At 56.7% G+C, this 53,906-nt stretch carries 67 protein-coding genes and 1 tRNA gene (2 of these 68 running past the window's edge); 43 read left to right on the top strand and 25 right to left on the bottom strand.

Going from position 1 to position 53,906, the window contains the following annotated elements:
* The 16 genes from rpsC to rpmD form a co-directional block, all read left to right on the top strand.
* On the top strand, positions 1-209 hold the final stretch of the coding sequence (rpsC, locus tag ACR0DK_RS04480; protein ID WP_008758042.1) for a 30S ribosomal protein S3. The gene continues 502 nt to the left of window position 1, outside the view; 209 of the gene's 711 nt are visible here — the last part of the coding sequence; its start codon lies off the left edge, out of view; it ends in the stop codon at positions 207-209.
* A gap of 12 nt (positions 210-221) precedes the next feature.
* Positions 222-635 (top strand): 50S ribosomal protein L16, encoded by a 414-nt coding sequence (rplP, locus tag ACR0DK_RS04475; protein ID WP_039538270.1) that lies wholly within the window; start codon positions 222-224, stop codon positions 633-635.
* A gap of 160 nt (positions 636-795) precedes the next feature.
* Complete coding sequence (locus ACR0DK_RS04470; protein ID WP_480734925.1) at positions 796-1,344, top strand: amino acid synthesis family protein; 549 nt, start codon at positions 796-798, stop codon at positions 1,342-1,344.
* A 40-nt stretch (positions 1,345-1,384) separates the two neighbouring features.
* Positions 1,385-2,005, top strand: a complete 621-nt coding sequence (locus ACR0DK_RS04465) for a 2OG-Fe(II) oxygenase family protein (RefSeq protein WP_480734923.1) — start codon at positions 1,385-1,387, stop codon at positions 2,003-2,005.
* A 54-nt stretch (positions 2,006-2,059) separates the two neighbouring features.
* Positions 2,060-2,842: an SDR family NAD(P)-dependent oxidoreductase gene (locus tag ACR0DK_RS04460; RefSeq protein WP_170597784.1), complete on the top strand. Its 783-nt coding sequence runs from the start codon at positions 2,060-2,062 to the stop codon at positions 2,840-2,842.
* Between the two features lie 271 nt (positions 2,843-3,113).
* Positions 3,114-3,320 carry a 50S ribosomal protein L29 gene (rpmC, locus tag ACR0DK_RS04455; protein ID WP_010437082.1) on the top strand — a complete coding sequence of 69 codons (207 nt, stop codon included), beginning with the start codon at positions 3,114-3,116 and terminating at the stop codon, positions 3,318-3,320.
* A 4-nt stretch (positions 3,321-3,324) separates the two neighbouring features.
* Complete coding sequence (gene rpsQ, locus ACR0DK_RS04450; protein WP_068340771.1) at positions 3,325-3,555, top strand: 30S ribosomal protein S17; 231 nt, start codon at positions 3,325-3,327, stop codon at positions 3,553-3,555.
* A 76-nt stretch (positions 3,556-3,631) separates the two neighbouring features.
* Positions 3,632-4,000: a 50S ribosomal protein L14 gene (rplN, locus tag ACR0DK_RS04445; protein ID WP_008757934.1), complete on the top strand. Its 369-nt coding sequence runs from the start codon at positions 3,632-3,634 to the stop codon at positions 3,998-4,000.
* A gap of 2 nt (positions 4,001-4,002) precedes the next feature.
* Positions 4,003-4,314, top strand: a complete 312-nt coding sequence (gene rplX / locus ACR0DK_RS04440) for a 50S ribosomal protein L24 (protein WP_223117091.1) — start codon at positions 4,003-4,005, stop codon at positions 4,312-4,314.
* A complete protein-coding gene (rplE, locus tag ACR0DK_RS04435) occupies positions 4,307-4,867 on the top strand; it encodes a 50S ribosomal protein L5 (RefSeq protein ID WP_170544316.1) in 561 nt (186 codons plus the stop codon). The genes rplX and rplE overlap by 8 nt, the downstream gene beginning before the upstream one ends.
* A gap of 19 nt (positions 4,868-4,886) precedes the next feature.
* On the top strand, positions 4,887-5,192 hold the full coding sequence (gene rpsN / locus ACR0DK_RS04430; RefSeq protein ID WP_010437098.1) for a 30S ribosomal protein S14: 306 nt from the start codon (positions 4,887-4,889) through the stop codon (positions 5,190-5,192).
* Between the two features lie 13 nt (positions 5,193-5,205).
* Positions 5,206-5,598 (top strand): 30S ribosomal protein S8, encoded by a 393-nt coding sequence (gene rpsH, locus ACR0DK_RS04425; protein WP_010437099.1) that lies wholly within the window; start codon positions 5,206-5,208, stop codon positions 5,596-5,598.
* A gap of 11 nt (positions 5,599-5,609) precedes the next feature.
* Positions 5,610-6,143: a 50S ribosomal protein L6 gene (gene rplF, locus ACR0DK_RS04420; protein ID WP_170392896.1), complete on the top strand. Its 534-nt coding sequence runs from the start codon at positions 5,610-5,612 to the stop codon at positions 6,141-6,143.
* 11 nt (positions 6,144-6,154) lie between these two features.
* A complete protein-coding gene (rplR, locus tag ACR0DK_RS04415; RefSeq protein WP_170392895.1) occupies positions 6,155-6,514 on the top strand; it encodes a 50S ribosomal protein L18 in 360 nt (119 codons plus the stop codon).
* A gap of 116 nt (positions 6,515-6,630) precedes the next feature.
* Positions 6,631-7,200 (top strand): 30S ribosomal protein S5, encoded by a 570-nt coding sequence (gene rpsE / locus ACR0DK_RS04410; protein ID WP_155148691.1) that lies wholly within the window; start codon positions 6,631-6,633, stop codon positions 7,198-7,200.
* A gap of 12 nt (positions 7,201-7,212) precedes the next feature.
* Entirely contained in the window at positions 7,213-7,401 is a 189-nt protein-coding gene (gene rpmD, locus ACR0DK_RS04405; RefSeq protein WP_170392894.1) for a 50S ribosomal protein L30, read from the top strand.
* 57 nt (positions 7,402-7,458) lie between these two features.
* Here the strand turns inward: rpmD and petA are convergent, their stop codons facing one another.
* Positions 7,459-8,058, bottom strand: a complete 600-nt coding sequence (gene petA, locus ACR0DK_RS04400) for a ubiquinol-cytochrome c reductase iron-sulfur subunit (protein ID WP_170819042.1) — start codon at positions 8,056-8,058, stop codon at positions 7,459-7,461.
* A gap of 213 nt (positions 8,059-8,271) precedes the next feature.
* On the opposite strand from petA, the gene ACR0DK_RS04395 reads away from it, so the two are divergent.
* From ACR0DK_RS04395 to rplQ, 9 genes are all read left to right on the top strand, one after another.
* Complete coding sequence (locus ACR0DK_RS04395; protein ID WP_170392892.1) at positions 8,272-8,487, top strand: DUF1127 domain-containing protein; 216 nt, start codon at positions 8,272-8,274, stop codon at positions 8,485-8,487.
* A gap of 200 nt (positions 8,488-8,687) precedes the next feature.
* Positions 8,688-9,161, top strand: a complete 474-nt coding sequence (gene rplO, locus ACR0DK_RS04390) for a 50S ribosomal protein L15 (protein WP_170392891.1) — start codon at positions 8,688-8,690, stop codon at positions 9,159-9,161.
* A 109-nt stretch (positions 9,162-9,270) separates the two neighbouring features.
* The gene (secY, locus tag ACR0DK_RS04385; protein ID WP_170392890.1) at positions 9,271-10,635 is read left to right on the top strand and encodes a preprotein translocase subunit SecY; all 1,365 of its coding nucleotides are present in this window, start codon (positions 9,271-9,273) and stop codon (positions 10,633-10,635) included.
* Entirely contained in the window at positions 10,632-11,276 is a 645-nt protein-coding gene (locus ACR0DK_RS04380; protein WP_170424551.1) for an adenylate kinase, read from the top strand. Before secY ends, ACR0DK_RS04380 begins: the two co-directional genes overlap by 4 nt.
* Entirely contained in the window at positions 11,276-11,614 is a 339-nt protein-coding gene (locus ACR0DK_RS04375) for a hypothetical protein (protein ID WP_223117090.1), read from the top strand. Before ACR0DK_RS04380 ends, ACR0DK_RS04375 begins: the two co-directional genes overlap by 1 nt.
* Positions 11,615-11,825: 211 nt before the next feature.
* Positions 11,826-12,194 (top strand): 30S ribosomal protein S13, encoded by a 369-nt coding sequence (rpsM, locus tag ACR0DK_RS04370; RefSeq protein WP_008757392.1) that lies wholly within the window; start codon positions 11,826-11,828, stop codon positions 12,192-12,194.
* A 15-nt stretch (positions 12,195-12,209) separates the two neighbouring features.
* Positions 12,210-12,599: a 30S ribosomal protein S11 gene (gene rpsK, locus ACR0DK_RS04365; protein ID WP_008757289.1), complete on the top strand. Its 390-nt coding sequence runs from the start codon at positions 12,210-12,212 to the stop codon at positions 12,597-12,599.
* A gap of 114 nt (positions 12,600-12,713) precedes the next feature.
* Entirely contained in the window at positions 12,714-13,730 is a 1,017-nt protein-coding gene (locus ACR0DK_RS04360; protein WP_010437127.1) for a DNA-directed RNA polymerase subunit alpha, read from the top strand.
* A gap of 118 nt (positions 13,731-13,848) precedes the next feature.
* Positions 13,849-14,271, top strand: coding sequence for a 50S ribosomal protein L17 (rplQ, locus tag ACR0DK_RS04355; RefSeq protein WP_170392888.1), 423 nt, complete (start codon positions 13,849-13,851; stop codon positions 14,269-14,271).
* A gap of 87 nt (positions 14,272-14,358) precedes the next feature.
* Here the strand turns inward: rplQ and budA are convergent, their stop codons facing one another.
* Positions 14,359-15,147, bottom strand: coding sequence for an acetolactate decarboxylase (budA, locus tag ACR0DK_RS04350; protein WP_480734916.1), 789 nt, complete (start codon positions 15,145-15,147; stop codon positions 14,359-14,361).
* A 228-nt stretch (positions 15,148-15,375) separates the two neighbouring features.
* Here budA and ACR0DK_RS04345 point away from each other — a divergent pair, with 228 nt between their 5' ends.
* The 9 genes from ACR0DK_RS04345 to ACR0DK_RS04305 all read left to right on the top strand — a co-directional run bounded on the left by ACR0DK_RS04345 (position 15,376) and on the right by ACR0DK_RS04305 (position 25,386).
* Complete coding sequence (locus tag ACR0DK_RS04345; protein ID WP_480735691.1) at positions 15,376-16,761, top strand: trypsin-like peptidase domain-containing protein; 1,386 nt, start codon at positions 15,376-15,378, stop codon at positions 16,759-16,761.
* A 3-nt stretch (positions 16,762-16,764) separates the two neighbouring features.
* Positions 16,765-18,078 carry a replication-associated recombination protein A gene (locus ACR0DK_RS04340; protein WP_480734914.1) on the top strand — a complete coding sequence of 438 codons (1,314 nt, stop codon included), beginning with the start codon at positions 16,765-16,767 and terminating at the stop codon, positions 18,076-18,078.
* Positions 18,079-18,182: 104 nt separating this feature from the next.
* Positions 18,183-19,226 (top strand): RluA family pseudouridine synthase, encoded by a 1,044-nt coding sequence (locus ACR0DK_RS04335; protein WP_170508752.1) that lies wholly within the window; start codon positions 18,183-18,185, stop codon positions 19,224-19,226.
* Positions 19,223-19,894 carry an HAD-IA family hydrolase gene (locus ACR0DK_RS04330; RefSeq protein ID WP_480734912.1) on the top strand — a complete coding sequence of 224 codons (672 nt, stop codon included), beginning with the start codon at positions 19,223-19,225 and terminating at the stop codon, positions 19,892-19,894. Before ACR0DK_RS04335 ends, ACR0DK_RS04330 begins: the two co-directional genes overlap by 4 nt.
* 4 nt (positions 19,895-19,898) lie before the next feature.
* Entirely contained in the window at positions 19,899-20,606 is a 708-nt protein-coding gene (locus tag ACR0DK_RS04325; RefSeq protein ID WP_480734909.1) for an ATP12 family chaperone protein, read from the top strand.
* A 206-nt stretch (positions 20,607-20,812) separates the two neighbouring features.
* Entirely contained in the window at positions 20,813-21,832 is a 1,020-nt protein-coding gene (locus ACR0DK_RS04320) for an amino acid ABC transporter substrate-binding protein (RefSeq protein ID WP_170392882.1), read from the top strand.
* 124 nt (positions 21,833-21,956) lie between these two features.
* Positions 21,957-23,225, top strand: coding sequence for an amino acid ABC transporter permease (locus tag ACR0DK_RS04315; RefSeq protein WP_170515915.1), 1,269 nt, complete (start codon positions 21,957-21,959; stop codon positions 23,223-23,225).
* Position 23,226: 1 nt separating this feature from the next.
* Positions 23,227-24,582, top strand: coding sequence for an amino acid ABC transporter permease (locus ACR0DK_RS04310; RefSeq protein WP_170819032.1), 1,356 nt, complete (start codon positions 23,227-23,229; stop codon positions 24,580-24,582).
* 12 nt (positions 24,583-24,594) lie between these two features.
* Complete coding sequence (locus tag ACR0DK_RS04305; protein WP_304621965.1) at positions 24,595-25,386, top strand: amino acid ABC transporter ATP-binding protein; 792 nt, start codon at positions 24,595-24,597, stop codon at positions 25,384-25,386.
* 47 nt (positions 25,387-25,433) lie between these two features.
* Here ACR0DK_RS04305 and ACR0DK_RS04300 read toward each other — a convergent pair whose 3' ends face one another.
* From ACR0DK_RS04300 to rpmH, 12 genes are all read right to left on the bottom strand, one after another.
* On the bottom strand, positions 25,434-25,931 hold the full coding sequence (locus ACR0DK_RS04300) for a SixA phosphatase family protein (RefSeq protein WP_480734904.1): 498 nt from the start codon (positions 25,929-25,931) through the stop codon (positions 25,434-25,436).
* Positions 25,928-26,581, bottom strand: a complete 654-nt coding sequence (locus tag ACR0DK_RS04295) for a ferredoxin (RefSeq protein ID WP_170567448.1) — start codon at positions 26,579-26,581, stop codon at positions 25,928-25,930. The genes ACR0DK_RS04300 and ACR0DK_RS04295 overlap by 4 nt, the downstream gene beginning before the upstream one ends.
* Positions 26,581-27,372: a sterol desaturase family protein gene (locus ACR0DK_RS04290; RefSeq protein ID WP_170567446.1), complete on the bottom strand. Its 792-nt coding sequence runs from the start codon at positions 27,370-27,372 to the stop codon at positions 26,581-26,583. Before ACR0DK_RS04290 ends, ACR0DK_RS04295 begins: the two co-directional genes overlap by 1 nt.
* Positions 27,373-27,429: 57 nt before the next feature.
* Positions 27,430-28,293: an acetylglutamate kinase gene (gene argB / locus ACR0DK_RS04285; protein ID WP_170508738.1), complete on the bottom strand. Its 864-nt coding sequence runs from the start codon at positions 28,291-28,293 to the stop codon at positions 27,430-27,432.
* A gap of 147 nt (positions 28,294-28,440) precedes the next feature.
* Positions 28,441-29,094, bottom strand: a complete 654-nt coding sequence (gene yihA, locus ACR0DK_RS04280; protein WP_170392875.1) for a ribosome biogenesis GTP-binding protein YihA/YsxC — start codon at positions 29,092-29,094, stop codon at positions 28,441-28,443.
* Positions 29,091-29,828 (bottom strand): MOSC domain-containing protein, encoded by a 738-nt coding sequence (locus ACR0DK_RS04275; RefSeq protein WP_480707640.1) that lies wholly within the window; start codon positions 29,826-29,828, stop codon positions 29,091-29,093. Before ACR0DK_RS04275 ends, yihA begins: the two co-directional genes overlap by 4 nt.
* Complete coding sequence (yidC, locus tag ACR0DK_RS04270) at positions 29,825-31,648, bottom strand: membrane protein insertase YidC (RefSeq protein ID WP_480734901.1); 1,824 nt, start codon at positions 31,646-31,648, stop codon at positions 29,825-29,827. The genes ACR0DK_RS04275 and yidC overlap by 4 nt, the downstream gene beginning before the upstream one ends.
* Before the next feature lie 126 nt (positions 31,649-31,774).
* Entirely contained in the window at positions 31,775-33,316 is a 1,542-nt protein-coding gene (locus ACR0DK_RS04265; protein WP_480734899.1) for a putative bifunctional diguanylate cyclase/phosphodiesterase, read from the bottom strand.
* A 70-nt stretch (positions 33,317-33,386) separates the two neighbouring features.
* Entirely contained in the window at positions 33,387-34,271 is an 885-nt protein-coding gene (gene ttcA / locus ACR0DK_RS04260) for a tRNA 2-thiocytidine(32) synthetase TtcA (protein WP_170402750.1), read from the bottom strand.
* 38 nt (positions 34,272-34,309) lie between these two features.
* The gene (gene yidD / locus ACR0DK_RS04255) at positions 34,310-34,543 is read right to left on the bottom strand and encodes a membrane protein insertion efficiency factor YidD (protein ID WP_480734897.1); all 234 of its coding nucleotides are present in this window, start codon (positions 34,541-34,543) and stop codon (positions 34,310-34,312) included.
* Positions 34,540-34,965, bottom strand: a complete 426-nt coding sequence (gene rnpA / locus ACR0DK_RS04250) for a ribonuclease P protein component (RefSeq protein ID WP_480734895.1) — start codon at positions 34,963-34,965, stop codon at positions 34,540-34,542. The genes yidD and rnpA overlap by 4 nt, the downstream gene beginning before the upstream one ends.
* 26 nt (positions 34,966-34,991) lie before the next feature.
* Entirely contained in the window at positions 34,992-35,126 is a 135-nt protein-coding gene (rpmH, locus tag ACR0DK_RS04245; protein WP_005980833.1) for a 50S ribosomal protein L34, read from the bottom strand.
* Positions 35,127-35,394: 268 nt separating this feature from the next.
* On the opposite strand from rpmH, the gene ACR0DK_RS04240 reads away from it, so the two are divergent.
* The 4 genes from ACR0DK_RS04240 to ACR0DK_RS04225 all read left to right on the top strand — a co-directional run bounded on the left by ACR0DK_RS04240 (position 35,395) and on the right by ACR0DK_RS04225 (position 39,117).
* Positions 35,395-36,153, top strand: coding sequence for a TVP38/TMEM64 family protein (locus ACR0DK_RS04240; protein ID WP_370644315.1), 759 nt, complete (start codon positions 35,395-35,397; stop codon positions 36,151-36,153).
* Between the two features lie 3 nt (positions 36,154-36,156).
* Positions 36,157-37,575, top strand: a complete 1,419-nt coding sequence (locus ACR0DK_RS04235) for a dihydrolipoyl dehydrogenase family protein (protein ID WP_480734892.1) — start codon at positions 36,157-36,159, stop codon at positions 37,573-37,575.
* A gap of 18 nt (positions 37,576-37,593) precedes the next feature.
* Entirely contained in the window at positions 37,594-38,976 is a 1,383-nt protein-coding gene (locus ACR0DK_RS04230; protein WP_480734890.1) for a sensor histidine kinase, read from the top strand.
* 64 nt (positions 38,977-39,040) lie between these two features.
* Positions 39,041-39,117 (top strand) — tRNA-Arg (locus tag ACR0DK_RS04225).
* Between the two features lie 853 nt (positions 39,118-39,970).
* Here the strand turns inward: ACR0DK_RS04225 and ACR0DK_RS04220 are convergent.
* The 10 genes from ACR0DK_RS04220 to ACR0DK_RS04175 form a co-directional block, all read right to left on the bottom strand.
* A complete protein-coding gene (locus tag ACR0DK_RS04220) occupies positions 39,971-40,351 on the bottom strand; it encodes a transposase (RefSeq protein WP_223117053.1) in 381 nt (126 codons plus the stop codon).
* 147 nt (positions 40,352-40,498) lie between these two features.
* Positions 40,499-41,596 carry a M56 family metallopeptidase gene (locus ACR0DK_RS04215; RefSeq protein WP_170567383.1) on the bottom strand — a complete coding sequence of 366 codons (1,098 nt, stop codon included), beginning with the start codon at positions 41,594-41,596 and terminating at the stop codon, positions 40,499-40,501.
* Positions 41,583-41,978, bottom strand: coding sequence for a BlaI/MecI/CopY family transcriptional regulator (locus ACR0DK_RS04210; RefSeq protein ID WP_170567382.1), 396 nt, complete (start codon positions 41,976-41,978; stop codon positions 41,583-41,585). The genes ACR0DK_RS04215 and ACR0DK_RS04210 overlap by 14 nt, the downstream gene beginning before the upstream one ends.
* A 66-nt stretch (positions 41,979-42,044) precedes the next feature.
* Positions 42,045-42,446: a DUF2160 domain-containing protein gene (locus ACR0DK_RS04205; protein WP_170636976.1), complete on the bottom strand. Its 402-nt coding sequence runs from the start codon at positions 42,444-42,446 to the stop codon at positions 42,045-42,047.
* 8 nt (positions 42,447-42,454) lie between these two features.
* The gene (locus ACR0DK_RS04200; protein WP_170597699.1) at positions 42,455-43,252 is read right to left on the bottom strand and encodes a carbohydrate ABC transporter permease; all 798 of its coding nucleotides are present in this window, start codon (positions 43,250-43,252) and stop codon (positions 42,455-42,457) included.
* A complete protein-coding gene (locus ACR0DK_RS04195) occupies positions 43,249-44,112 on the bottom strand; it encodes a carbohydrate ABC transporter permease (protein WP_170392846.1) in 864 nt (287 codons plus the stop codon). Before ACR0DK_RS04195 ends, ACR0DK_RS04200 begins: the two co-directional genes overlap by 4 nt.
* Positions 44,109-45,185, bottom strand: coding sequence for an ABC transporter ATP-binding protein (locus tag ACR0DK_RS04190; protein WP_170597697.1), 1,077 nt, complete (start codon positions 45,183-45,185; stop codon positions 44,109-44,111). The genes ACR0DK_RS04195 and ACR0DK_RS04190 overlap by 4 nt, the downstream gene beginning before the upstream one ends.
* 1 nt (position 45,186) lies before the next feature.
* The gene (locus tag ACR0DK_RS04185; RefSeq protein WP_170597695.1) at positions 45,187-46,236 is read right to left on the bottom strand and encodes an ABC transporter ATP-binding protein; all 1,050 of its coding nucleotides are present in this window, start codon (positions 46,234-46,236) and stop codon (positions 45,187-45,189) included.
* An 81-nt stretch (positions 46,237-46,317) separates the two neighbouring features.
* Positions 46,318-48,057 (bottom strand): ABC transporter substrate-binding protein, encoded by a 1,740-nt coding sequence (locus tag ACR0DK_RS04180; protein ID WP_170392843.1) that lies wholly within the window; start codon positions 48,055-48,057, stop codon positions 46,318-46,320.
* Between the two features lie 482 nt (positions 48,058-48,539).
* Positions 48,540-49,472: a LysR family transcriptional regulator gene (locus tag ACR0DK_RS04175; protein ID WP_170818986.1), complete on the bottom strand. Its 933-nt coding sequence runs from the start codon at positions 49,470-49,472 to the stop codon at positions 48,540-48,542.
* A gap of 190 nt (positions 49,473-49,662) precedes the next feature.
* Between ACR0DK_RS04175 and ACR0DK_RS04170 the strand changes: the two genes are divergently transcribed.
* Positions 49,663-50,643: an alpha/beta hydrolase gene (locus tag ACR0DK_RS04170; protein ID WP_480734885.1), complete on the top strand. Its 981-nt coding sequence runs from the start codon at positions 49,663-49,665 to the stop codon at positions 50,641-50,643.
* A gap of 107 nt (positions 50,644-50,750) precedes the next feature.
* Complete coding sequence (locus tag ACR0DK_RS04165) at positions 50,751-51,629, top strand: hypothetical protein (protein WP_170392840.1); 879 nt, start codon at positions 50,751-50,753, stop codon at positions 51,627-51,629.
* A gap of 259 nt (positions 51,630-51,888) precedes the next feature.
* On the opposite strand, the gene ACR0DK_RS04160 is transcribed toward ACR0DK_RS04165, so the two are convergent.
* Positions 51,889-52,482, bottom strand: a complete 594-nt coding sequence (locus ACR0DK_RS04160; protein WP_170392839.1) for a TetR family transcriptional regulator C-terminal domain-containing protein — start codon at positions 52,480-52,482, stop codon at positions 51,889-51,891.
* 118 nt (positions 52,483-52,600) lie between these two features.
* Between ACR0DK_RS04160 and ACR0DK_RS04155 the strand changes: the two genes are divergently transcribed.
* The 3 genes in view from ACR0DK_RS04155 to ACR0DK_RS04145 are tightly spaced (at most 9 nt apart) and all read left to right on the top strand, a layout consistent with a single transcriptional unit that may run on beyond the window.
* Positions 52,601-52,978 (top strand): hypothetical protein, encoded by a 378-nt coding sequence (locus tag ACR0DK_RS04155; protein ID WP_480734882.1) that lies wholly within the window; start codon positions 52,601-52,603, stop codon positions 52,976-52,978.
* A gap of 9 nt (positions 52,979-52,987) precedes the next feature.
* Complete coding sequence (locus ACR0DK_RS04150; RefSeq protein WP_223117046.1) at positions 52,988-53,413, top strand: GFA family protein; 426 nt, start codon at positions 52,988-52,990, stop codon at positions 53,411-53,413.
* Positions 53,410-53,906, top strand: partial view of a haloalkane dehalogenase gene (locus ACR0DK_RS04145; protein WP_480734880.1) — the 5' portion only. The gene runs 394 nt beyond the window's last position; only the first 497 of its 891 coding nucleotides appear in the window; its start codon is at positions 53,410-53,412; the stop codon falls past the right edge of the window. Before ACR0DK_RS04150 ends, ACR0DK_RS04145 begins: the two co-directional genes overlap by 4 nt.

Raw genomic sequence — 53,906 nt, 5'->3', positions numbered from 1 at the left:
ACCGCGAAGGCCGCGTGCCTCTGCACACCCTGCGTGCCGACATCGATTACGCACATGCCGAAGCGATGACTCCTTACGGGATCATCGGGATCAAGGTCTGGATCTTCAAAGGTGAGATCATGGAGCACGATCCGCAGGCACGTGACCGTAAAGCACAGGAACTCCAGGACGGCCCTGCACCTCGTGGTGCTGGTGGCGGTCGTCGCTAAGGAGGGAAAGATATGCTTCAACCAAAGCGTACTAAATTCCGAAAGATGCACAAAGGCCGGATCAAGGGGCTCGCCAAAGGCGGTTCCGATCTGAACTTTGGCACCTATGGTCTGAAAGCACTGCAGCCCGAGCGCGTCACCGCGCGTCAGATCGAAGCTGCACGTCGTGCCATGACCCGTCACATGAAACGTCAAGGCCGCGTCTGGATCCGGATCTTCCCGGATACCCCCGTGACCTCGAAGCCAACCGAAGTCCGTATGGGTAAAGGTAAAGGCTCCGTTGACTTCTGGGCAGCGAAAGTAAAGCCCGGTCGTGTGATGTTCGAGATCGATGGCGTCAATGACGACATCGCCCGCGAGGCCCTGCGCCTGGCCGCGATGAAGCTGCCGATCAAGACCCGCGTTGTGGTCCGCGAAGACTGGTAAGCGATTGGGGCTTTGATCCCACTCGTTACAAGAATGACCCTCGTCGGGAAACCGGCGGGGGTTTTCTTTTGGTTCGGCAGCCCGTGCTTCGTGGATCGTGAAAAACGTCGACCTCCAGCCACCCCGCCTCTAGGCTAACTTGCAGGAATGGGAGGGCCCTATGGTTCAGCTACGCAAAAAGATGCTCATTAAGGAAGTCATAACCAACGACCAGTTGGGCCAACCTTGTGATCCGATCAGTCGGGTTGCAGCGATGGCGGTGATGCAGAACCCTTTGGCCGGGCACTTCTCGGACGATCTTTCAGAGTTGTTCGAGATCGGCGCCATTCTGGGTTCGGAACTCGCCGCAGAGGCAGTTTCTCAGCTTGATGGGCCGCCGGTTTCGTACGGCAAAGCCGCGCTTGTCGGCATGAACGGCGATCTTGAGCAGGGCGGCGCGGTGATCCACCCCAAACTCGGTGCGCCCATGCGCGCTGCGGTGGGCGGAGGTGAGGCGGTGATACCGTCCAACGCCAAGCTGGGCGCGCCGGGTTGCGCGATTGATCTTCCGCTGGGGCACAAGGACAATCCGTGGTCGTTCGATCATTTCGACACGATGACGCTGAACATCCCAGATGCGCCGAAACCGGATGAGATCGTGCTGTGCCTCGCCTATGCCGACGGAGGTCGCCCGATACCACGCTGTGGCAAAGGGCCCATCAAGACCTAAGCGGCTGGTCTTGCCGAGAGGGCTGGGGTATGCCCAGCCCATGGCACAGATTGAATCACTCTTCGTCACCCGTCTCTATCGCGCAAACTTGTCCGAATTCGATCCCAGGATCGACGTGGAGGAATTGGAGAGTTCATGCCTTGTTATTGCTGAAGATGATGAGGCCGGGCAGGACTGGTGTGAAGCGAACGCGTATCCCGGCTACACCAGTTATGCTTCGCTGACCGATTTGCCTTGGCGATTTCCGATATTTGCCGATCTTGTCAAAGTGCTGGATCAGCACGTCGCGGCTTTCGCCAAGGATGTGGAGTTTGATCTGGACGACCGCGCGTTGAAGCTTGAGGATCTGTGGATCAATATCCTGCCCGAGGGCGGAATGCATGCCAGTCACCTGCACCCTCACAGTGTCATTTCGGGCACGACCTATGTGTCCATGCCGGAAGGGGCCAGTGCACTGAAACTGGAAGACCCACGTTCGGGCCGTATGATGGCCGCCCCGACGAGGCTGAAAGGCGGGCGTCGGGAATTACAGCCTTTCATCTACATGAAGCCACAGGTGGGCGACGTCCTGCTGTGGGAAAGCTGGCTGCGCCACGAGGTGCCGATGAATATGGCCGAGGACGAGCGGATTTCTGTTAGCTTCAACTATAAATGGGAGTGAAGCGTCTTAAAGCGTCAAGGTGAAAGCGCTCCAGCTACTTCGTCGGAGGATACTATGACCAAAACAGCTCTCGTCACAGGCGCATCAGCCGGAATTGGTCGGGAATTGGCACGTTATCATGCGTCGCGAGGCGGCAATCTGATCATCAGTGCGCGACGCGGAGATGCGTTAGATGCCCTCAGATCAGAGCTTGAGGCAGCCCACGATGTTACTGTCACTGCCATTCCGCTTGATCTGGGTGCTGTTGGAGGCGCGGAAAAACTTTATGAGGCCGTCAAGTGCAAAGACCTGACGGTCGACTACCTGATCAACAATGCTGGATTCGGAGGGCATGGGGCTTTTTTGGATCGCCGCCTTTCGGACGATCTGGATATGATCCGGCTGAACGTCGAAGCCCTTGTCTCTCTGTGTCATCTGTTCGGCAGGGATATGATCAGTGGCGGTGGCGGAAAGATACTGAATGTCAGTTCGACTGCGGCGCATATGCCGGGTCCATTGCAGGCGACCTATTTTGCCACCAAGGCCTATGTTTCGAGTTTCAGTCAGGCGCTCGCGGAGGAGCTGAAAGGTAAGGGCGTCACTGTGACGGCGCTGGAGCCGGGCTATGTCGTGACCGAATTTGCTGCTGCGGCAAATCTTGAGGGCACGAAGCTTGTTGCCCAAAAAGGGGCGACCGCTGAGGCCGTGGCCAAAGTCGGCTATGACGCCATGATCGATGGGAAGCTCACGGTGATCAACGATAAGTCGCTCGCGTTTGTGCTGGGTTGGGTCATGCCGTTGCTGCCGCGACGCGCGCGCCTGAAAATGGTTCGGAAAATGCAGGAGAAAGGTGCCTGAGCACTTGGCCGCGTTTGTCGGGATCCAGAAAGGTCGCAGTAGTGATCTGCTGCCCGGTTTCAGAGGGCGGCGGTAATTTGGAAACAGGTAGTTTCATCTGCCCGAACACGGTTTGAAACTTTCCCTTGCCACCCACCCCCCAAACCCTTATACGGCGGCATCCTGCGATCTCCCGGCGTTGTCGGGCGATTCGTATGTCTATCATTCATCCACCAGGTCAAAGGTGACCCTGTAAGGGGGCCTTCTGGTGTTTTGAGCAAAGGAAAAGGCGATGAACGCCCAAGAACTGCGTGACAAGACCCCGGACCAGCTCCGCGAGGAACTGGCCAACCTGAAGAAAGAAAGCTTTAACCTGCGCTTTCAACAGGCAACCGGTCAGCTGGAAAACACAGCCGGCATCAAAGCGGCCCGCCGCAATGCTGCCCGTGTCAAAACCATTCTGAACGAAAAGGCCGCTGCTGCGGCATCCGAGGAGTAATCAGATGCCCAAGCGTATCCTGCAAGGCACCGTGACCAGCGACGCCAACGAACAGACCGTAACCGTATCCGTCGAGCGCCGCTTTACGCATCCGGTTCTGAAGAAAACCATCCGTAAGTCCAAGAAATACAGGGCTCACGATGAAAAGAACGCCTTCAAGGTCGGCGACACCGTACGCATCATCGAATGCGCGCCGAAATCGAAGACGAAACGTTGGGAAGTTCTGGAAGCGTAAGCTTCCGGGATTTTTCCATTTGTCGAAACCCTGGGGGATTTAACGAGACCAGCCCCCACAGGTCGGGAGAAACCACATGATCCAGATGCAGACCAATCTGGATGTCGCTGACAACTCCGGCGCACGCCGAGTTCAGTGCATCAAGGTCCTGGGTGGTTCCAAGCGTAAATACGCCTCCGTCGGCGACATCATTGTCGTCTCGGTGAAGGAAGCCATCCCGCGCGGCCGCGTAAAGAAAGGTGACGTCCGTAAGGCCGTCGTCGTACGCACCGCCAAGGAAGTCCGTCGCGAAGACGGCACCGCGATCCGTTTCGATCGCAACGCCGCCGTCATCCTGAACAACAACAACGAGCCCGTAGGTACCCGTATCTTTGGCCCCGTTGTTCGCGAACTGCGCGGCAAGAACTTCATGAAAATCATCTCGCTGGCTCCGGAGGTGCTGTAATCATGGCTGCTAAACTCCGCAAAGGCGACAAGGTCGTCGTGCTGGCCGGCAAGGACAAGGGCAAAGAGGGGACTATCACCTCGGTTGACCCTAAAGCCGGTAAAGCTGTTGTCGATGGCATCAACATCGCCATCCGCCACACCCGTCAGTCGCAAACCTCGCAAGGTGGTCGCCTGCCTCAGGCAAACCCGATCGAGCTGTCGAACCTGGCACTGCTGGACAAAAACGGCAAAGCAACCCGCGTTGGCTTCCGCATGGAAGGCGACAAGAAAGTGCGCTTCGCCAAGACCACAGGGGACTTGATCGATGCTTGATACCGCAACCTACACCCCGCGTCTGAAAGCTCAGTACGCCGAAACCATCCGTGCCGCTCTGAAAGAAGAGTTCGGCTATAAGAACGACATGCAGCTGCCCAAGCTGGAAAAAATCGTTCTGAACATCGGTTGTGGTGCTGAGGCCGTCAAAGACTCGAAAAAAGCGAAAGCTGCTGTCGAAGATCTGACTGCGATTGCTGGCCAGAAGGCCGTTGCAACCAAGGCGAAGAAGTCGATCGCGGGTTTCCGCGTTCGTGAAGACATGCCGCTGGGTGCGAAAGTGACCCTGCGCGGCGACCGGATGTACGAATTCCTGGATCGTCTGATCACCATCGCGATGCCTCGCGTTCGTGACTTCCGCGGTGTGAAGCCGTCTTTCGATGGTCGTGGCAACTTTGCCATGGGCATGAAAGAGCACATCGTGTTCCCGGAAATCGACTTCGACAAGGTCGACGAGGTCTGGGGCCTGGATATCGTAATTGCCACCACAGCGAAAACCGACGCTGAAGCAAAGGCATTGTTGAAAGCATTCAACATGCCGTTCAACGCATAAGCGCCGGGAGGATTGAGACATGGCTAAAAAAGCAATGATCGAACGCGAGAAGAAGCGCGAACGCCTGGTGGCCAAATATGCCGCAAAGCGTGCCGAGCTGAAAGAAATCGCGAATGACGAGAGCAAGCCGATGGAAGAGCGTTTCAAAGCGCGTCTGAAACTGGCGAAACTGCCGCGCAACAGCTCGGCTACCCGTCTGCACAACCGTTGTCAGCTGACCGGTCGTCCCCACGCTTACTACCGTAAGCTGAAGGTCAGCCGTATCGCGCTGCGCGAGCTGGGTTCTGCTGGTCAGATCCCCGGCATGGTGAAATCGAGCTGGTAAGGGAGACATAGATATGAATGATCCTATCGGCGATATGCTCACCCGTATCCGCAACGCGCAAATGCGCGGCAAGTCCACCGTTTCCACCCCGGCTTCCAAGCTGCGCGGCTGGGTTCTGGACGTGCTGGCGGACGAAGGTTACATCCGTGGCTACGAAGCGACGACCGGTGAAAACGGTCATCCGGCCATCGAAATCAGCCTGAAATACTACGAAGGCACCCCTGTTATTCGCGAACTCAAGCGGGTTTCCAAGCCTGGCCGTCGCGTCTACATGGGCGTCAATGACATCCCGCAGGTCCGTCAGGGTCTGGGTGTGTCGATTGTCAGCACTCCGAAAGGTGTGATGTCGGATGCAAACGCTCGCTCCAACAATGTTGGCGGCGAAGTGCTCTGCACCGTCTTCTAAGGAGGTCTGCAATGTCTCGTATTGGTAAAAAACCGGTCGAGCTGCCCAGCGGCGTTACCGCCTCTGTGTCGGGTCAGACCATCGAAGTGAAAGGTCCGAAAGGCACCCGTAGCTTCACCGCCACCGACGACGTTACGTTGTCGGTTGAAGACAACGTGGTCAAGATCGATCCCCGTGGCATGTCCAAGCGTGCGCGTCAGCAGTGGGGCATGAGCCGCACCATGGTCGCCAATCTGGTTGAAGGCGTAACAAACGGCTTCAAAAAAGAGCTGGAGATCCAGGGTGTTGGCTACCGGGCTCAGATGCAGGGCAACACCCTGAAGCTGAACCTGGGTTACAGCCACGATGTTGATTTCACTGCTCCGGAAGGTGTCACCATCACCGCGCCGAAGCAGACCGAGATCGTTGTGGAAGGTATCGACCAGCAGCAGGTGGGCGAAGTCGCGGCCAAAATCCGCGAATGGCGCCGTCCCGAGCCGTACAAAGGCAAGGGCATCCGCTATAAGGGCGAGTTCATCTTCCGCAAAGAAGGCAAGAAGAAGTAAGGACGCAAACAATGGCAAACAGCAAAAGAACCCTGTTTCTGAAGCGCCGCCTGCGCGTTCGGAACAAACTTCGCAAGGTCAACGCGGGTCGTCCGCGTCTGTCCGTACACCGTTCGAACAAGAACATCTCTGTTCAGCTGATCGACGACGTACGTGGCGTGACCCTGGCCGCAGCCTCGACCCTGGAAAAGGATCTGGGCGTTGTGGGCAAGAACAACGTCGAAGCGGCCACCAAAGTGGGCGCGGCCATCGCCGAGCGCGCCAAAAAGGCAGGCGTCGAAGAGGCCTATTTCGATCGTGGCGGCTTCCTGTTCCACGGCAAGGTGAAGGCTCTGGCCGACGCCGCGCGTGAAGGTGGTCTGAAGATCTAAGACTTGCGGGCAGCTTTGCGGCTGCCCCGATGATCCGGGGGCCTCGGCGACAGTCGGGGCTCACTTGGATTGAACTAAACGGCGCCGCATGCGCCACATGAGAAAAGGGATGCCAAATGGCAGAACGTGAAAACCGTCGGGGCCGTGGCCGCGATCGTGAAGAAGCGCCGGAATTTGCAGATCGTCTGGTCGCAATCAACCGCGTGTCGAAAACCGTAAAAGGTGGTAAGCGCTTTGGCTTCGCCGCTCTGGTGGTTGTCGGTGATCAGAAAGGCCGCGTCGGCTTTGGCAAAGGTAAAGCGAAAGAAGTACCTGAGGCCATCCGCAAGGCGACTGAACAGGCCAAGCGTCAGATGATCCGCGTGCAACTGCGCGAAGGTCGGACCCTGCACCACGACATCGAAGGCCGTCACGGCGCCGGTAAAGTGGTTATGCGCACCGCACCTGAAGGTACTGGTATCATCGCCGGTGGTCCGATGCGTGCCGTGTTCGAAATGCTGGGCGTGAAGGACGTTGTGTCCAAATCGCTGGGCTCGCAGAACCCGTACAACATGATCCGCGCCACCATCAACGGCCTGCAGAAAGAGCAGAGCCCGCGTTCGGTTGCTGCACGTCGTGGCAAAAAGGTTGCTGACATCCTGCCCAAGCGGGACGAAGCACCGGCTGCTGCTGAAGCAGAAGCATAAGGAGAGCGACCCATGGCAAAAACCATCGTCGTCAAGCAGATCGGCTCCCCGATCCGCCGCCCCGCCGAACAGCGCGCAACCCTGATCGGCCTGGGCCTGAACAAGATGAACCGCACCCGCGAACTGGAAGACACACCTTCGATCCGCGGCATGGTCAACAAGATCCCGCATCTGGTTGAGATCATCGAAGAGCGCGGCTAAGCGCGAGTTCTTTGAAGTAATTGAAGCGCCCTCGACGATGTCGGGGGCGTTTTTTTTCTACCAATCAGACGGATGTGAGTCGCGCACGGCCTTTTCGTTACTAAAGCTGTCGCGAGAGCGGATTTCCAAAACTCCATTAGAAAGAAAACGCACAGGTGGGATTGGCAGGTTCTCAGGTGCTGGGCCGGCTCTGACGCGCCCTGCCGAGTCGTATCTGCCTCCATGTGATGGGCAGTTAATCCAATAAGGTTCGTCTCCAAAGGGCTGAGTTGCCGGGAAGGTTATGAAATTCAAATGCGTGCAAATGGGACGATATACCAACCAGCGCCCATCTTCTCCGAATGATCGATTTTCATCTGTCGCTGGGGCATCTGCACGAAGATTTGCATTTCGTGCAAATTTGTCAGGCAACTCACTCAGTGGTGTTGAGCGTGCAGCGTCGACTTCTTTTTGGGTCCGATATCTGACAGTAACCGGACCGTCCCGAAACTTGATGAGCATTTGCTGACCCGGAGTTAGCCCATTTAGATCAACTTTGGTAATCTCAATGGGTTGAGAACGTCCATACCGTTCACTCCAAGTTTGGGAAGATACGGTTTGGCCTCGTAAAGCCAGGCAGGTTGCGCCGCCAAAAACCAGAAAATCTCTGCGTATCATAAGGCGATCCCCCCAATATCAAACATCAATATCATCATTCGAAAGCGTTTGAAAATGCGCTGCTAAGGTTTCACCGCCATTCACCAAACGCATACCGGCTAGACCAAAACACGCGTTGTTAGCGGTATCTAATGCTCCTATCTGAGCCTGGTCCACAAAGGAACAAATGGAAACGCCCAGGGAATACGCCCTGGAACAGAAAGGAAATTAGATATGGCACATACAGCTACACTGACTCATGGCGGCTTCAACCTGAGCGCTCGCATCGAGAGCTTTGTTGAGCGCGTAAAAGAGAACCGCGCCCGCGCTGCGGAATACAGCCGCACTTATCGCGAATTGCAAAGCCTGAGCAACCGCGAGCTGGACGATATCGGCGTTCGCCGTTGTGATATCGCAGATATTGCACGCGACCACGCATATTGCGCGTAACACCCCAACACTCACCGTTGAAGGGGCGCCATTTCGGCGCCTCTTTTGGTTTTGGCAATTGTGATGGATCAAACCTTGCAACCAAAGCCGCAACGCTGTAGAGCGCTCCGGTGGATTTCCATCCACGAGAATCAAAACCAAGAAACGCCGTGGTTGGCCCATCACGCTTCGGGGGTCACATCCGGCTTAGGAGAAGCGATATGAAACTGCATGAATTGCGCGACAATCCTGGCGCTAGCCCGAAACGCACCCGCGTTGGCCGTGGTCCCGGTTCCGGCAAAGGTAAAATGGGTGGCCGTGGTATCAAAGGCCAGAAATCCCGTTCGGGTGTGGCCATCAATGGCTATGAAGGCGGCCAGATGCCGCTGTACCAACGTCTGCCTAAGCGTGGCTTTAACAAGCCGAACCGCAAGGAATTCGCGGTTATCAATCTGGGCCTGATCCAGAAGTTCGTCGACGCCGGCAAGCTGGACGCCAAGGCTGCGATCACCGAGGATGCGCTGGTTGCATCCGGTCTGGTCCGCCGCAAGCTGGACGGTGTCCGCGTTCTGGCCAAAGGTGAAATCACCGCCAAGCTGAACCTGGAAGTCACCGGCGCTTCGAAAGCTGCGGTTGAAGCAGTTGAAAAAGCGGGCGGTTCACTTCAGGTCACAAAAGCTGCTGCGGCAGAGTAAGCGCTTGTGAGCGGGCAAAGACCCGCTTACATAGAGCACTAAGTTTTCCCAGACGCCGCCCGAGCCGGAAAACGGTTCCGGGCGGCGTTTACATAAGAGAGACCGATTTATGGTATCAGCAGCAGAACAAATGGCAGCCAACACAAGCTGGGCTGCTCTTGGCAAAGCCACCGATCTGCGCAACCGCATCCTGTTCACATTGGGTTTGCTGATCGTCTATCGTCTGGGCACCTTTATCCCGGTGCCGGGGATCGACGGGCAAGCGCTGCGTGAGTTCATGGAGCAAGCGGGGCAGGGCATCGGCGGCATGGTTTCGATGTTCACCGGCGGGGCGCTGGGGCGGATGGGTATTTTTGCCCTCGGCATCATGCCCTATATCTCGGCCTCGATCATCGTGCAGCTGCTGACCTCGATGGTTCCCGCGCTTGAGCAACTCAAGAAAGAGGGCGAGCAAGGGCGCAAGAAGATCAACCAATACACCCGTTTCGGTACCGTGGCTCTGGCCACCGTTCAGGCTTATGGTCTGGCGGTTTCGTTGGAATCGGGCGATCTTGCGACCGATCCGGGCATGTTCTTCCGTATGTCGACCATGATCACTTTGGTCGGCGGCACCATGTTCCTGATGTGGCTGGGCGAGCAGATCACCGCACGCGGCATCGGCAACGGTATCTCTCTGATCATCTTCGTCGGCATCATCGCCGAGGTTCCCGCAGCTCTGGCGCAGTTCTTCGCTTCGGGCCGCAGCGGTGCGATCAGCCCCGCCGTGATCGTGGGTGTGATCATCATGGTCATCGCCGTGATCACCTTTGTGGTGTTCATGGAGCGGGCCCTGCGCAAGATCCATATCCAATACCCGCGCCGTCAGGCTGGTATGAAAGTCTACGAAGGCGGCTCCAGCCACCTGCCGGTCAAAGTGAACCCGGCGGGTGTGATCCCTGCGATCTTTGCAAGCTCGCTGCTGTTGCTGCCGGTAACGATCTCGACCTTCTCGTCGGGCGCCACAAATGGCCCGGTGATGTCGTGGCTGCTGGCCAACTTCGGCCCCGGACAGCCGCTTTATCTGCTGTTCTTCGCGTCGATGATCGTGTTCTTCGCCTATTTCTACACGTTCAACGTGTCGTTCAAGCCGGACGATGTGGCGGACAACCTGAAAAAGCAGAACGGTTTTGTACCGGGTATCCGTCCGGGCAAGAAAACCGCCGAGTATCTGGAATACGTGGTCAACCGCGTGCTGGTGCTGGGTTCGGCCTATCTGGCGGCCGTTTGTCTGCTGCCTGAAATCCTGCGGGGCCAGTTTGCCATCCCGTTCTATTTCGGCGGCACCTCGGTTCTGATTATCGTTTCCGTGACCATGGACACGATCCAACAGGTCCAGAGCCATCTACTGGCGCATCAATACGAAGGGCTGATTGAAAAGTCCCAGCTGCGCGGCAAAGGCAAGAAACGCGGCAGAAAGGGAGCTGCTCGTCGATGAACATCATTCTTCTCGGCCCCCCGGGGGCAGGCAAAGGAACGCAGGCGCGTCACCTGGTTGAAACCCGCGGTATGGTGCAACTCAGCACCGGAGACATGCTGCGCGAGGCGAAAACCTCGGGCACGGAAATGGGCCAGAAGGTTGCTGCGATCATGGACGCGGGCAAGCTGGTCACCGATGAGATCGTGATCGGCTTGATCGAAGAGAAACTGACCACCGAAAAAGGCGCCGGTTTCATCTTTGACGGCTTCCCCCGGACGCTGGCGCAGGCCGACGCGTTGTCGGCTCTGCTGACCAAGCTGGGCCAGTCGCTGCATACGGTGATCGAGATGCGTGTGGACGATGACGCGCTGGTGGACCGGATCACGGCGCGGTCAACCTGCGGCGGATGTGGTGAGGTCTATAACGACAACACCAAGCCGATTCCTGCGGATGGCAAATGCACCAATTGCGGCAAGGAAAATGACTTTGTCCGTCGCGCCGACGACAACGAAGACAGCCTGCGCACGCGGTTGATGGAATACTATAAAAAGACCTCTCCGCTGATTGGTTACTACTACGCCAAAGGCGATCTGCGTCCGGTGAACGGGCTGGCGGATATCAAGGAAGTTACGGCGTCGATTGAAGCTGTTTTGGGGTGATGCAGTCGACGACTGTTCCGGTTCCTGAAGATCTTGAAGAAGCATTCGAAAGATATGGAGAGCTTATAAAGGCGGAAAGCACTACGTTCAGGCAACGAACCTTGCCTGCTATTTGTGTGTTTACGGCTATCTTTATGTTTGGTCCGATACTCGGTTTCTTTCCACCGCTCAAATCGACAATATCGGTTGCCATCTTATTTTCTCTTCCATTCCTTGCTTTTAGATTTTTTGGAGGGAAACTCAGTGCAGAGCGTGAAGAGATACAGTGTAAATTTTCGGATCAAGGCCTCCGGATTTGCCACGATATGTCGCATCGGGTCGATGTGGTGAGGGAATGAAATTCCAACCTCACTTTGTATGGCTTGACGATCCTCTTAAAAGTCTCTACGCACCCCCATCCCTAAAGGGAATCAAGACCGCATGCGGGATTCGTCCCAATTGCCCCGACCACCTCGAATAATACTGGACCCTCTGGCGTCACTGCCACGGTCAAGTGTTGTGAAAAAAGGTTCCGGAGTTACGGAACCGCAACAAAAAGGAAAGTGACACGTGGCACGTATTGCCGGCGTAAACATCCCGACTGCAAAGCGGGTACCAATCGCCCTCACATATATCACCGGTATCGGAAACACCTCGGCCAAAGCGATCTGCGAAGCCGTAGGCATCGAAGCGCACCGTCGCGTCAATGAACTGTCCGACGCCGAAGTTCTGGCCATCCGCGAGCACATCGATGCAAACTTCACCGTCGAAGGTGACCTGCGTCGTGAAGTTCAGATGAACGTCAAGCGCCTGATGGACCTGGGCTGCTATCGCGGTCTGCGTCACCGCCGCAACCTGCCGGTTCGCGGTCAGCGTACCCACACCAATGCTCGTACCCGCAAAGGCCCCGCAAAGGCCATTGCCGGTAAGAAGAAATAAGGGAGGGTCTGACCGATGGCACGTGATAAGACTCGCGTTAAGCGCAAAGAGCGTAAGAACATCGCATCGGGCGTTGCCCATGTGAACTCGACCTTCAACAACACCAAGATCCTGATCTCGGACGTACAGGGCAACGCCATCTCGTGGTCGTCTGCCGGTACCATGGGCTTCAAGGGATCGCGGAAATCGACCCCCTACGCCGCTCAGATGGCTGCAGAAGATGCAGGCAAAAAGGCGCAGGAACATGGCGTCAAGACGCTGGAAGTCGAAGTTCAGGGCCCCGGTTCGGGTCGTGAATCGGCTCTGCGTGCGCTGGCTGCAGTGGGCTTCAACATCACGTCGATCCGCGACGTGACCCCGATCGCTCACAACGGCTGCCGTCCGCCGAAGCGTCGTCGCGTCTAAGCGATTTTGAATTAAGCTGGGGCTGTGTTTTTGCACGGCCCCAGCACGTCATTTTGAACCTCGGGCGTCTGCACCTTGTTGGTCATGGGGCGCGGACAGGAATGGAGGGATTACATGATCCATAAGAATTGGGCAGAATTGATCAAGCCGACCCAGCTTGACGGCAAGCCGGGCAACGACCCTGCACGTCAGGCAACCCTGGTTGCCGAGCCGCTGGAGCGTGGCTTTGGTCTGACCCTGGGTAACGCGCTGCGCCGCGTTCTGATGAGCTCGCTGCAAGGCGCGGCCATCACCAGCGTTCAGATCGATAACGTCCTGCACGAGTTCTCCTCGGTCGCGGGCGTACGTGAAGACGTCACCGACATCATCCTGAACCTCAAAGGCGTTTCGCTGCGCATGGAAGTCGAAGGCCCCAAGCGCCTGTCGATCAATGCCAAAGGCCCCGCAGTTGTCACCGCTGGCGACATCAGCGAAAGCGCTGGCATCGAGGTTCTGAACCGCGATCACGTCATCTGCCACCTGGACGATGGCGCGGACCTGTTCATGGAACTGACCGTCAACACCGGCAAAGGTTACGTCTCGGCTGAGAAGAACAAGCCCGAAGACGCACCCATTGGCCTGATCCCGATCGACGCGATCTATTCGCCGGTCAAAAAGGTTGCCTATGACGTTCAGCCGACCCGTGAAGGTCAGGTTCTGGACTATGACAAGCTGACCCTGAAAATCGACACCGACGGTTCGATCACGCCCGAGGATGCGCTGGCCTTTGCTGCTCGCATCTTGCAGGATCAGCTGTCGATCTTCGTCAACTTCGATGAGCCAGAATCGGCTGGCCGCCAGGACGAAGACGATGGTCTGGAGTTCAACCCGCTGCTGCTGAAGAAAGTGGACGAGCTGGAACTGTCGGTCCGTTCGGCAAACTGCCTGAAGAACGACAACATCGTTTACATCGGCGATCTGATTCAGAAGACCGAAGCCGAGATGCTGCGCACTCCGAACTTCGGCCGCAAGTCGCTGAACGAGATCAAGGAAGTGCTGTCCGGCATGGGTCTGCACCTCGGCATGGATGTCGAGGACTGGCCGCCTGACAACATCGAAGATCTGGCCAAGAAATTCGAAGACGCGTTCTAAGCGCGTCTTCACAAATGCCCGGGCTGCCGGGGACCATATGGGCACTTCCGCCCCAAGGAGAGCCGGTGACACGCATCGCCGGCCAGACAAAGCAAAACGCGAAAGAAGGAACTAGAAAATGCGTCACGCACGTGGTTATCGCCGCCTGAACCGTACTCATGAGCACCGCAAAGCTCTGTTTGCAAACATGGCTGGCTCGCTCATCGAGCATGAGCAAATCAAAACAACTCTGCCCAAGGCAAAAGAACTGCGCCCGATCGTTGAAAAACTGATCACTCTGGGCAAGCGCGGCGACCTGCACGCCCGCCGTCAGGCCGCAGCACAGCTGAAAGAAGACAAAGACGTCGCCAAGCTGTTCGAAGTTCTGGGCCCTCGTTACGCCGAGCGTCAGGGCGGTTATGTCCGTATCCTAAAAGCAGGCTTCCGCTATGGCGACATGGCACCGATGGCGATCATCGAATTCGTTGACCGCGACATCGACGCCAAAGGCGCAGCCGACAAAGCTCGTGTTGCCGCTGAAGAGGCCGCAGACGAAGAATAAGCCTTGGCTATATCTGAGTTTCAGCCCCCGCGTCGCAGACGCGGGGGTTTTCTTTTGCTCCGTGTGACAATCCAAGGCGGTCTAAATTTAATTGCTTTCGGCTTTCAGAATACCATCCGCCGAGGCTCCCGCGGACAAATTGGCGTCAGAGAAATCCTCTGTCTCTGGCAGTTCCAGATGAAGAGACGACGTGTGATCGATTTCGATCTTTCCCCGGGTCAATGTGTAATCAAGTACGTGCCCACCGGTGGTCCGGTCGTCAGAGATGAAATGCAAGTGGTAACCCGGTACGCCGATCCCGACTGCGTAGTCAGGGCAGCGGAACCCGAGAATAGTTCCCTCCACGTTTTCCAATTCAAACTCGGCCTGCGTTTTGACCACTTCCAGCAAAGGTTTGTATGGCCGTTCCTGTTTCAACACGTTTCGATACCTAATGTGTTTGATCAATCCGGTGAAACGAACCGCATAAAACAGGTTCTTTGCATCGGCCATGTCATCCAAACCCTCCTCGAAACCGGATTTGTTAATCGGAGAATCCAACGCGAGCGAAATCGTTGGTTCAAAGTCAATGACGGCTGCGTATGGTGTCAGCGCGCCGTTATCCGCAATTGTCGCTTTGCCTTCCCCATCCAGGCGATAAGCGACACCATCCAGCACCACCATTTCTCCGTCCAGGGCGTTGAAGGTACCGAGACCGAAATCTCCGTGTTCCAGCAGCTGACCGATGGAAACAGTCCCGTCATAGACTCCCTGCATGACGGCACTCAGTAGTGAGGCCTGGTAATACTCGTGGGCGTGCTCTTCCCGCACAAAGCTCTTATTTTGATGATGAGAGGCAAGGGCCGTTGCAAAGATCAATTCCCGGTCTTTGTGCATGGTCGTTCCCTCTGATTGGATTCAGCGCCAAGTCCAACACATAGCACAATTCCCTGTGAAACTTTTGCAACGCTTTGCGAAGCCATAATGCTCAAGCAGGATATTTGTGCGAATAGCTCAAAAGAAAGCGGTAGGTCCTCAGCATTGTCGAAGGCAGCGGGTTATGTCGCTTGCAATCTTTGCATCGGCCCCGCATATCCGGTTGGCGATATTGCCGGAGGGCCGATGATGCTAAGACTATTGTGTTCCCTAGTATTGCTGATGGGCGCAATACCGGCAGCCGCGGAGACGCAGGTACCAAAAAGCCAGACCGAAATCAGCCTCGGGTTCGCCCCTGTCGTAAAGCAGGCTGCCCCGGCGGTTGTGAACATCTACGCCAAGATTGTGCGCGAAGGGCGGGCAAATCCACTGTTTTCTGACCCGTTCTTTCAGGACTTCTTTGGCCGTGGATTTGGGACGCCACGCCCCCGTGTGCAGAATTCGCTCGGCTCTGGCGTGATCCTCACTGGTGATGGGTATGTGGTGTCAAACTACCACGTTGTGGGGATGGCATCGGAAATTCAGGTCGTGACTACCGACCGTCGTGAATTCACTGCCGAAGTCGTTCTGGGTGACAAAGAAAGCGACATTGCAATCTTGCGGCTGAATGAGGCAAGCGATCTGCCGTTCCTGCAGATGCGCGATTCCGATCAGGTTGAAGTAGGAGAGCTGACGCTGGCGATTGGCAACCCCTTCGGCGTTGGCCAAACTGTTTCGTCAGGTATTATTTCAGGGCTGGCGCGCACAGGAACCGCAACCGGAAACGCAAGAGGGTACTTCATTCAAACCGATGCGGCGATAAACCCGGGCAATTCCGGTGGCGCGCTGATCGATGTGAATGGTGATCTGATTGGTATCAATACTTCAATCCTGACCCGCTCGGGCGGGTCGAACGGTATCGGCTTTGCCATTCCGGCCAATTTGGTAGCCGAATTCCTGCGGCAGGCGCAGTCTGGAAACGAAAGCTTCGTAAGTCCTTGGGCAGGAATGGCCGGTCAACACATGAGCGCGGACATAGCCGAGTCTCTGGGTATGGCCATCCCTCTAGGTGTGGTGATTTCTGACTTGCATGAACTGAGTCCGCTGGCAGAAGCGGGTCTGCGGGTCGGTGACGTTGTCACTCATGTCGACGGAGACGAGGTGAATTCTCCGGCCGAGATGAAATTTCGCATGGCTGTTGCCGGGGTAGGTGGAAAGTCGGTCCTGACTCGGCTGCGGGGCGAAGACCGCTCGGATATTGAAGTGGCGCTGATCAAACCGCCTGAAACGCCTGCGGCGGATGAGACTACGCTGGACGAGGATACGGTCATGCCAGGTCTGATCGTTTCGGGTGTAAATCCGGCGGTGATCGTAAAGCTTGGCTTGTCGCTGTCTCAGACCGGCGTCGTAGTGGTTGATCCGAACCGCTATGGCGGCCGCGCAGGATTGCGTGTGGGCGATGTCGTAAAAGGTATCAACGGAACCAGAACCGAGACACCGGAGGATATCGTTCAGGCCCTGACCGATCCGGGTCGCCGGGTACAGATGGAGATTGAGCGGGGAAGCCGGTCAATCTCATTGCGGTTTCGGTTGTGATCCGTGAGTGACTTGTTCGATACCGGTTCTGCGGAACCAACCGCTTCGCCGCACAGGCCGCTTGCGGATCGCTTGCGCCCACAATCCCTGTCTGAGGTGATCGGGCAAGAGCAGGTTTTGGGACCAGATGCGCCATTGGGGGTGATGCTCGCGTCAGGTAGCCTGTCCAGCCTGATCTTCTGGGGCCCGCCGGGTGTGGGAAAGACAACCATTGCCCGGTTGCTGGCGCAGGAAACCGATCTGCATTTCGTGCAGATCAGCGCGATTTTTACCGGTGTGCCGGATCTGAAGAAGGTATTTGAGGCTGCTAAAATCCGTCGTCAGAACGGGCAGGGCACCTTGTTATTTGTTGACGAAATCCATCGTTTTAACAAAGCGCAACAGGACGGGTTTCTGCCGCATATGGAGGACGGCACGATCCTCCTGGTTGGCGCGACGACCGAAAACCCTTCCTTCGAGTTGAACGCGGCGGTACTCAGCCGGTCTCAGGTGCTGGTTCTGGAACGCCTTAGCCTTGCTGATCTTGAGCGTTTGACACAACGCGCCGAGAATGAGCTTGACCGCGCCTTGCCGCTAACGTCTGCCGCCCGCGAAGCGCTGCAGGAGATGGCAGATGGCGACGGTCGCGCACTACTGAACCTGATTGAACAGGTTGCTGCTTGGAAGGTGGACGCCGATCTGGATCCGGATGCATTGTCGACGCGCCTGATGCGACGGGCCGCAAAATACGACAAATCGGGGGATGAGCATTACAATCTGATCTCGGCCCTGCACAAATCGGTGCGCGGATCGGACCCTGACGCGGCGCTGTATTGGTTTGCGCGGATGCTGACCGGCGGCGAAGACCCGCGCTATCTGGCGCGGAGGATCACGCGGATGGCGGTTGAAGATATCGGTTTGGCCGATCCTCAGGCGCAATCGATCTGCCTGCACAGTTGGGAAACCTATGAACGGCTGGGCTCGCCCGAGGGCGAGTTGGCGCTGGCGCAGGCGTTGGTGTATCTGGCACTCGCTCCGAAATCGAACGGGGCCTATGTGGGGTATAAGGCGGCGATGCGGCTGGCCAAGCAATCGGGCAGTGAACCGCCACCCAAACATATCCTGAACGCTCCGACATCGCTGATGAAGGATCAGGGATATGGTGCAGGGTATGCCTATGACCACGATGCCGAAGATGGGTTCTCGGGTCAGAACTATTTCCCGGATGATATGAAGCGCCCGGTTCTCTATCAGCCGGTAGAGCGTGGTTTTGAGCGCGAGCTGAAAAAACGGCTGGAATACTTCGCCAAGCTGAGAACGCAACGCAATCAGGGCTAGACTTGACTCTGCACCCGATGCGCGCGACAGACGCGCATGATTTCTAAGGCACTGAAACAAGCACAATCCGGGCGGATCAGCCGTGCGGAACAAGGGGCAATGGCATGAGCGGCGTACAGGTGATCACCGTAGCAGAGGGCGATGGCGACCAGCGGCTGGATCGTTGGCTGCGCCGCCTGTTTCCTCATGTCAGCCAGGGCCGGATCGAGAAGATGTGCCGCAAGGGTGAACTGCGCGTAGATGGCGGTCGGGTCAAGGCCTCGACGCGGCTAGAGGTCGGGCAGTCCGTGCGTGTGCCGCCGCTGCCAGACGCCGACCATAAGCCCGCTGTCGTAAAGCATCGTGTTTCGGACGCTGACTCAAAGATGATCCAGTCTTGCGTGATTTATAAAGACGATCACGTGCTGGCGCTGAACAAGCCGCATGGGCTGCCGGTTCAAGGTGGCAGTGGTCAGACCCGCCATGTGGATAGCCTGTCTGAGGCATTGCGCTTTGGGTATGACGAGAACCCGCGCCTTGTGCATCGGCTGGACAAAGACACCTCGGGCGTACTGCTGTTGGCCCGCACGCGCGAGGCTGCCAAGGGGCTGACCGCTGCGTTCCGGCATCGTAACACCCAAAAGATCTATTGGGCGCTGGTAGCTGGTGTTCCAACTCCGTACCTGGGCGAAATCAAGACCGGGCTGGTCAAGGCACCGGGGCATGGTAAGCATGGCGAAGGCGAGAAGATGATCGCTGTTCATCCGAGCGAGGTGAACGATACGCCCGGCGCAAAACGCGCACATACGCTCTATGCAACGCTCTATCGCGTTGCAGGGCGAGCCGCCTGGGTCGCGATGGAGCCGGTGACCGGGCGGACCCATCAGCTGCGCGCACATATGGCGGCGATCGGCCACCCGATCATTGGCGATGGGAAATATGGCGGCTCGGGGCAGGAAAACCTCGGCGATGGCTGGGGCGCGCAGTTGGGAGGTATCATCAGCAAAAAGCTGCATCTCCACGCCCGCAGCCTTTCCTTTGAACACCCGATGACCCGCAAACCCATCTCGCTTACGGCGCCTTTACCGGATCATATGAAACACAGCTGGGATACGCTGGGCTGGACCGAAGACCTCGCTGCAGATGATCCGTTTGAGGAGTTGCGATGAACGCTCCATTGCGGCTGGTCCTGTTTGATGTGGATGGCACTCTGGTCGATAGTCAGGGTGCCATTGTTTCGGCAATGACTGCCTGTTTTCAGGCGCAGTCACTGCCGGTCCCGGATCGTGACGCCATCCTGTCCATCGTCGGTTTATCTCTGCCCCATGCAATGGCGCGTCTGGCAGCAGATCAGTCCGGGCGGATACAAAGCGCATTGGTTGACGGATATAAGCAGGCCTATCACGCGCAAAGGTTGGAGCAGGGCGCCGCAAGCTCGCCGCTTTATCCCGGTGCGCGCCAAGTGATTGAGGCTCTTCACGCTCAGCCCGAGGTTCTTTTGGGAGTGGCCACAGGCAAATCTCAGCGCGGGCTTGATGCGCTGCTTGAAGGGCATGGGTTGCAGCAGCATTTCATTACTCGTCAGGTTGCAGATCACCACCCGTCCAAGCCGCACCCGTCGATGATAGAAACAGCTTTGGCTGAAACGGGCGTGCCGGCTGCGCAAGCCGTCATGGTGGGCGACACCAGCTTTGACATGGATATGGCCGCAGCCGCGCAAGTTGCCGGGATCGGTGTCAGCTGGGGTTATCACGATCGTCGGGCACTGACGACCGCAACACATGTGATCGAAACATTCGAAGAATTGCCAGGCGCACTGGCCAAGATCTGGGGCTAAAGAGATGAGCGACTGGAAACCCAAACGCTTCTGGACGACAAGTACGGTCGTTGAGACCGACGGGGGCTATACGGTTGAACTGGATGGTCGGCGGGTCAAAACGCCCGCCAAGGCTGCGCTGGACCTGCCCACGCGCGCCATGGCCGAGGCCGTTGCACGGGAATGGGATGCGCAGGAAAAGGAAATCGATCCGACCACGATGCCATTCACCCGTTCGGCCAATGCGGCGATTGACAAGGTGCGGCACCAGCATGGTGAGGTTGCCGATATGCTGGCCGATTACGGCGACTCGGATCTGCTGTGTTATCGGGCGACCCATCCCGAAACGTTGCAGCAGCGGCAGTCCGAGGCCTGGGATCCTGCATTGGATTGGGCTGCGGACGCGCTGGGCGCGCGGTTGATCCCGCGTGCAGGGGTGGTGCATCAACCGCAAGCTGCCGAGGTGCTGCAAGGCCTGCGTGACCGGGTGCATGGACTGAATGTGTTCCAACTGGCGGCGTTTCATGACCTCGTTAGCCTGTCGGGATCATTGATTCTTGGTTTCGCGGCAGCTCAGAATTGGCGCAAACCGGACGAGATATGGCGCATTTCTCGACTGGACGAGCTTTGGCAGATCGAACAATGGGGCCACGACGATGAGGCACATGCCGCCGCCGAAGTGAAACGGGCCGCCTTTCTGCACGCAAAGCAGTTCTTTGACCTCTCGTTCTGAGACGGATTCTCGTCAAATCGTGAATTTGTGTCCGATTCTGCCCGAAAAGACCTATCGTTTTCCCTGATCCAGCCCTTGACGTTTGTTGATGAATACGCCCAAACTCGGGCCACTAAAGGGGAGACACCTTTTGGGTAACCTTTCTGGCGCCTATGCGCCGGATCGAACCGTTCCATTCAGGGATGGAAAATCAGGAAGAGGTAAAAATGAAAAAATCCGTAATTTTGGGCGTGGCAACCATTGCCGGCCTGGCTGCTGGCGCGGCTGCAGCGGGTACCGTTGACGACGTGAAAGCCCGCGGCAAGCTGAACTGCGGCGTTGCAACCGGCGTACCCGGCTTTGCCAGCCCCGATGCCAATGGTGAATGGCAGGGTTTTGACGTGGCCGTATGCCGCGCGGTAGCCGCTGCCGTTCTGGACGACCCAAGCGCCGTTGAGTTCATCCCGACCACCGGTAAAACACGTTTCACCGCGCTGGCTTCGGGCGAGATTGACATGCTGGCCCGTAACACCACGTGGACCTTCAGCCGCGACGTCGACCTGAAGTTCGAATTCGTCGGCATCAACTACTACGATGGTCAGGGTTTCATGGTTCCCAAGGCACTGGGCGTCAGCTCGGCCAAGGAACTGGACGGTGCAACCGTTTGTATCCAGACCGGCACCACCACCGAGCTTAACCTGGCGGATTTCTTCCGCATCAACAACATGAGCTACGAGCCGGTTCCGATCGAAACCAACGCCGAAGCGCAGCAGCAGTATCTGGCTGGTGCCTGTGACGTTTACACCACCGACGCATCGGGTCTGGCTGCTACGCGCGCCACCTTTGAAAACGCAGGCGACCACGTGATCCTGCCCGAAATCATCTCGAAAGAGCCGCTGGGCCCGCTGGTCCGTCATGGCGATCACGAGTGGGGCGATGTGGTCCGCTGGACCCTGAACGCACTGATCGCAGCGGAAGAGCTGGGTGTAACCTCGGCGAACATCGACGAGATGTCCAGCGGTGCCACCGACAACCCAGAGGTAAACCGCCTGTTGGGTACCGAAGGTACGCTGGGTGAGATGCTGGGTCTGGACGCGAACTGGGCACAGCGCGCGATCAAAGTCGGCGGTAACTACGGCGAAGTGTTTGCCAAGAACATCGGCGAGGAAACCCCGATCGGTCTGGCACGCGGCCTGAACGCACAGTGGACCGATGGTGGCCTGCTGTACGCACCGCCTTTCCGCTAAGATCCACGGAAAAGGGCGCGGGGGAACCCGCGCCCTTTTTCCTTCCATAAGAAACACGCCCGGAACGATCTGAGCAGAGGCAAACTCTGCCAACATCCGGGATGCACGGGGATATACATAGGTCATGACGACACTCACTGACCCGCCGAAGGAGCACTTCCGGCTGTCCATGCTCCTTTATGATACGCGGTACCGATCTGCGACCATTCAGGTCATAGCGATGATCGGTTTCATGCTTCTGGCAGCCTGGATTATCAACAACACCATTCAGAACCTTGAAACGCTGGGCAGAACAGTCGGGTTCGACTTTTTTGCCGAACCGGCCAGCTATGACATCAACCAACGCCTGCTGGAATACGACTCGCGCGATACACATCTGCGCGCGGCGTTTATAGGCCTGCTAAACACTCTGGTTGTTGCAGTTCTGGGCTGTATCACAGCAACGATCATCGGTGTCATGGTCGGTGTTTTGCGCCTGTCGAATAACTGGCTGATCGCGCGGATCATGACAGTCTATGTCGAGATGTTCCGTAACGTTCCAGTGCTGCTTTGGATCGTGTTCGCCATGGCGATCCTGATTGAAAGCCTGCCAGCACCGCGCGCCTTCCGAGGTGAAAACCCAGAAGCCACGATGGATCTTTTTGGCACGGTCGCGGTCACAAATCGCGGGGTCTATATCCCCGAGTTTCTGTTCTCGCGCGGATTGGGCGATATCCACCTTTTCGGTACATCAAGCCTGCGCTTTGATGTTTCGCTTGACCTGATCGCCTTCCTGATCGTGTTTGGCGGCAGCATCTTTGCGATGCGTAAGGTTTCGGCCTGGGCCAATTCAACGCAAGAAAAGACCGGCGATCGCCCGGCCATCTGGCACATCCAACTGGGCCTTTTGTTCGTGCCATCAGCCATCCTGCTGGGCGTTCTGGGTTTTCACCTGGGCTACCCTGAGCTGAAAGGCTTCAACTTCAGCGGCGGTACCCACCTTCGTAACTCGCTGATTGCCTTGTGGCTGGCCCTGTCGCTGTACACTGCGGCATTCATCGCCGAGATCGTGCGCGCCGGTATTCTGGCCATTTCCAAGGGTCAGACCGAGGCCGCATCCGCACTGGGCCTGCGCCCGGGCCGGACCATGCGTCTGGTGATCTTGCCGCAGGCGTTGCGGGTGATCATCCCGCCAATGATCTCGAACTATCTGAACCTGACCAAGAACTCGTCGCTGGCGATCGCGGTCGGATATATGGACATCACGGGTACGCTGGGTGGCATCACCATGAACCAGACCGGTCGCGAGCTGGAATGCGTTCTGCTGCTGATGCTGGTCTACCTGTCCATCTCGCTGAGCATTTCGGCGGTGATGAACTGGTACAACAACCGTGTCAAACTGGTGGAGCGGTAATATGAGTGATGTTTCATTTGTCCGCACGGAAATGTTGCCGGAACAGGCACCACCCGCCTCCGAGGTCGGTGTACTGGGCTGGATCAAGCATAACCTGTTTTCAAGCTGGCTGAACGCCATCCTGACAATCGTCTCGCTGGTCTTCATCTACTATGTGCTCTCCAACATCCTGTCCTGGACGTTCGAATCCGTTTGGAACGCCAATTCGCTGTCGGAATGTCGTGAGATCATGATGGCGACCTGGGGCGATACGCATGGTCATGCCTGCTGGGGTGTGATCAAGGACCGGTGGCTACAGCTGCTATATGGGTTCTATCCGCCGTATCCGGCCCATCCGGACGCGACGTGGTCTAACCCGCCCGAAACTGGCGGCTGGCCGGCCTATTTCCGACCGAACCTGACCTTCATCCTGTTGTTGGTTGCTATTGCGCCGGTGTTGTTCACCAAGGTGCCGCGTAAGCTGTTGATTGTAACGGCGGCTTATCCGTTCCTGCTGCCTTGGCTGATGTGGGGTGGGTCGATCTGGGGGCCGCTCATGGTCGCCGCTGGATTTGCCATCGGGTATTTCGCGTACAAGTTTGCGCTTCCGGTTGCCGGGTCTCTTGCCGCGATTATCCTTGCGATTGCGCTGCCCATACTATGGTGGCTGTTTGCTGCCGGTTCCGTGGCTGACGCAATCAATGCAATCATTCCGATCGGTATCGCGCCGGTGGAAAGCCGCGACTTTGGTGGCTTTATGCTAGCGATCCTGTTGGGTGTCGTGGCCATTGGTGTTTCGCTTCCTATCGGTATCGTGCTGGCGCTGGGTCGTCAGTCCGATCTGATGATCGTCAAATACCTGTGCGTGGGCTTTATCGAGTTCATTCGGGGCGTGCCGCTGATTACCCTGCTGTTTGTGGCATCGCTGTTGCTGAACCTGTTCCTGCCGCCGGGCACTAATTTTGACATCATCCTGCGGGTGATGATCATGATGACTCTGTTCTCGGCCGCCTATATGGCCGAGGTGATCCGGGGTGGTCTGGCTGCCCTGCCGCGTGGTCAGTACGAAGGCGCAGACAGTCTGGGCCTGAACTACTGGCAGGCGCAGCGGCTGATCATCATGCCACAGGCGCTGAAAATCTCGATCCCGGGCATCGTGAGCACGTTCATCGGTATTTTCAAGGATACGACTTTGGTCTCGATCATCGGTCTGTTCGACGTGATCGGCCTGACCAACGGCATCCGCGCCGATACCGCCTGGAACGGCGTCTACTGGGAACTGTTTGCCTTTATCGGCGTTCTGTTCTTCGTGGTTTGCTTCTCCATGTCCCGTTATTCCATGTACCTGGAGCGCAAGCTTCAGACTGGCCACCGTTAAGGAGTTCAACACATGTCTGAACTTGCAATTGAACGCGAAATCGACCGCTCCAAAATGCAGGTGAGCGACGAAATCGCCATCGAAATCACCAATATGAACAAGTGGTACGGTGCCTTCCACGTGCTGCGCGATATCAATCTGACCGTCAATCAGGGCGAGCGGATTGTGATCGCGGGGCCGTCGGGGTCGGGCAAGTCTACCCTGATCCGCTGCCTGAACGCGCTGGAGGAACACCAGCAGGGCACGATCATTGTGGATGGGACCGAGCTGTCGAATGACCTGAAAAACATCGACAAAATCCGGTCCGAGGTTGGCATGGTGTTCCAGCACTTCAACCTGTTCCCGCACCTGACCATTCTGGAAAACTGCACGCTGGCCCCGATCTGGGTGCGCAAGACGCCCAAGAAAGAGGCCGAAGAGCGCGCGATGCATTTCCTGGAAAAGGTGAAGATCCCTGAGCAGGCCGACAAGTATCCCGGTCAGCTATCGGGTGGTCAGCAGCAGCGTGTGGCGATTGCCCGCTCGCTGTGCATGATGCCGCGGATCATGTTGTTCGATGAACCTACATCGGCGCTGGACCCTGAGATGATCAAAGAGGTGCTCGACACCATGATCGAACTGGCCGAGGAAGGCATGACCATGCTGTGTGTGACCCACGAGATGGGCTTTGCCCGCCAGGTCGCCAACCGCGTGATCTTTATGGATGCCGGTCAGATTGTGGAGCAGAACGAACCGGAAGAGTTCTTCAACAACCCGCAGAGCGAACGGACCAAGTTGTTCCTCAGCCAGATACTGGGACACTAAATTCGGATCAGAAAACCAAGAAGGCGGGGTGTCGACCTCGCCTTTTTCTATTCCAGCAGCTCGCGTGGGATCGTGAAGCCCAGAACCTCACCCTGATGCCATTCGAGCGCATTCCAGTCGGGGATATCGAACCGGATTACAGTCGTTGCACAAGTCGGATAGTCGTAGAATCTCGAATGATCGGGCTGGTTGCGTACCAGCCGATTTGCAAATGCAGCGATGCCGGGATTATGCCCCAGCATTAGTACGGTATTGCCGGTGGCTGTGGCCAATTCGGCGAACATCTCATCGGGGCCTGTCAGATACAAGGCGGGGGTAAAGCGGATTTCCGGGGTGCTCAGCCCCAATCTGCCCCACGTTTCCCGCGTGCGCTTGGCGCTTGAGCAGATAACGTCATCCGGCAGCCAGCCATTGCTTTGCAGCCACGCCCCAATCGCGGGGGCCGATTTGCGTCCTCGATTGTTCAACGGGCGGTCGTGATCTTCGGCAAAGGGATCGCCCCAACTGGACTTGGCATGGCGCATTAGGATCAGTGTGCGGGTCATGATCGGTGAAATGCTTTCATGTGATGCGCAGATTGCTCTGGCTGGCGCTCTGCGCCGGCGCTGAGAGGGCAGGCGAGCCGGGCAAGGCAGCCTTTATTCATGCAGCTGTGTCCCGCTTTGGTATCGAGATGATCATGACAGGCTGCCACGTCATAGAAGCTGTGGGTGTTCAATGCCCCAACCGGACAGGTTGTTGCACAAGGCGCGGGGCATTCTGTGCAGGGTGACGATTGAGAAACGGATGGAATTGAGAACTCATCCGCAAAATGCAACGCACCACGGAATGACATCATCATCCCTACCGTATCGTGCACCAGGGCCCCGACCGGGCTGCTGAAGGTGCGACCGGACTTAAGTGCCCAGTCAATGAAGGGTGCGTATGGTGGGCCGCCGAACGGATAGTAGGCGGTGCCCCTCATGTCCCGCGCAAGCTGGCCGATCACCCGTCTGGACCAGCGATCAACCGGGTCGGGTTGGCCATCCTGCCACTCAGCCGAGGCCTTCAGAGCGGGCCAGAATGCCCCCGCAGCCCCCAGAAGGATTAGGGTTCCGTCATCAAGTTGCTTTGCTTCACTGGGCCTTGGATGAAGTGCACCCATGGCTATCAGCCCAACCTGAGTGGCTGCTCGTTCGACATTGGCGTAGGTCATCAACGGCGGAAGGGCAGAGCCAGGCTCCAGCCCAGTTTTGTTGGTCGATCGTCCTGCCATTCCAATCCCACGCTCATTTGTTCGTGCCCGTCCCGAGGTTGTGCGATGTAAGTCCCCAGCATTCGGTCCCAGATAGACAGTGCAAAGCCATAATTGCTGTCATGCTCTGTTCGGAATACCGAATGATGTACGCGATGCATATCGGGTGTCACAAGAATCCTACGTACCACAGCGTCAACGGCAAGGGGGAGCTTCAAGTTTGAATGATTGAACAACGCTGTGCCATTAAGAAGGATCTCGAACAGGAACACAGCCAGGGCGCTGGCGCCGAGCAGATAGATTAGCCCGATTTTCAGGATCATGGACAACGCGATTTCAACAGGGTGAAAGCGGACTGCAGTAGTGACGTCCATGTCTCGGTCGGCGTGATGCACACGATGTAGCCGCCAAAGGATTGGCACCTTGTGGGTAATCAGATGCTGTAGCCAGATTGCAAAGTCCAGAATCAGCACACACAGAATAAGCTCAACCCACCCTGGCCAGGCGAGCCAATTAAAAACGCCCAATCCATTTTTCCCGGCATCAATGGCAGCGCCAACTGCCAATAAGGGCAACCCAATCGCCATAGTCCTGAGCATCAGTGTGTTCAAAACAGTGATTGATAGATTGGTTAGCCACCGATTTTTTCGCGAACAGGTTCGTAAGCGTTTTGGCGCAATTGTCTCTGCCGCCGCAAACAAAACAAACAGGATCAAAAACACGCTTAGGCGAAATAGGGGCTCGTTCTCCATACATTCACAATCGGGCATGTTAATGCCCGGTGCAAGATGTTGAAGATCACTATGGCGTTAATCAGGACGGATCAAGGATCCGGCACCGTGTTCCGTAAACAGTTCGAGCAGTACCGCATTGGGCGCGCGCCCGTCCAGAATAACGACCGCCCGAACGCCATTATGCAGCGCGTCCAGCGCAGTTTCGGTTTTTGGAATCATCCCACCCGCAATAGTGCCTTCACGCGTCATCTCACGAATTTGGCCAGCCTTGAGCTCGGTCACGACATCGCCTGCTGCGTTCTTGACGCCCGCTACATCGGTCAGCAGCAGCAGGCGGTCTGCCTTAAGAGCTGAGGCGATCGCCCCGGCTGCAGTGTCGCCATTCACATTGAAGGTTTCGCCATTCCGACCTGCGCCCAGCGGCGCGATCACAGGGATAACATCATGCGCAAACAGGTCATGCAGGACTTTGGGGTTCATCTCGGACGGTGTGCCGACAAACCCGAGCGAGGCGTCGGTCTGTTCGCACATCATCAAATGGGCATCCTTGCCCGACAGACCCACAGCCATGCCACCCTGCGCATTGATCGCCTGCACGATCCGCTTGTTCACAAGGCCCGACAGGACCATTTCGACCACTTCGACTGTGGCTTTGTCCGTCACGCGTTTACCACCCACAAACTCGGACTGGATATCCAGTTTGTCGAGCATCGCATTGATCATTGGGCCACCGCCGTGCACGACGACCGGGTTTACGCCAACCTGACGCATAAGCACCACATCGCGCGCAAAGCTTTCCATGGCTTCGTCGCTGCCCATGGCGTGGCCACCTAGCTTGATGACGACAATCGCACCGTCGTATCGCTGCAGATAGGGCAGGGCGCTGTTCAATGTGGCGGCGGTGGCGATCCAATCCCGGTTCATATCTCGTGTCTTCATGGCTGATTGTCCCTCTGGGACCCTGTGTTAGGGCGTTTGGAGGATGGTGCCAAGACCGGATCGCGGAAACAGCCAATCTGAACGGGCCGTACCCGATGGGCGCGACCCGGTTTCCTTAGCTCATGACTTGTATATTGCTGAACAGCGTCACTCCAGATGCGCAATGATCGAACGCAGGGTCGGAATGCCGTCGCCCTTCTCGGATGAGGTCAACACGATCTCGGGGAAGGCTGCAGGATGTTTCGAAAGCGCGGCGCGCACCTGGTCCAGCACTTTTTCCCGGTCTTTTGCTTTGACCTTGTCGGCCTTTGTCAGAACGCACTGAAAGGTCACTGCGCTGGTATCCAGCAGCTTCATGATCTCGGCGTCCACAGGTTTCACCCCATGGCGCGAGTCGATCAGGACGAAGGCACGGCGCAGGGTCTGACGTCCACTCAGATACTGTTTCAGCAGACGTTGCCATTTTTCCACGACCTTCACCGGCGCGTTCGCATAGCCGTACCCTGGCAGGTCGACCAAATAGAGTTCAGGCCCTTGCGTGAAAAAGTTGATCTCTTGTGTACGCCCCGGCGTGTTCGAGGCACGTGCTAACCCCTTGGTGCCCGTTAGCGCGTTGATCAAGCTGGATTTACCGACATTCGAACGCCCGGCGAAACATACCTCCAACCGATCGGGCGCAGGCAGGCCATCCATCGCAACGACGCCTTTGACGAATTCGGATGGCCCGGCAAACAGCTTTCGACCGGTTTCCGTTGCGAATTCATCTGGAGTTTCAGCTAGTGGAAAGGGAAGTGTGGTCATAGAACCTGAACCTCGTCACCGGTGTGAATGGTGCCGCCTTCCAGAACTTCGGCATAAACGCCAAAATCCTGATGATCCCAGCTGCTCAGCGCACCCAGTGTGTCGGCATCCCGCTCACCCGTTTCAGGGTTGGCGGTTGTCGCCAAACACCGCGTGATGCGTTCGCGCACATGAAAAACGGCCTCGCCGATCCGGATGTCGCGGCCAATCCAGTCGAACTCATTCCACAGCGGCAGGCCATCGAACCAGATATTTCCGCGCCAGCGAGCGATAGAAAGATCCCTGCCTAGCTTCTGCTCGACCGCCCGATGCGACGACATATTGCACAAACTGATCGAAGGAAAATCGCTGTCCGTCATGCCGCGATTAGCGGCGCGGACAATGCGGGCAGACGCAGCACGATCTGCAGGCATCAGCGGTTTGACCCAGTCCAGAAAGGTATCCTGTTGCACGTCGGGCTCAAAGCTTAGATCGGGGCGATTGGGATGGCTCAGCGTGACCGAGTCGCCTTGCAGCTGCGCCGAGATTGCCATCAACTGAGGGGCCTTCGCGCCTCGGCTGAAATTGGCGCAGGGTGCCCATTCCGATCCATCCGCTTTCGACGCCTCATGTGCAACCGCCCAAACACGATCCCCGGGCATGGTATGCCCGGGGATCATGGTAATGCGATCAAGGCGTTCACGCCCGTGACTTTTGATCGGGTGCCGCCAAATGCTGGTGACCGAACCGCTCATTTGTCGTCCGTCTTTGGCGTGCGTTTGAAGCCTGATTTGATGTTGCCGAATACATCGGGCGTATAGCCCTGGCTCCGCATGATCAGGTATTGCTGGGTAAATGTGATCGTGTTGTTCGCGATCCAGTAGACCACCAAACCGCTGGCAAATCCGCCCAGCATGAACATGAACACCCATGGCATCCAGGCAAAGATCATCGCCTGTGTTGCATCGGTCGGTGCCGGGTTCAGTTTCTGCTGCAGCCACATCGAGATACCCAGCAGCAGTGGCAGGATACCGATAAAGATCAGCGCCATGAAGCTTTCAGGCTGCGGTGCCGCCCAAGGCAGCCAACCAAAGAAGTTGAAGATTGAGGTCGGATCCGGAGCGCTGAGGTCCTGGAACGGGCCAAACCATGGGGCTTGACGCAGTTCGATGGTGACAAAAATCACCTTGTACAGCGAGAAGAAGATGGGGATCTGCATCAGGATCGGCAAACAGCCTGCGGCCGGGTTAACCTTTTCCTTCTTGTACAGCTCCATCATGCCTTGCTGCATCTTCTGGCGGTCATCCCCTGCGGCCTCTTTCAAGGCTTCCATCTGGGGCTGCAGTTCCTTCATCTTGGCCATCGAGACGTAGGATTTGAAAGCCAGCGGGAACAGGATCGCCTTGATGATCAGGGTCAGGCCGATGATGGACCAGCCCATGTTGCCGATCAGCAGGTTGATGTTGTGCAGCAGCCAGAAGATCGGCTTGGTCAGGAAGAAGAACCAGCCCCAGTCGATGCTGTCGATGAACTTCTGCACACCTTCGGCCTGGTATTCCCGAATGGCTTCCCATTCCTTGGCACCAGCGAACAGGCGTGTGGTCACTTTAGCAGTCTCACCCGGCGCTACGGTCAGCGTCGGCAGCACCGTTTCGGTTTGATAGATTTTGCGGCGCGAGTCATATTTTGCGGCTGCTTTGAAGGTCGAGCCCGGCTCTGGGATCAGCGTGGTCATCCAGTAGTGATCCGTGAAGCCGATCCAGCCATCTTCCTTGACCTGATAGACCTCGGCCTGCGCCCGTTCGTTCGGGTCGATGTCAAAATCGCGGACATCACCATAGTCAACTTCTGACAGCGTGCCGTCCGCCATGCCGATCACACCCTCATGCAGGATGAAGAAGTTTTTCAGGCCCGGAAGGTCGCCATCTTCACCAATACCGTGGCGTGCAAGAATGCCATAGGGGGCCATGCCCACCTCGGATTGGGTCGCGTTTTCAACCGATTGGGTAACTGTGAACATGTAGTCCTGGTCGACCGCGATGGTGCGGCGGAAAGTCAGGCCATTGCCATTGTCCCAGGCCAGCGTGATGGGGTTGTCTACGCCAAGCGTCTCACCCTCTTCCAATGTCCAGAGCGTGTTGGGGCCCGGGACATCCGCACCTGCAACTCCTGTACCCGGTGCCCAGCCGTAAAGGGCATAATAAGCCGATTCCGAACCAACCGGAGACAGCAGCTCAACGATTGGCGCGCCTTCTTCGATCGAGACTTTATAATCTTTCAGAAACAGCTCATCGATCCGCCCGCCGGACAGGGACAGACTGCCTTCCAGACGGGGGGTGTCGATGTTGACGCGAGGGGCTTGTTCCTCTGGCAGTGTTTCCTCGGCGGTCGCTGTGGCTTCACCCACGGTGCTGGTCGCGCTGGGTGTTTGCACCTCGTCGCCTTCCAGAGCTGCAATTTCTGCAGCGTCCTGCGTCGTGGTTGATTCCGGCGGTGGGAACAGCACGAACCAGACAAGGATCACCAGAAAGCTGAGCGCGGTTGCAAGGATGAGATTTTTGTTCTGATCGTCCATCGGGGACAGCCACCTTGAGCAGTGAAACACACCCGGTGGGTTCAACAGAGTGCAGCCCCAAAGGTCAAGCGGAATCGCCCATCAAATCGCTCCGGCGCTGGATTTGGCGCACCGTAATTGCAGATTTCATCCCATTTTGCGACCGATCTTGGATGCACCCCTGATCTTGGCACGATGCGCCGCGATCCAATCCAGGGTCTGCTCAAATGGCATTGGCTTTGCAATTCCGAACCCCTGAACGTGGTTACTGCCCAATTGCGCCATCAACGCGTGCTCGCCGGGCGTTTCCACGCCTTCGGCGAGCGTCTCGAGGTTCAGGCGTTCAGCCATGGTCAGAATGGCGCTGACCAGTTGCTGCTGGCTGGGATCCTGATCGGATTTGGTGACAAATGTCCGATCAATCTTGATCCTCGAGACGTCAAACCGCTTGATCGAGGCGATCGAGGCATGGCCGGTTCCAAAGTCATCCAGGTCGATACAGCATCCAAGCGCAGCCATGCCGGTTACATTCCGGGTGATCACGTCATCCGGCCTGCGAGAGAACACGGTTTCCAGAATCTCAACCGCCAGCCGATCCGGTGTCAAATCAAACTGATCCAACTCCCATTTCAGGCGGTCGATCAAGCCGGGATTGCGCAACTCATCGGATGAGAAATTGATACCGATCCGGGGCACAACGCATGCTGCAAGATCCCAAGCTTGCATCGCTTCAAAAGCATGGTGACGCATGATTTGGCCTAGCCGCTCCATCAGTTCGGCTTGCTTGGCGAAGGGCAGGAATACCTGCGGGCTGAGAACACCTTTTATTGGATGCTCCCACCTTGCCAAAGCCTCGAACCCTGTGATGTTCCCATTATCCGTTGAAACCTGAGGCTGAAACCAGGGCCGAATCTCTCCATTGTCCAATGCCGCCTCGAACTCTTTTCTCAAATTGGCTCGGACCAGGGATCGCCGACGGGTCCCGGTTGAATAAGCGCGTATGGTCGAGGGACCGCTTCTTTGCGCTTCGGACAGTGCAGCGGTGGCGGCGCCAATCCACTCATCAGCCTCGACCTGTCGCAGGTCTGAATGCAGGCAGAACCCGATTGAGCAGGATTGGTAAACTCCTGTGCCATTCAACAAAAGCGGCTCTTCGACTGCGCTTTGGATGCGGCCAGACATTTGAATGCAGGCTTCCAGATCAAGATGTGGGGAGGGATGCAAGCCAATGAGAAACCGGTTCTGATCGATCTGCGAAAAGATGTCCTGATTTCGGATGATCGACAGGATGCGATCACTGAATTGCTGCTTTACATGAGTGGCGGCAGCCTGACCGTGCAGATCCTGAAGGTCGGCATAGCCGTCCAAAGCAATTGCGATACAGGCGGCATTCTCACCTGATTTGCTGACCGATTCACTCAACGCCTCCAACTCTGATTGGAATACGTCATATGGAACCAGGCCGCTGGGGCGCATACCTGAACTGCGGGCTGTATAAGAACGGCTTCCCCAATTTCCGATGACGGCAAAAGCAAGGGGCAAACCCAAAGCCGTGGTAACAAGTGCACGTTCACCGCCCAACCAGAAGGCGGCTAAACACGCCGCGGGAATAAATGCCAGAACCTGCGGTCCGGTGAGAAATATCCGCAGCGTTTCGGAACAACGGTCGACAAAGAGGAATTTCCGCATAGATTTTACGGCCTTCAGCTTGGGCTAGGATCGCGCAAGCCAACCGTAGGAAATCAATCTGAGTCAGGCGTTAACGTAACTGGGGAATATCGTCTGAATTTTCGTCTTTTTGAATCGGATCGATCGAAAGATTTGCGAAATCAAACAGTTTTGGGTCCAGAAGATGCGAAGGCCGCGCATTGGTCAATGCCCGAAACATCACTTGCCGCCGGCCGGGGCTGTTCTTTTCCCACTGATCGAGGATCTGCTTGACCTGTTGGCGCTGCAGCCCGTCCTGACTGCCGCACAGATCGCAGGGTATGATGGGATAGTTCATCGCCTTGGCGAATTTCTCGCAATCCGCCTCGGCCACATGGGCCAGCGGGCGATAGACGAACAGATCACCTTCTTCATTCACCAGTTTGGGGGGCATGGTTGCAAGACGACCGCCATGGAACAGGTTCATGAAAAAGGTCTCAAGAATGTCATCGCGGTGATGGCCAAGCACGACCGCGGAACAACCTTCCTCGCGCGCGATACGATAGAGGTTGCCCCGACGCAGGCGTGAACACAGCGCACAATAGGTGCGGCCCTGCGGAACTTTGTCCATCACAACGGAATAGGTGTCCTGATACTCAATCCGATGTGGCACCCCCATACGGTCTAGGAATTCTGGCAGGACTGTTGCCGGGAACCCCGGTTGCCCCTGATCCAGATTGCAGGCCAGAAGATCCACGGGCAGCAGACCGCGCCATTTCAGTTCGTAGAGCACCGCCAGAAGGGTATAGCTGTCCTTGCCGCCCGACAGGCAGACCAACCAGCGGGGTGTTTTACCTTCGGCGGTGCGGTCCACCATGCCGTACTGCTCAATGGCCTCGCGCGTCTGGCGCACGATGCGCTTGCGCAGCTTCTTGAACTCGGTGGTTGAAGGCGCACCGGCAAAAAGCGGATGGATATCGTCGGCTTCATCAAACATGGGCGGGGCCTATCGCAGTTGGGTGAACCGGGCAAGGGTCAGGGTCGTTCGTCGTCGGGCACAGGGTCATAGCCATCGCCACCCCACGGATGGCAGCGCCCGATCCGGCGCGCCGCCAGCCATGCGCCCTTGATGGCGCCGTGTTTATCAAGCGCTTCCAGTGCATAGGCGGAACAAGTCGGCTGATAGCGGCAGTTAAATCCAACCCAGGGGCTGAAGATCAACCGGTAGGCCCGGACGGGCAGGGCGAGGAGATGGGCAAAGAGGCTCATTTGCCACCCCCGTGTATTTTGCGCAGCGCATAGCGCAAATCGTCTTTCAGCGCATCAAAGGGCCGTGCAGCGGTAACCTCGGCGCGGCCGATCAACACGTAGTCCCAGCCCGCATGCCCATGAATAGGTAATACGGCTCGCGCGGCTTCACGCAGGCGGCGTTTGGCGCGGTTGCGGGCGACGGCATTGCCGACCTTCTTTGAGCAGGTGAACCCGATGCGAATACCCGCAGCCTCATCAGCGCCACGTTTACGCGCCTGCACCATCATCGATGCAGTGCCTTGCCGTTTGGCCCGCGCGGCCTTCAGAAAGTCCGAGCGATTCTGCAGTACGGTCAATGATTCAGATGCGCAAAAGGACGCCGCCGGGGGCATCACCCTCGGCTGGTTGTTACCATCCTCAGGGGCCTCCGGCGGCGTCATGTTCATAACCTGAAAGGTCGAGCGGTTTATGCGCTCAGCGACTTGCGGCCGCGTGCGCGACGTGCGTTCAGGATTTTGCGGCCGGCTTTGGTAGCCATGCGCGCGCGGAAACCGTGGCGGCGTTTGCGAACCAGGTTCGAAGGCTGATAGGTGCGTTTCATCGCTCCGTCTCCAATCTATAGCGGTGGGTGCGGCGCGGATTCGCCTGGCCCTAGTGTTCGAAGCCCGTCCTCTACTGGGTAGCGGGGGGTAAGTCAAACCCCTAGGTGGGGGTTTTGGTGCGTTTTGCAACAAATCTGTAATCTGCCCGGGCAAAAGATTTCAAAAACCGGGTTCAGAGCGCGTATCCCTCACATTAAGTGCCATAAACATCAAGGCCCCGTGAGGCCTCTGTTGCAGCGCGGGCGGGCGGCGCATGTTGTGGGCAAGATGAATGAACAAGAACCTGCTACCCAGATGAACGAAACCACCAAGATCCAGCGCAACGGGCTGGCACGTCATATCCCATTGGCGGTGATTCTCGCCGTTGCCGCTGTGGGGTTCTTTGCGCTGGGCGACTATCTGACCTTTGAAACCCTGCGCGACAATCGCGAGGCCCTGCTGGCCTGGCGCGATTCAAACTACTGGGCGATGGCTGCGGCTTTCGTAGGGATTTACATCATTATTGTTGCCTTCTCGCTGCCTGGCGCTGCGGTCGCTTCGATGACCGGTGGGTTCCTATTCGGGTTGCTTGCAGGAACGGCTTTTAATGTTTTTGCCGCAACCATAGGCGCTTCGACGATCTTTCTGGCCGCACGCTGGGGTTTGGGTGAATCTCTGACCGCCAAGCTTGAAGCCTCGGAAGGGACGGTCAAGAAACTGAAGGACGGGCTGCGTGAGAATGAAATCTCGGTTTTGTTCCTGCTGCGTCTTGTACCTGTGGTGCCCTTCTTCGTTGCCAATCTGGTGCCCGCATTGGTTGGGGTAAAGTTCCGAAACTTCCTGATTACGACGGCGCTGGGCATCATCCCTGGTGGGATTGTCTATACTTGGATCGGTGTTGGGCTGGGTGGTGTCTTTGATCGCGGCGAAACCCCGGATGTCTCGCTGTTATGGGAACCCTTCGTGATCGGGCCAATTATTGGCTTGTGCGCGCTGGCAGCGCTGCCGATTGTCATCAAATCCCTCCGTGGTCGAAAGGGCTCCTGATCCATGCAAGAGTTGAAAACCGATATCCTGGTGATCGGGGCCGGGTCAGGCGGGTTGTCTGTAGCCGCCGGGGCCAGCCAGATGGGTGCGGATGTCATCCTGCTGGAAGGCCACAAGATGGGTGGGGATTGCCTGAACTTCGGCTGTGTCCCATCCAAAGCTCTGATCGCCAGCGGCAAGGCTGCATATGCTCAGGCCCACGCGTCGGCTTTTGGCGTCGCGGATGCGATGCCACAAGTGGATTACGCAGCTGCCAAGGATCATGTGCAGAGTGTTATCGCCCAGATCGAACCCATGGATAGTCAGGAGCGTTTTGAAGGCTTTGGCGTCAAGGTAATCCGGGAGTACGGTCGCTTCATCTCACCCACGCAGGTACAGGCCGGAGATCATCTGATCACCGCCCGTCGCGTCGTGGTGGCCACAGGTTCATCGCCCTTGGTGCCGCCGCTGCCCGGGCTGGATCAAGTGCCGTATTACACCAACGAGACCATATTCGACCTGCGCGATAAGCCCGAGCACCTGCTGATCATTGGCGGAGGTCCCATCGGCATGGAAATGGCGCAGGCGCATAACCGGCTGGGCTGCAAAGTGACCGTGATCGAGGGCCTTAGTGCGCTGGGCAAAGACGACCCTGAAGCTGCAGCCGTCGTGCTGGACAGCCTTCGGACTGAAGGTGTCGAAATCCATGAAAACGCCATGGTGTCCCAGATCCGAGAAAATGCAGGCACCATTGAGGTGGTCACTGAGAATGATGAGGTCTACGCGGGCTCTCATCTGTTGCTGGCCGTCGGACGCAAGGCCAATATCGACCGTCTGAACCTCGACACTGCCGGGATCGACAGCACGCGGGCAGGCATCAAGGTGGACGACTCTTTACGCACGAGCAATCGCAAGGTCTATGCCATTGGTGATGTTGCAGGTGGGCTGCAATTCACCCATGTCGCCGGATATCATGCGGGGATCATCATCCGCTCTGCCTTATTTGGGCTTCCGTCGAAAGCGAAGACCGCTCATATCCCATGGGCCACCTATACAGATCCCGAACTGGCACAGGTCGGCCTGACCGAGGCACAAGCCCGTGAACAGCATGGCGACGCGGTGGAGGTTGCCCGGTTCGACTATCACCACAATGACCGCGCAGTTTCCGAGCGCAAGACCAAGGGGTTCATCAAGGTGATGGTCGTAAAGGGCCGACCTGTGGGCGCGACAATCGTCGGATATCAGGCCGGAGAATTGATCAACTTGTGGTCGCTGGCGCTGGCCAATAATCTCAAGATGGGTCAGATCGCAGCGATGGTTTCGCCTTACCCAACGGTCGGAGAGCTTAACAAACGTGTGGCAGGAGCCTATTTCTCTCCAAGGCTGTTTGAGAATCAAATGGTTAAACGAGTGGTCAGGTTCGTCCAGCGCTGGATTCCCTGACCCAAGGAGGAGCGCAAAGTGAACTCGCTGTCGGGCCGATTTCTGATCCTGACGACGGTCTTCGTCATGTTGGCCGAAGTGCTGATCTTTGTGCCCTCGATCGCGCGTTTCCGTGAAGATTTTCTGCTGAACCGGCTGGAACGCGCCCAGATCGCCTCGCTTGCTTTGTTGGCCGACGATATGCTGGCTGATGAGCTTGAAGCGGAATTGCTGTCAAATGCGGGGGTCTATAACGTCGTATTGCGCCGCGACGAGGTGCGTCAGCTCATGCTGTCTTCACCGATCCCGACCCAGATCACCAAGACCTTTGATTTGCGTAATGCCAGCGCTTGGGTGCTAATCCGTGATGCTGTCTCGAGGCTGTTTACCCCCGAAAACGAGGTCATTCGTGTGATCGGCGCGCCGGTCAAAGACGCAGGACTGTTGATCGAGGTGACAATGGACAGCGAGCCCTTGCGCATGGCCATGACGGATTATGGGCTCCGCATCCTTGGGCTGTCCTTTGTGATCTCAATCATAACGGCCTCGTTCCTGTTTCTGGCTGTGCGCGTGGTACTGGTGCGTCCGATCAAAAGCGTTGTGGGCTACATGCAGCGCTATGCCAGCGCACCTGAGGATGCGCGCGGCATCATCTCCCCCAATTCAAAGGTGACCGAACTGCGCGAGGCCGAAGAGGCCCTGCAGATGCTTCAAACCGATCTGACCCATGCCTTGAAACAACGTGAACGTCTGGCCCAGTTGGGCGGGGCGGTGGCCAAGGTCAGCCACGATCTGCGCAACATTCTGACGTCTGCTCAGCTGTTTACCGATCGAATTGAGGCAAGCAATGACCCCCTGGTGGCGCGAATGGCACCCAAACTTGTCAATTCGATCACGCGGGCGGTTTCCTTGTGCGAAAGCACCTTGGCGTTCGGACGCGCCGAAGAACCAGCCCCAACCCTGACCATGGTTCGCTTGCGGGACGTTACCGCAGATGTTGTCGCCAGCGAGCAACTCGCCATTGCCGATGCCTGCGTTGAGATTGTGAACGACGTACCCGAAGATCTTGTTATCCGTGCCGACCCGGAACAGATTTTCAGGGTTGTCATGAATCTTGTGCGCAATGCCCGGCAAGCACTTCTGGTCTCGGGTAAGGCGGGGCGCGTAACGGTGTCTGCATCTGAGCTTGAAGCCGACTGGTGCATCGAAATCAGCGATACAGGTCCAGGCCTGCCTCCTAAGGCCCGAGAGAATCTGTTTACACCATTTCAGGGTGGTGTTCGCAAAGGCGGCTCGGGACTTGGGCTCGCGATTTCGCAAGAATTGGTGCGGGGTCACGGCGGAGATCTGTTTCTGAAAGACACAGGGCCTGATGGAACCACCTTTGAAATAAGGCTTCCACGCGGTGATATGACTTTTTGAAGTTTTTTTGAAGAATCGACTTGCGCGCCCTCGGCCTCAGGTCTAAATACCGCCTCACCAACGCGGACCGATAGCTCAGCTGGATAGAGTACTTGACTACGAATCAAGGGGTCGGGGGTTCGAATCCTCCTCGGTCCGCCACTGGTTTCCTGTTGAACGTCACATGAACCTGACCCAACCGTCATAGTTGGACCAGTAAAGCAGTGAACGTTTGACATCAGAAGGCGACCCCAATTTTGGACATCAGTTGAATTTGACCTTTGCGTCATCAGCTAACACGCCGCTGCCATTTCATACTCCTGCAGATAGTTTGGTTTGTTCTGACTTTCCTTTCGGAAAATCAGAGCTGATTTGCAGATCAGACGGCGAAGCCGCCTGTTCCTGCTGCTCTGCCACGTGGCGAACGCGGGGGGGCGAGGCAATGCTGTCCTCACCATTCAGGCCGTCCAGCACGATCTTGATTTGCTCTTCTGCTGAAAATTGCTATCGGGTCACACGGCGAGTGTCCTTTACCACCTTCTCACCGTGGCTATGCTTGGTTCCGGGTTTCTTTCTCCTCGTTACTCCTTGGCGGTTATGGTGAGTCCGAAACCCTTCTGTAATCGGGCCCGGTATTGCAAGGATATTGCGCCCTAAAGTGCTTGCTTCTGTCCGTGATCTGCGTAGTGCACTCAAATGATGCGGTTGGCTCTGACGGGGAAAGCCTATTTCCCTTGCGGCATATATTTTTATCAGGGTTTCTGTCGGCATTTTCCGCGCTGCGTCCTTTCAGGGGCGCCTTCCTCGCGGAAGAGTTGGTACTCGTTGTCTTTCAGACGGTTCTGAATTCCGTGCCGTCTATCCACATCCGATGCATGATGACTGCCAGTTTCCTCGCGAGGGCAATTTTGGCGCGCTTTGCACCACATCGGGCGGCAACACGCATCGGCCATGCCTTCAACGGAGTCCATCAGGTGGTTCTCACAAGCATCACATGCGCTGCTTCGTAAAGCGTCTATCCCACACTGGCATCGCCGGCCTTGGTATTTGATGTGACTCGATCCGTTTGTCTGGATTGGTTTCGCCATGGCGTCAGGCCAAAGCAGGCTCCCACCGACTTAGATGAACGGAGACGTTTGGGTCCCTCAATGGCAACACGGAAGGTCATTGCAACTATGGCGCCGACACCGGGAGTTGTCATGAGGCGACGACAGACATTATCTTTGCGAGACTGATCTCGAACCTGCTTGTCCAATTCAGCAAATTCTTCTGCCATCGCATCACGCGCTGACGGGAGCGGGAAGATTGCCGCCACAAGGACCGGGTTACCTGCGATCACGCAAATTGCCGCGCTCTTGACTGAAACATCAAGACCCACGAAATAAGTCTCGGTCATCTCCTTTGAGCTTCAAATCACTACAACAATTATGGTGAACTGGCCCGATGACCGCATCTCCCTTATCAAATCAACCTAAACTAATCCATTGGGGCCGACGTCAGACACGTCTGCATGCCTGATCTGAGACGGCAAATTGTTGACCCGTCAGTTCCCTCGATTGCGAGCCTCCAGCCGTTCCAGATTGATGACTGTAGACAGCATCAGCCGATCGTGGCTCCAGTCCTGTGTTTGGCGAACTGATGCTGATCCGATGGCGAGAACTAATGCAAATGAAAGTATCAGCCCAAGAAATACGGCAGGCAGTCGGGTGTCTGCCATCGGCGCTTCGGTCAACGCTAACACGCGCTGCCGCAGTACGTGCTTTGCCTTTGTTCCGTAAACCAGTGCCACATTAAGAACACGTGGATTGTTCAACGTAATCGATCGCGCGCAGAATTCCAGCAAACAGGTCGTATACTCCTTTGAATCTATGCCCTTACGAGACACGACGGATTGGTCACAGGCCAATTCGCGTAGCCGGTCGAATTGGTGTTTGAGCACCAGATAGGCCGGGTTCCAGAACAGCAAAGGTCGCAAAAGCTCGAACCCAAGCTCCCATTCCACGTCATTGGCTCGGATGTGCTGAAACTCGTGCGCCAGGGCAAATCGCAACTCATTTGGTGTGTTCAACAGATGACTGGGCAGCACGACGTGCCGGCGGCGAAGGCCACGCACAGCGAACGGTACGGTAATCCGATCTGACAGGCGAATGTCCACCTTGGCGGATTGCCGCCACAGAAAACTGGTCGTGATCGCGCTGCGGATGGCCCATGCATCGCGCATCACACGAACTGTCAGCACCGCTGCAATAAGAGCGAATGCGATCAAGGCGCAGTTTGCGGCCATGCTTGCGCCTGCCAGTACGTGGTCCAGCCACCGCTCGCGCGTGTTCAGTAGGGTTTCAAACTGTGCTGCTGGCATGGCAATGTCGCCGCGCAGATAAGCGGCCACGGCAATATCCCCCAGTGCAACAGGTTGCCCCGGCCAGACCAGTCCTGCAAGGCTCGAGACCCCTGTAGCCAAAATGGGGCTGACAAGAACGCAGATACAAAGTGCCTTGAGCAAGCGAAGCTGAGCCACAAATCCATATCGCATCGATGTCCTATCCAGCGCCGCGCGCACTGCCAACCAGATAAAGGCCGACAATCCAAGCACGACATTCAGATCAAGAAACGTATCGAGAACCGGTTTAACCGCTGTCATTTTGCAGTCTCCTCTCTACCAGTGCTCGAATTTCCTCCAAATCATCTTCTGTCAGCCCCTCATCGTCGACCAGCCTTGCAACCAGCGTTGCGGGTGTGTCGTCAAACAGGGTCCGAGAAAGATTCTGCAGCGACCGCGACTGGTACCTGTCCTTTTCCAGCAGGGGTCTGTAGATCAGCGACTTGCCGTTCTTCTCGCTTTCGACGAACCCTTTTTCATCAAGGATACGCAGAATAGTCGCGCCGGATGTATAGGCCAAATTACGATCAGAAGGCAGGCGATCAAGGACATCACGGACCGAACCCTGACCCAGCGCCCAGAGCTCATTCATAAACTCAAGCTCCACTTCGGTCAGTAGATTTGTTGTCTTTTTTTTTCGCATCGATCTCGGAGTCGCCATTTCTTAGTATGCCTGACAGACAAGCATCCTTTCGCTGTTTCTCAAAGCTTAAACTTTCCAGAAGACGAAGACGCCCCAACCGATGGACAGGAAAAGAGGCGTCCATACAGGTTGGCCTACCAGCCCAAGCCAGGCAAGGAAGATATAGGTCGAGCCGAGCAGTGTTATGAACAACCGATCGCCCAACGTGGTTGTCAGACCAAGTACACCGCGACGTTCAAGGCCGTCGCGGAACTTGAACCCTTCCAATAGTCCAATTAGTGCGATGGCCGCGAAGATACCCACGAATACCGCCAACGTCGCCGGGGTCCAGGCCATCCAGAAATCAGGCCAAAGAGGGGCGATCCACGAGAATCCCTTTTCCTCTTGCTGGCCAACATTGCCCCATCCGGCTTGCTGGGCGAATGCCATCGAAGGCAGGAAGGGGAGGGTGAGAAGAAGTCTACGCATATCGAACCTCACACACGGCCCATCGCGAAACCGCGCGCGATGTAGTTGCGGACAAACCAGATGACAATGGCACCAGGGATAATGGTCAGTGTTCCGGCTGCTGCCAGCAGACCCAACTCATACCCCGCGCTGGAGGCGGTGCGGGTCATCACGGCGGCGATGGGCTTGGCCTCGACCGCGGTGAGGGTCTTGGCCAGCAACATCTCGACCCATGAAAACATGAAGCAGAAGAAGGCCGCGACGCCGACACCCGCTTTGATGTTGGGCAGGAAGATCGTCACGAAGAAGCGCGGGAAAGAATAGCCGTCGACATAGGCTGTCTCATCCAGTTCTTTCGGGATGCCGCGCATGAAGCCTTCGAGAATCCAGACCGCCAGCGGCACGTTGAACAGCGTGTGCGCGAGCGCCACGGCCAGATAGGTGTCGAACAGGTGGATTGACGAATAGAGCTGGAAGAAGGGCAGCGCGAACACCGCCGCTGGCGCCATCCGGTTGGTCAGCAGCCAGAAGAATAACTGCTTGTCGCCCAGAAACCGATAGCGCGAGAACGCATAGGCCGCTGGCAGCGCTACACAGACCGACAGCACCGTGTTGATCGTCACGTAGATTATCGAGTTGATATAGCCCCAATACCACGTCGGATCGGTGAAGATGGTGACGTAGTTCTCCAGCGTGAAGGTCTGAGGGAAAAGGGAAAAGCCCGACAGGATCTCGTTCGTGGTCTTGAAGGACATCGCCACCAGCCAATAGATTGGCAGCATCAGGAACGCGATATAGAGGATCGGGATAATGGACCTCTTCTTCATTGCGCGTCATCCTTTGTCATCAGAGTGTAGAAGACCCAGCTGACCAGCAGCGTGATGGCGAAGTAGATCAGGCTCATCGCGGCCGCAGGGCCAAGGTCGAACTGTCCCAGCGCGATCTTTACAAGGTCGATCGACAGCAAGGTGGTTGAATTGCCGGGGCCACCGCCGGTCAGAACGAAAGGCTCGGTATAGATGTTGAAACTGTCCATAAAGCGCAGCAGAACGGCGATGGTTAGGACAGTCTTCATCTTGGGCAGCTGGATATAGCGAAACACTGACCACGGGCTGGCACCGTCGATCTTAGCGGCCTGATAATAGGCATCCGGGATCGACACGAGGCCCGCATAACACAGCAGCACAACCAGCGACGTCCAGTGCCAGACATCCATGACGATCACGGTGATCCAGGCCGACAGTGGCTGTTGTGTCATGTCATAGTTGATGCCCAGGACGTCATTCAGGAAGTAGCCCAGCAGGCCGATCTTGGGCAGAGTAAAGATATTCCACATCGAGCCGACCACATTCCACGGGATCAGCATCGGCAGGGCCATCAGGACCAGACAGACCGGCACCCAGAACCCTTTGCGCGGCATGGAAAGCGCCACGATGATACCAAGCGGCACCTCGATCAGCAGGATCAGAAAGGTGAACAGGAACTGCCGTCCCAGAGCTGCCTGAAACCGGTCGGAACGCAGGATCTGTTCGAACCAGCCCAGTCCTTCCCAGAAGAACTGGTTGTTACCGAAGGTCTCCTGCACCGAATAGTTGACCACCGTCATCATCGGCACCAGCGCATTAAACGCGACCAGCGCCAGCACCGGCAGGACAAAGAACCATGCTTTTTGGTTTTCCGTTCTCATTGCGTCCGCTCCTCGGTTGCGATCCAGCCGTCGCGGTAGACGCGAGATTGTTCGGGTTTGAATTGCAGGTACACATGTGAGCCAGGGTTGGGCGCATTGTGTTCTGCTACGGCTTTCACCGGCGTATCACCGACCATGGCACTGACCACATAGTGTCGCCCGATATCTGCGACCTTGGTGACATGGGCAGGGATGCCGGTTTCGCCAAAGCTTATATATTCAGGCCGGATACCCAGATCGGTGCGGCCTCCGTCACCGTGGGTCTGGCCTTCCAGCATCACTTCATGGCCTTCGAATAGGGCCCGATCGCCCTTTGCTTCGCACGGCAGCACATTCATGCCGGGTGAGCCGATGAAATGGCCGACAAATGTGTGCTGAGGGCGTTCGAACAGTTCCACAGGGGTGCCGATCTGCACGACTTCGCCTTCCTGCATCACGACTACTTCGTCCGCGAAGGTCAGCGCCTCGGTCTGGTCGTGCGTGACGTAGATCATCGTGGCTTTGACGCGCTGGTGCAGCTCTTTCAGCTTGGACCGCAGTTTCCATTTCAGATGTGGGTCGATAACAGTCAGCGGCTCATCGAACATCACCGCGTTCACGTCGTCGCGCACCAACCCACGACCCATCGAGATTTTCTGTTTGTTGTCCGGGCTCAGACCTGAGGCCCGGGTATTCAACATATCCGTAACGTCCAGCATTTCTGCAATCTCATCGACGCGACGTTTGATCGTTGCCGGGTCAACCCCCCGGTTCTTCAACGGGAAGGCCAGATTTTCGCCCACAGTCATCGTGTCGTAGATCACCGGGAACTGGAACACCTGCGCAATGTTGCGTTGATCTGGGGGCAAGGCAGTAACGTTCTGACCATCGAACAGAATCTGTCCCTCGGAAGGCGTCAGCAACCCCGAGATGATGTTCAGCAGCGTTGACTTGCCGCATCCTGATGGCCCCAGCAGCGCATAGGCGCCGCCATCGCGCCAGGTGACGTCGATTTCCTTCAGGGCGTAATCATGTGGCCCCTTGGGATTGGGGAAATAGCTGTGTCGCAGGTTTGCAAGCTTGATTTGTGCCATGTTAGGCTATCCTTTTGCCGTCTTGGCCGAAATACCGGCAATGGGCCGGGTTCATGTAGAAGCTGTGGTCTTCGCCCACCTGATAGGGATGGACACCCGAGGCCAGGGACACCCACGCCTCATCCCCATGCTGGAAGTGCGCGCTGGAATCCGAGCCCGAAAGCTCGGTCACGATGACACGCCCGGTCAGCTCCACGTCGGCGTCGGAAGAGCGGAACGGGGTCACCCGGTGCGGACGCACGGCGACCAAGTAGTCACCATCGGCTATATCGGTGACTTTCCAGCCACCACCGCCGACCAATTGCGCCTGCGCTTCAGACACAGTGATGCGCGCCACATTGATGGGCGGGTCAGAGAACACACGAGCTGCAGAGATGTTCTCGGGGTTGCGATAGATATCTGAGGTGGGGCCAAATTGGGTGACGCGCCCGTCCTCCATCAAAGCGGTGTAGCCGCCAAGCATCAACGCCTCTTCCGGTTCCGACGTGGCATAGACGACCACGGCCCCGCGCCCGGCGAACAGGTCGGGCAGTTGTTCACGCAGTTCTTCACGCAGCTTGTAATCGAGGTTGGCCAGTGGTTCGTCAAGAAACACCGCGCGGCTTTCCTTTGCAATCGCGCGGGCCAGTGCTGTACGCTGCTGCTGGCCGCCTGACAACTCATGCGGACGGCGCTGCAGCATTGGGCGTAACTGCAGCAAGTCGGCGGCCTCTTCGACACGGCCTTCGATTTCGGATTTTGCCATCCCCGCCACGCGTAAGGGCGAGGCGATGTTGTCGAAAACGGTCATATGCGGGTAGTTCACGAAGAACTGGTGTACCAAACTGATCTGCCGCTTTTGCGTGTTCAGCTTGGTGACGTCCTGCCCGTCCATCAGAACTTTGCCTGAGGCGATCGGGTCCAGCCCGGCCATCATCTTGATCAGCGAGGTTTTGCCCGACCCCGTCGCGCCCAGCAACACGTTGAAATGGCCAGTCTTGAGCGTCAGGTTCGTAGGCTTGATATGGATGACATTGCCAACCCGTTTGGTGGCGTCTTTAAGTTCGATCATGTCCGTGGGTTCCGGTCCTTCAGTGCGTCGCACTGGCCTTGGGGTGGGGATGCCGCACACGGCACCCCCGGTTTCGTTTGCTTACTGAGACTGCCAGCGCTGAACCAATTCGTCATAGTTGACGGTCTGGCCCTGCGGCTTTTCGTTCTCAAGCTTGGCCTTGGGCGAGCCCGGCTTTTCCAACCAGAAGGCGGCATCCTGCGGCTCGTTCAGACGCGGACCACAGCCACCGTAGACACCGGCGCTTTCGTCAGCGGCCTGCATTCGGGCCATAGTGATGTCCATCTCTTCTGCCAGACGGTCCATCGCCTCTTGCGGGGTGAAGGCGCCCGAGTTCACGTCACCGATCTGCTGCCACCAGATCTGGGCCAGCTTCGGATAGTCCGGCACGTTGATGCCGGTCGGTGACCATGCCACACGGTCGGGTGAGCGGTAGAACTCGACCAGACCACCCAGCTTGGGTGCGCGCTCGGTGAACGACTCGTGGTTGACCGAGCTGTCGCGGATGAAGGTTAGGCCCACATGGGATTTCTTCACGTCGACAGTCTTGGAGGTCACGAATTGGGCATAGAGCCAAGCCGCCTGAGCACGATCTGCAGGCGTCGACTTCAGGAAGGTCCACGACCCCACGTCCTGATAACCAACCTTCTGGCCTTCTTCCCAATAGGGGCCGTGCGGACTGGGCGCCATCCGCCACAGCGGCGTGCCTTCGTCATCCACGGTGTTGTTGCCTTCGGATTTCGGCTTCACCATGTCTGCGGTGAAGGCGGTGTACCAGAAGATCTGCTGAGCCACGTTGCCTTGGCTAAGCGCTGGCAAAGACTGGTAGAAGTCATAAGACGCCGCACCCGGAGGCGCATAAGCCCGCAGCCATTCATCCCACTTGCGGATCGCATAGACCGCAGCCGGGCCGTTCGCAGCACCACCACGCGAAACGGATGCGCCAACAGGGTTACAAGTGCCCGCTTCCATGCGGATGCCCCATTCGTCGACGGGAACGCCGTTCGGTTCACCCACGTCACCGGCGCCGGCCATCGACAGCCAGGCGTCAGTCATGCGCCAGCCGAGGTCAGGCGCGCGCTTACCATAATCCATGTGGCCATAGATCGTGGTGCCATCGACTTCTTTCACGTCATTGGTGAAGAACTCGGCGATGTCTTCGTAGGCCGACCAATTGACCGGAACGCCTAGATCATAGCCGTATTTCTCTTTGAACGCGGCCTTGTTGGCTTCGTCATCGAACCAGTCCTTGCGGAACCAATATAGGTTCGCAAACTGCTGGTCAGGCAATTGATACAGCTTGCCATCAGGGCCGGTGGTGAACTGAATACCCATGAAGTCATCCAGATCCAGCGTTGGCGAGGTTGTCGCCGCCCAATCACCTTCCATCATATCGGTCAGCGGATAGGCCAACTGCAGGCGCGAATGTGTCCCGATCAGGTCGCTGTCGTTGACATAGCCATCATACAGATTCCGTCCGGTTTGTAGCTGAGTCTGTACGGCCTGAACCACTTCGCCTTCGCCGAGAATCTGGTGATTGACCTTGATCCCGGTTATTTCCTCGAACGCCTTGGTCAGAACCTCGGATTCATAGGAATGCGTCGGGATACCCTCGGACAGGACATTGATTTCCATGCCCGAGTACGGTTGTGCAGCTTCGATGAACCACTTCATTTCGGACAACTGTTCATCCTTCGACAAGGTCGATGGCTGGAATTCGTCGTCGATCCAACGTTGTGCTGCGGCTTCGTCGGCCCAAGCAGGACCATGCCCCGCAATGACGGCCGCTGCCGCCACGGCGGAAAGTAGATGTCTCCGCATCTGTCTCCTCCCAAAGATTATGTGATCCGGTGCAGACCGGATGGCAAACAGCATCAATGATATTCGGCGCTGCTGTCAAACTAATTTTTTAGTAGAAAGGAAGAAGTAGATCAACGCATTGTTTTATATCGATTATTACCGTTTACGTTGGAGGGTGAACTTCATGGATCACGCCAATTAGCATCAAATACGTGCGCTGCAAACGGCCCATTCCTTCCGTTCGACCCTGGTCACCTTCTCGCGGTGCTGACCGTCAAAGCTGTCGTTCGCTGCAATCGCGAAGCTGGAAAGTAGACGATGGTCTGGGGAACGGCTCTGAGCGGAGATGTAACTTTAACGGACGATGTTGCAGCTTAACCCAACAGACCTGCCATCTATGGATTGTGGTTTCGTCAGGACCCAAGGGCGGGTGCTGATTTGGATGGCCTTTGTGTACTTCGAAGATCTCACGTGCAAACTATCATCCCAGCTCGAACATCTGATCAGTCGGATTTGGCGATCTCTAATGCTTGTTCCCTTAGCCAATTGATCGCTGGATTGAAGCGGCTACGCTCGTGGCGGACAAGAAAATAAGGGAAGCCACAACTCGGCCGAAATGGAGCTGAACAAAGAGAGGTCAATTTCTGGACTTGCTTTGCCAGCCGCTTGGGGACAGCTGCAACTGCATCCGTCTGTCCTACCAAAAAAGGTAATGTGGTGAAGTAAGGCTGCTGGAACACAGCATTCGAACCATCTCCTTTTTCCCGCATGATCGTATCGGGTTTCAGACCCGAAGTGCCCGGAAAACTGAACTCGATTAACCGGTAAGCCGAAACGTCTTGCGGAGTAAGTGCCCGTTTTGATGACGCATGTTCTTCAAGCGGATGGCCTTGTCGGAACAGGATTTCGTAGGTTTCATCAAATAGCTTCTGAACAAGTAAATCGTTCCTGGCATCCAAATCCGCGTATAGCAGTAGATCAATTGCTCCTTTTTCCAAATCGGTAAAGCTTTGCGGCACCAGTGGCGAGACATCGAACCTTATTGCTGGTGCGGTAACGGCAAAGACCTCCATCATGGGTCCCAGGACAGCCGCGACGCCGTAATCTGTCGAAGCGATGCGGTAGCAATAGTTGGACTGTGCTGGATCAAAGGCGGAAGGCTGGAAGACGTCAGCTATCGCTGACAGGGCAGCATCGACCGGTTCATTCAAGCCCAGAGCATGATCCGTTAATTGGTATCCGGACTGCGTTCGGATCAGCACCGGATCTCCAATAAGGTCGCGTACCCGGGCGAGTATTCGACTGGCGGCGGGCTGGCTGATCCCCAGATGTATTGCCGTGCGTGTCACGCTGCTTGTGCGAAGCAGGAGCTGTAGGAACCGTAGAGTCCTAACATCCAGAGAAGTTAAAATGTCATTCATTTTTTGCATGCTCATCATGCTATTTGCGTCATCCCAATTATGCCCGTCGCGAGTTAACTGACAAGTGAAGCTTAACCGGGCGCCCCCCCAGATCGGGGCGCTCGATCCAAGATCGTTTGGTTGTCGAGACCATCAAACTGTATTCGAAAGGGCAGCAGCTGTGATTACACGACGCATGTTCAACTCAATCGCGATTGCAACATCCATGAGCGGAGCTTTCACCTCCCGCGCTAGCACAGCGGAGGCATCCGGTGACCCAGATCAATCGGCATTTGGCTCTTATGATGTTGAAACAGTGTCCTTTGACAGCTCTGGGGAAACCCTTGTTGGAAAGTTGTTGAGACCTGCTTCGGAAGGACTTCACCCGGCAGCTGTGATCATCGGCCCTGTTGCATTCGTCAAGGAACAGTCACCGGTGCAATATGCAACCCGCCTGGCATCGCGCGGGCTGGCCGTTCTGATATTCGATCCACGCTATCACGGAGAAAGCTCGGGCACACCCCGACGCTACGAGTCTGGTGAAGCCAAGGTTGAAGACTGCCAAGCCGCCCTTGGTTTTCTCGCAAACCAAGAAGGCATCGACGCAAACCGGCTTCATCTTCTCGGGATTTGTCAGGGCGTCAACTGGGCGATTGAAACAGCGGTGACAGACGGTCGCGTGGCCTCTCTCGGGGTTGTCGCGGGCCACTATCTAACTGAGGAAACTGCCAGAATGTACCTTGGCAGTGATGCCGAGGTTGAAGCACGCATAGATCGCGCGGCCAAAGCAGCCACCGAATTCGAAAAAACGGGGGAAGCAAGCTACATCCCGATCGTCGGCTCTGAGGATGCCCTTCTGACCGCAACTGCCATCGCAGACTGGTACCTACCATGGGATAACAGGGCCCCTTGGCTGACTTTCAAAGGGGGTTGGGAAAACCGCATCACCGCGATGAGCGAAGCTGGCATTTGGGGCTGGCGGATCGACGAAACAGCCCCTCAACTGAACCTGCCTGTATTGATGATCCATGGCGACAGAGCTGCAAGCGGTCAGGTCATTCCCCGCCGCATTTTTGAAGAAATCGCGTCAGAAAAGAAGACGCTGTATTGGATCGACGGCGCCAACCAGCTTCAGTTTTACGAAGACCCGTTGATCATTGATGCCGCCGTCAATGCTCTGGCTCCGCACTTTCTTGCCTCCAATTGAACCCTTTGATGCAAACCGCTCGGTTCATTGACGCCGCCCCGGAACAATCATTGCCGGAAAAACGGGCGGCAACATCAAAGCATAGATACACCGGAGAATTATTTGAGATGAAAGTTCTTTCGTTATTGGTCACTTGCACCACGGCCTTCCCTGTTGTCGCCGAACAGGAGCTGCCGCCCTTTACCGAAGCCGTTTTGCCGATGGGAAATGATGTCTATGCCGTATCGATTGGACCGGGTGGGCCAGATGAAGAGTTCAGCTCAGACGCCACTAACGGCGGGCTCTACAAGCTCACTCCTGATGGCGTGTCCGAAGAAATCAAACTCTCAGATGGGCAAGGTCTTCGTAACCCAACAGGAATGGTGCGTTCCGGCAACCAGATTGTCATTGTGGATGGCAATGAGGTCATTTCTACCGCTTCGGATGGCACGGTAAACTGGCGTCAGGCTCTCGATGACGATGGTGTTTTTCTCTACGATATCGAAGCCCTCGACGACGACACCCTTCTTGTGAGTGATTTTGGGCGCGGCGCATTCCTATCGGTCGCAGCCCAAACCGGACAAATTCAACCTCACCTCGGCGATTTGCGCATCAGTGGTCTCGCCCGCTTTGCAATCGCAGAGACAGGTATTTACGCTGTGTCCTGGGGTAGCGACGACGCCTGGGACAGCGCTTTGTATTGGGTTCCGCATTCAGGCAACGGAGATACTGCGGTAGCTGTTTCAACCGGCTTTGGTAGCTTGGAATCCGTTGAAGTCGTGCACGGCACAGTTGTTGTCGGGGGTTACCGAGGCCACGAGAAATACCCGAATGCGAGGCTCTTGCGCGTTGAAACTGATGGGTCCGTAGATCCACTGAGCGTCGGGTCTCATTCGCGTGGGATTTCCGATATACTCTTCGATGGGTGGTCGATTTGGCTGAGCTATTTCTATGACGCATCCTATGCGGAGTTGCCGTCTCAGACGGTGAAAAGTCTCGACCAATAGACGCACGCACTCCGGTTTTCATGGCGCCTGGCTTCCGCAGTAGCATATGGTCGGGGAGCTAACTAGCGGTCCAAAGCGGCCACTGGACATGCTGCAATGGCAGCGCACTTCCAGACATTCGCTACAGACGCGTAATGCTCACGCTGCAGGTGGTCACGTTAATTGTTTCCCATTGCGTGCTTTAGATATCACGTTCGTTCGAGTGTTAGTCTTTTGATGTCAGATTATGGCAGCCGATCACGCCTGCATATTTCATCGCTTACAAATTTCTCCACCCATTGATCAACCCAACCGCCGCGTCTGCATAGCTCCTTGGGAACTGGTCGGATGTCCGGGCTTTCATGATCGTATGAAGTCCCAGCAACAGGCCGATCAGCAGCTTTGCCGCCTCATCCGGGTCAACATCGATGTGCACGGTCCCTTCAATTTTGGCGCGGCTGAGGATCGCAGCAAACCTTCTTTCCAAGGCGGTGAGGTATCTCTCGATTCGGGCATTCACCTCGGGGTCAGTGCGGTGAAACGAACTGATCGAATTGAAGGCAAGGCACCCCGCATCCTCGATCTTCGGCATACGTTCTGCCGAGGCGATACCCTGGAACCAATCGCTGAGGTCATTCAGCGAATAGGTGTCGGGGTCGGGGAAGTGCCGAGCCTCGGCATTGTCCAGATAAGTATCAAGTGTCTTTAGGAAGAACTTCTCTTTTCCGCCATAGGTGGTTTGCAGTGTGAACCGAGTTAGCCCGGTCTCCTGCTCCAGTTCCCGCGTGCTGGCACCATGGTATCCCCGCCGCCAAAACAGGTCCAAAGCGCCTGCCACAGCACTGTCGTGATCCGTCTTGCGTTTGCGCGCCACAGATTTCTCCTTGCTTTTTCTATCCGCATGGATAGTAATAAATTCCTATCCACTTGGATAGCATTGCGGGCGCGCGGCTGCAAATGCCGCGTGGCCCCACGTCAAACGGAGACCTGACATGATCGCCATCGACCCGACAACCGGGGCCTCAAAGCCCGTAACACTGCGCGCCATCTTCATTCTGAACGCGCTGAAAATCCTGCTGGCCCTTGGCTTCTTCGCCGCGTTCAAATTCTACGGGCTGCAGGTCGGAGAACTGGCAGGCCCCCAAGCCGCCAACCTGATGCTCTATACGATGCTGGGATATATGGTGACTTTTGCCTGCATCATCGCATCCATCCTCAGGCGCAGCCTGGTCGGTATCCGCGCAGCGATTGCCGTTGATTTTCTGGTCTCGATCCCGGCAACGGCGGTCATCGGCTTTATCATCGCGATCATCAGCATGGGCCTGACGTTTGCGGCCTCTGTCCGCTCCTATTTCGCCTATCGCGGCTGAGGTGTTCAGATGAGTCACCCAAACACGATCGACGGCCAATGTATCTGTGGCGCGGTGCGCTATCGGGTGCGGGACAATATGACCGCCTTCAAACTCTGCTATTGCAGCTTCTGCCAAAAGGCCTCGGGCTCGGCCCATGTTGCGAATGCGTTCACCACGCCCGATCAGATCGAATGGCTGGAAGGCAAAAACATGCTGACCACCTTCGACGTGCCCAATTCCCAAGTACGCCGGGTGTTCTGCCGGAACTGCGGGACGACGCTGCCATTCGAGACTCAAAACGGCAAGATTCTGATTGTCCCCGTTGGCAGCTTGTCCTGCCCGCCGTCCCAACCCGTCAACGCGATCGTTGGCTGGTCGTCCCGACCTGCGTGGTATGGTGAGGCGCTGGGCCTGATCGAAGAGACTTGCAATGCAGAAAGAGTGGCTCAATGAGTACCGAACAAGAGATCTCACCCGACTTCCCGTTTGACTCGAAATATGTCGAGGTGAATGGGCAGCGCATTCACTATGTCGAGGAAGGCGACGGCTCGCCGGTTCTGTTTCTGCACGGCAATCCCACCTCGTCTTATCTGTGGCGCAACATCATTCCCTATGCCGCCGGGCAGGGCCGCGCTATCGCGATGGATCTGATCGGTATGGGCAAATCGGATAAGCCGGATATTCCCTACCGCTTTGTCGACCACGTTCCCTACGTTGACGGATTCATCGAGGCGCTGGGGTTAGAGGACGTAACGCTCGTCATTCATGACTGGGGCTCGGCATTGGGGTTTCACTATGCGCACCGACATCCCGAGAACATCCGCGGCATCGTGTTCATGGAGGGCGTGGTCCGCCCGATGAGTTGGGCGGGATTTCCGCCCGATTTCCGCACCGGGTTTCGCTTGATGCGGACGCCGGGTCTGGGATGGATGATGATCTCGGGCCT

It is taken from the genome of Ruegeria sp. CE6, from assembly GCF_056537485.1.
Note: the sequence above shows the minus strand (reverse complement) of the source record. Positions and strands in the feature narration are given on the sequence as shown.

Bases quoted from the DNA above. Each gene is read 5' to 3' on its own strand.
- rplP (WP_039538270.1), top strand. From the start codon at position 222: ATGCTTCAACCAAAGCGTACTAAATTCCGAAAGATGCACAAAGGCCGG.
- ACR0DK_RS04170 (WP_480734885.1), top strand. From the start codon at position 49,663: ATGAGCGGAGCTTTCACCTCCCGCGCTAGCACAGCGGAGGCATCCGGT.
- yidC (WP_480734901.1), bottom strand. From the start codon at position 31,648: ATGGACGATCAGAACAAAAATCTCATCCTTGCAACCGCGCTCAGCTTT.
- budA (WP_480734916.1), bottom strand. From the start codon at position 15,147: ATGCACAAAGACCGGGAATTGATCTTTGCAACGGCCCTTGCCTCTCAT.
- rplN (WP_008757934.1), top strand. From the start codon at position 3,632: ATGATCCAGATGCAGACCAATCTGGATGTCGCTGACAACTCCGGCGCA.
- ACR0DK_RS04325 (WP_480734909.1), top strand. From the start codon at position 19,899: ATGAGCGACTGGAAACCCAAACGCTTCTGGACGACAAGTACGGTCGTT.
- rnpA (WP_480734895.1), bottom strand. From the start codon at position 34,965: ATGACGCCGCCGGAGGCCCCTGAGGATGGTAACAACCAGCCGAGGGTG.
- ACR0DK_RS04290 (WP_170567446.1), bottom strand. From the start codon at position 27,372: ATGGAGAACGAGCCCCTATTTCGCCTAAGCGTGTTTTTGATCCTGTTT.
- rplR (WP_170392895.1), top strand. From the start codon at position 6,155: ATGGCAAACAGCAAAAGAACCCTGTTTCTGAAGCGCCGCCTGCGCGTT.
- ACR0DK_RS04375 (WP_223117090.1), top strand. From the start codon at position 11,276: ATGCAGTCGACGACTGTTCCGGTTCCTGAAGATCTTGAAGAAGCATTC.
- ACR0DK_RS04150 (WP_223117046.1), top strand. From the start codon at position 52,988: ATGAGTCACCCAAACACGATCGACGGCCAATGTATCTGTGGCGCGGTG.
- yihA (WP_170392875.1), bottom strand. From the start codon at position 29,094: ATGACCACACTTCCCTTTCCACTAGCTGAAACTCCAGATGAATTCGCA.
- ACR0DK_RS04465 (WP_480734923.1), top strand. From the start codon at position 1,385: ATGGCACAGATTGAATCACTCTTCGTCACCCGTCTCTATCGCGCAAAC.
- ACR0DK_RS04320 (WP_170392882.1), top strand. From the start codon at position 20,813: ATGAAAAAATCCGTAATTTTGGGCGTGGCAACCATTGCCGGCCTGGCT.
- rpsH (WP_010437099.1), top strand. From the start codon at position 5,206: ATGAATGATCCTATCGGCGATATGCTCACCCGTATCCGCAACGCGCAA.
- rplQ (WP_170392888.1), top strand. From the start codon at position 13,849: ATGCGTCACGCACGTGGTTATCGCCGCCTGAACCGTACTCATGAGCAC.
- secY (WP_170392890.1), top strand. From the start codon at position 9,271: ATGGTATCAGCAGCAGAACAAATGGCAGCCAACACAAGCTGGGCTGCT.
- yidD (WP_480734897.1), bottom strand. From the start codon at position 34,543: ATGAGCCTCTTTGCCCATCTCCTCGCCCTGCCCGTCCGGGCCTACCGG.
- ACR0DK_RS04205 (WP_170636976.1), bottom strand. From the start codon at position 42,446: ATGCGTAGACTTCTTCTCACCCTCCCCTTCCTGCCTTCGATGGCATTC.
- petA (WP_170819042.1), bottom strand. From the start codon at position 8,058: ATGATACGCAGAGATTTTCTGGTTTTTGGCGGCGCAACCTGCCTGGCT.
- rpmH (WP_005980833.1), bottom strand. From the start codon at position 35,126: ATGAAACGCACCTATCAGCCTTCGAACCTGGTTCGCAAACGCCGCCAC.
- ACR0DK_RS04180 (WP_170392843.1), bottom strand. From the start codon at position 48,057: ATGCGGAGACATCTACTTTCCGCCGTGGCGGCAGCGGCCGTCATTGCG.
- rplF (WP_170392896.1), top strand. From the start codon at position 5,610: ATGTCTCGTATTGGTAAAAAACCGGTCGAGCTGCCCAGCGGCGTTACC.
- rpmD (WP_170392894.1), top strand. From the start codon at position 7,213: ATGGCAAAAACCATCGTCGTCAAGCAGATCGGCTCCCCGATCCGCCGC.
- ACR0DK_RS04300 (WP_480734904.1), bottom strand. From the start codon at position 25,931: ATGACCCGCACACTGATCCTAATGCGCCATGCCAAGTCCAGTTGGGGC.
- ACR0DK_RS04335 (WP_170508752.1), top strand. From the start codon at position 18,183: ATGAGCGGCGTACAGGTGATCACCGTAGCAGAGGGCGATGGCGACCAG.
- ACR0DK_RS04190 (WP_170597697.1), bottom strand. From the start codon at position 45,185: ATGGCACAAATCAAGCTTGCAAACCTGCGACACAGCTATTTCCCCAAT.
- ACR0DK_RS04330 (WP_480734912.1), top strand. From the start codon at position 19,223: ATGAACGCTCCATTGCGGCTGGTCCTGTTTGATGTGGATGGCACTCTG.
- rplO (WP_170392891.1), top strand. From the start codon at position 8,688: ATGAAACTGCATGAATTGCGCGACAATCCTGGCGCTAGCCCGAAACGC.
- ACR0DK_RS04460 (WP_170597784.1), top strand. From the start codon at position 2,060: ATGACCAAAACAGCTCTCGTCACAGGCGCATCAGCCGGAATTGGTCGG.
- rpsK (WP_008757289.1), top strand. From the start codon at position 12,210: ATGGCACGTGATAAGACTCGCGTTAAGCGCAAAGAGCGTAAGAACATC.
- argB (WP_170508738.1), bottom strand. From the start codon at position 28,293: ATGAAGACACGAGATATGAACCGGGATTGGATCGCCACCGCCGCCACA.
- ttcA (WP_170402750.1), bottom strand. From the start codon at position 34,271: ATGTTTGATGAAGCCGACGATATCCATCCGCTTTTTGCCGGTGCGCCT.
- ACR0DK_RS04295 (WP_170567448.1), bottom strand. From the start codon at position 26,581: ATGACCTACGCCAATGTCGAACGAGCAGCCACTCAGGTTGGGCTGATA.
- ACR0DK_RS04220 (WP_223117053.1), bottom strand. From the start codon at position 40,351: ATGACCGAGACTTATTTCGTGGGTCTTGATGTTTCAGTCAAGAGCGCG.
- ACR0DK_RS04210 (WP_170567382.1), bottom strand. From the start codon at position 41,978: ATGCGAAAAAAAAAGACAACAAATCTACTGACCGAAGTGGAGCTTGAG.
- ACR0DK_RS04360 (WP_010437127.1), top strand. From the start codon at position 12,714: ATGATCCATAAGAATTGGGCAGAATTGATCAAGCCGACCCAGCTTGAC.
- ACR0DK_RS04215 (WP_170567383.1), bottom strand. From the start codon at position 41,596: ATGACAGCGGTTAAACCGGTTCTCGATACGTTTCTTGATCTGAATGTC.
- rplE (WP_170544316.1), top strand. From the start codon at position 4,307: ATGCTTGATACCGCAACCTACACCCCGCGTCTGAAAGCTCAGTACGCC.
- ACR0DK_RS04195 (WP_170392846.1), bottom strand. From the start codon at position 44,112: ATGAGAACGGAAAACCAAAAAGCATGGTTCTTTGTCCTGCCGGTGCTG.
- ACR0DK_RS04185 (WP_170597695.1), bottom strand. From the start codon at position 46,236: ATGATCGAACTTAAAGACGCCACCAAACGGGTTGGCAATGTCATCCAT.
- rpsQ (WP_068340771.1), top strand. From the start codon at position 3,325: ATGCCCAAGCGTATCCTGCAAGGCACCGTGACCAGCGACGCCAACGAA.
- ACR0DK_RS04305 (WP_304621965.1), top strand. From the start codon at position 24,595: ATGTCTGAACTTGCAATTGAACGCGAAATCGACCGCTCCAAAATGCAG.
- ACR0DK_RS04155 (WP_480734882.1), top strand. From the start codon at position 52,601: ATGATCGCCATCGACCCGACAACCGGGGCCTCAAAGCCCGTAACACTG.
- ACR0DK_RS04240 (WP_370644315.1), top strand. From the start codon at position 35,395: ATGAATGAACAAGAACCTGCTACCCAGATGAACGAAACCACCAAGATC.
- ACR0DK_RS04380 (WP_170424551.1), top strand. From the start codon at position 10,632: ATGAACATCATTCTTCTCGGCCCCCCGGGGGCAGGCAAAGGAACGCAG.
- ACR0DK_RS04315 (WP_170515915.1), top strand. From the start codon at position 21,957: ATGACGACACTCACTGACCCGCCGAAGGAGCACTTCCGGCTGTCCATG.
- ACR0DK_RS04345 (WP_480735691.1), top strand. From the start codon at position 15,376: ATGCTAAGACTATTGTGTTCCCTAGTATTGCTGATGGGCGCAATACCG.
- rpsE (WP_155148691.1), top strand. From the start codon at position 6,631: ATGGCAGAACGTGAAAACCGTCGGGGCCGTGGCCGCGATCGTGAAGAA.
- rplX (WP_223117091.1), top strand. From the start codon at position 4,003: ATGGCTGCTAAACTCCGCAAAGGCGACAAGGTCGTCGTGCTGGCCGGC.
- ACR0DK_RS04200 (WP_170597699.1), bottom strand. From the start codon at position 43,252: ATGAAGAAGAGGTCCATTATCCCGATCCTCTATATCGCGTTCCTGATG.
- ACR0DK_RS04395 (WP_170392892.1), top strand. From the start codon at position 8,272: ATGGCACATACAGCTACACTGACTCATGGCGGCTTCAACCTGAGCGCT.
- rpmC (WP_010437082.1), top strand. From the start codon at position 3,114: ATGAACGCCCAAGAACTGCGTGACAAGACCCCGGACCAGCTCCGCGAG.
- ACR0DK_RS04235 (WP_480734892.1), top strand. From the start codon at position 36,157: ATGCAAGAGTTGAAAACCGATATCCTGGTGATCGGGGCCGGGTCAGGC.
- ACR0DK_RS04175 (WP_170818986.1), bottom strand. From the start codon at position 49,472: ATGAGCATGCAAAAAATGAATGACATTTTAACTTCTCTGGATGTTAGG.
- ACR0DK_RS04310 (WP_170819032.1), top strand. From the start codon at position 23,227: ATGAGTGATGTTTCATTTGTCCGCACGGAAATGTTGCCGGAACAGGCA.
- ACR0DK_RS04470 (WP_480734925.1), top strand. From the start codon at position 796: ATGGTTCAGCTACGCAAAAAGATGCTCATTAAGGAAGTCATAACCAAC.
- ACR0DK_RS04265 (WP_480734899.1), bottom strand. From the start codon at position 33,316: ATGCGGAAATTCCTCTTTGTCGACCGTTGTTCCGAAACGCTGCGGATA.
- ACR0DK_RS04165 (WP_170392840.1), top strand. From the start codon at position 50,751: ATGAAAGTTCTTTCGTTATTGGTCACTTGCACCACGGCCTTCCCTGTT.
- rpsN (WP_010437098.1), top strand. From the start codon at position 4,887: ATGGCTAAAAAAGCAATGATCGAACGCGAGAAGAAGCGCGAACGCCTG.
- ACR0DK_RS04275 (WP_480707640.1), bottom strand. From the start codon at position 29,828: ATGAGCGGTTCGGTCACCAGCATTTGGCGGCACCCGATCAAAAGTCAC.